The organism is Nonomuraea sp. NPDC050556, from assembly GCF_044457355.1.
GTDB lineage: Bacteria > Actinomycetota > Actinomycetes > Streptosporangiales > Streptosporangiaceae > Nonomuraea.
In genome coordinates this window covers 57,210-113,481 of sequence record NZ_JBITGU010000003.1, presented here as the reverse complement: position 1 = coordinate 113,481, position 56,272 = coordinate 57,210, and the positions used below count along the sequence as shown (strand labels likewise).

At 70.5% G+C, this 56,272-nt stretch carries 51 protein-coding genes, 2 tRNA genes and 1 pseudogene (2 of these 54 only partly in view); 28 read left to right on the top strand and 26 right to left on the bottom strand.

The features are described 5' to 3' along the window. The 6 genes in view from ACIBG8_RS29720 to ACIBG8_RS29695 are tightly spaced (at most 16 nt apart) and all read left to right on the top strand, a layout consistent with a single transcriptional unit that may run on beyond the window. Positions 1–1,060 carry the end of a thioesterase domain-containing protein gene (locus tag ACIBG8_RS29720; RefSeq protein ID WP_397346307.1) on the top strand. It extends 1,916 nt beyond the left edge of the window, so the window shows 1,060 of its 2,976 coding nt (coding positions 1,917–2,976); its start codon lies beyond the left edge, outside the window; the stop codon is at positions 1,058–1,060. Further along, positions 1,057–4,395, top strand: coding sequence for an amino acid adenylation domain-containing protein (locus tag ACIBG8_RS29715; RefSeq protein ID WP_397346306.1), 3,339 nt, complete (start codon positions 1,057–1,059; stop codon positions 4,393–4,395). The genes ACIBG8_RS29720 and ACIBG8_RS29715 overlap by 4 nt, the downstream gene beginning before the upstream one ends. Then, positions 4,392–9,500 carry a beta-ketoacyl synthase N-terminal-like domain-containing protein gene (locus ACIBG8_RS29710; RefSeq protein ID WP_397346305.1) on the top strand — a complete coding sequence of 1,703 codons (5,109 nt, stop codon included), beginning with the start codon at positions 4,392–4,394 and terminating at the stop codon, positions 9,498–9,500. Before ACIBG8_RS29715 ends, ACIBG8_RS29710 begins: the two co-directional genes overlap by 4 nt. 4 nt (positions 9,501–9,504) lie before the next feature. Beyond that, entirely contained in the window at positions 9,505–9,690 is a 186-nt protein-coding gene (locus ACIBG8_RS29705; RefSeq protein WP_397346304.1) for an MbtH family protein, read from the top strand. Then, positions 9,687–14,933, top strand: a complete 5,247-nt coding sequence (locus tag ACIBG8_RS29700) for an amino acid adenylation domain-containing protein (RefSeq protein WP_397346303.1) — start codon at positions 9,687–9,689, stop codon at positions 14,931–14,933. The genes ACIBG8_RS29705 and ACIBG8_RS29700 overlap by 4 nt, the downstream gene beginning before the upstream one ends. A gap of 16 nt (positions 14,934–14,949) precedes the next feature. Beyond that, a complete protein-coding gene (locus tag ACIBG8_RS29695) occupies positions 14,950–16,677 on the top strand; it encodes a non-ribosomal peptide synthetase (RefSeq protein WP_397346302.1) in 1,728 nt (575 codons plus the stop codon). Positions 16,678–16,681: 4 nt separating this feature from the next. Here the strand turns inward: ACIBG8_RS29695 and ACIBG8_RS29690 are convergent, their stop codons facing one another. Further along, a complete protein-coding gene (locus ACIBG8_RS29690; RefSeq protein WP_397346301.1) occupies positions 16,682–17,896 on the bottom strand; it encodes an oxygenase MpaB family protein in 1,215 nt (404 codons plus the stop codon). A 124-nt stretch (positions 17,897–18,020) separates the two neighbouring features. Between ACIBG8_RS29690 and ACIBG8_RS29685 the strand changes: the two genes are divergently transcribed. After that, complete coding sequence (locus tag ACIBG8_RS29685) at positions 18,021–18,674, top strand: TetR/AcrR family transcriptional regulator (RefSeq protein ID WP_397346300.1); 654 nt, start codon at positions 18,021–18,023, stop codon at positions 18,672–18,674. Positions 18,675–18,845: 171 nt separating this feature from the next. Here the strand turns inward: ACIBG8_RS29685 and ACIBG8_RS29680 are convergent. Continuing rightward, positions 18,846–18,918 (bottom strand) — tRNA-Ala (locus tag ACIBG8_RS29680). Between the two features lie 106 nt (positions 18,919–19,024). On the opposite strand from ACIBG8_RS29680, the gene rpmG reads away from it, so the two are divergent. Genes rpmG through ACIBG8_RS29660 form a run of 4 tightly spaced genes read left to right on the top strand, consistent with a single transcriptional unit; the run spans position 19,025 to position 20,712 of the window. Then, positions 19,025–19,189, top strand: a complete 165-nt coding sequence (gene rpmG, locus ACIBG8_RS29675; RefSeq protein ID WP_397346299.1) for a 50S ribosomal protein L33 — start codon at positions 19,025–19,027, stop codon at positions 19,187–19,189. Beyond that, the gene (locus ACIBG8_RS29670) at positions 19,186–19,431 is read left to right on the top strand and encodes a type B 50S ribosomal protein L31 (RefSeq protein ID WP_397346298.1); all 246 of its coding nucleotides are present in this window, start codon (positions 19,186–19,188) and stop codon (positions 19,429–19,431) included. Before rpmG ends, ACIBG8_RS29670 begins: the two co-directional genes overlap by 4 nt. Positions 19,432–19,462: 31 nt before the next feature. Then, positions 19,463–20,170, top strand: coding sequence for a tRNA-dependent cyclodipeptide synthase (locus ACIBG8_RS29665; RefSeq protein WP_397346297.1), 708 nt, complete (start codon positions 19,463–19,465; stop codon positions 20,168–20,170). Next, positions 20,167–20,712: an EF-hand domain-containing protein gene (locus tag ACIBG8_RS29660; RefSeq protein WP_397346296.1), complete on the top strand. Its 546-nt coding sequence runs from the start codon at positions 20,167–20,169 to the stop codon at positions 20,710–20,712. The genes ACIBG8_RS29665 and ACIBG8_RS29660 overlap by 4 nt, the downstream gene beginning before the upstream one ends. A 119-nt stretch (positions 20,713–20,831) precedes the next feature. Here the strand turns inward: ACIBG8_RS29660 and ACIBG8_RS29655 are convergent, their stop codons facing one another. Next, positions 20,832–22,319 carry a von Willebrand factor type A domain-containing protein gene (locus ACIBG8_RS29655; protein WP_397346295.1) on the bottom strand — a complete coding sequence of 496 codons (1,488 nt, stop codon included), beginning with the start codon at positions 22,317–22,319 and terminating at the stop codon, positions 20,832–20,834. A gap of 89 nt (positions 22,320–22,408) precedes the next feature. Next, positions 22,409–22,951 carry a TIGR03086 family metal-binding protein gene (locus tag ACIBG8_RS29650; protein ID WP_397346294.1) on the bottom strand — a complete coding sequence of 181 codons (543 nt, stop codon included), beginning with the start codon at positions 22,949–22,951 and terminating at the stop codon, positions 22,409–22,411. Here ACIBG8_RS29650 and ACIBG8_RS29645 point away from each other — a divergent pair. Beyond that, positions 22,950–23,747: a DUF6597 domain-containing transcriptional factor gene (locus tag ACIBG8_RS29645; RefSeq protein ID WP_397346293.1), complete on the top strand. Its 798-nt coding sequence runs from the start codon at positions 22,950–22,952 to the stop codon at positions 23,745–23,747. The genes ACIBG8_RS29650 and ACIBG8_RS29645 overlap by 2 nt on opposite strands. Positions 23,748–23,759: 12 nt before the next feature. Further along, positions 23,760–24,731, top strand: coding sequence for a transcriptional regulator FtrA (gene ftrA, locus ACIBG8_RS29640; RefSeq protein ID WP_397346292.1), 972 nt, complete (start codon positions 23,760–23,762; stop codon positions 24,729–24,731). Here the strand turns inward: ftrA and ACIBG8_RS29635 are convergent. Both ACIBG8_RS29635 and ACIBG8_RS29630 read right to left on the bottom strand, forming a co-directional pair. After that, positions 24,728–25,516, bottom strand: coding sequence for an SDR family oxidoreductase (locus tag ACIBG8_RS29635; protein ID WP_397346291.1), 789 nt, complete (start codon positions 25,514–25,516; stop codon positions 24,728–24,730). The two genes, ftrA and ACIBG8_RS29635, sit on opposite strands and share 4 nt — an antisense overlap. An 11-nt stretch (positions 25,517–25,527) precedes the next feature. Continuing rightward, positions 25,528–27,057, bottom strand: a complete 1,530-nt coding sequence (locus tag ACIBG8_RS29630; protein ID WP_397346290.1) for an acyl-CoA carboxylase subunit beta — start codon at positions 27,055–27,057, stop codon at positions 25,528–25,530. Positions 27,058–27,157: 100 nt separating this feature from the next. Between ACIBG8_RS29630 and ACIBG8_RS29625 the strand changes: the two genes are divergently transcribed. From ACIBG8_RS29625 to ACIBG8_RS29615, 3 genes are all read left to right on the top strand, one after another. Then, positions 27,158–27,685 carry a MarR family winged helix-turn-helix transcriptional regulator gene (locus ACIBG8_RS29625; protein WP_397346289.1) on the top strand — a complete coding sequence of 176 codons (528 nt, stop codon included), beginning with the start codon at positions 27,158–27,160 and terminating at the stop codon, positions 27,683–27,685. Continuing rightward, positions 27,682–28,044: a hypothetical protein gene (locus ACIBG8_RS29620; protein ID WP_397346288.1), complete on the top strand. Its 363-nt coding sequence runs from the start codon at positions 27,682–27,684 to the stop codon at positions 28,042–28,044. Before ACIBG8_RS29625 ends, ACIBG8_RS29620 begins: the two co-directional genes overlap by 4 nt. Positions 28,045–28,166: 122 nt before the next feature. After that, entirely contained in the window at positions 28,167–29,327 is a 1,161-nt protein-coding gene (locus tag ACIBG8_RS29615; protein WP_397346287.1) for a serine hydrolase domain-containing protein, read from the top strand. Here ACIBG8_RS29615 and ACIBG8_RS29610 read toward each other — a convergent pair. Together ACIBG8_RS29610 and ACIBG8_RS29605 are read right to left on the bottom strand one after the other, a co-directional pair. Then, the gene (locus ACIBG8_RS29610; protein WP_397347842.1) at positions 29,320–31,563 is read right to left on the bottom strand and encodes an ATP-binding protein; all 2,244 of its coding nucleotides are present in this window, start codon (positions 31,561–31,563) and stop codon (positions 29,320–29,322) included. The two genes, ACIBG8_RS29615 and ACIBG8_RS29610, sit on opposite strands and share 8 nt — an antisense overlap. A 150-nt stretch (positions 31,564–31,713) precedes the next feature. Beyond that, a pseudogene (locus ACIBG8_RS29605) lies at positions 31,714–32,406 on the bottom strand (BTAD domain-containing putative transcriptional regulator); the annotation flags it as partial. A 50-nt stretch (positions 32,407–32,456) separates the two neighbouring features. Here ACIBG8_RS29605 and ACIBG8_RS29600 point away from each other — a divergent pair. Next, positions 32,457–33,011 carry a DUF6000 family protein gene (locus ACIBG8_RS29600; protein WP_397347797.1) on the top strand — a complete coding sequence of 185 codons (555 nt, stop codon included), beginning with the start codon at positions 32,457–32,459 and terminating at the stop codon, positions 33,009–33,011. A 269-nt stretch (positions 33,012–33,280) separates the two neighbouring features. On the opposite strand, the gene ACIBG8_RS29595 is transcribed toward ACIBG8_RS29600, so the two are convergent. The 3 genes from ACIBG8_RS29595 to ACIBG8_RS29585 form a co-directional block, all read right to left on the bottom strand. Continuing rightward, positions 33,281–33,685, bottom strand: a complete 405-nt coding sequence (locus ACIBG8_RS29595; protein ID WP_397346286.1) for a DUF3224 domain-containing protein — start codon at positions 33,683–33,685, stop codon at positions 33,281–33,283. A 36-nt stretch (positions 33,686–33,721) separates the two neighbouring features. Next, positions 33,722–34,525 carry an LLM class flavin-dependent oxidoreductase gene (locus ACIBG8_RS29590; protein WP_397346285.1) on the bottom strand — a complete coding sequence of 268 codons (804 nt, stop codon included), beginning with the start codon at positions 34,523–34,525 and terminating at the stop codon, positions 33,722–33,724. 90 nt (positions 34,526–34,615) lie between these two features. Then, positions 34,616–35,887 carry an FAD-binding protein gene (locus ACIBG8_RS29585; protein ID WP_397347796.1) on the bottom strand — a complete coding sequence of 424 codons (1,272 nt, stop codon included), beginning with the start codon at positions 35,885–35,887 and terminating at the stop codon, positions 34,616–34,618. A gap of 31 nt (positions 35,888–35,918) precedes the next feature. On the opposite strand from ACIBG8_RS29585, the gene ACIBG8_RS29580 reads away from it, so the two are divergent. Continuing rightward, positions 35,919–36,083, top strand: a complete 165-nt coding sequence (locus tag ACIBG8_RS29580) for a hypothetical protein (protein WP_397346284.1) — start codon at positions 35,919–35,921, stop codon at positions 36,081–36,083. Between the two features lie 157 nt (positions 36,084–36,240). Here the strand turns inward: ACIBG8_RS29580 and ACIBG8_RS29575 are convergent, their stop codons facing one another. Continuing rightward, positions 36,241–37,092, bottom strand: coding sequence for an LLM class flavin-dependent oxidoreductase (locus ACIBG8_RS29575; RefSeq protein ID WP_397346283.1), 852 nt, complete (start codon positions 37,090–37,092; stop codon positions 36,241–36,243). Between the two features lie 64 nt (positions 37,093–37,156). Further along, positions 37,157–38,122, bottom strand: coding sequence for an FAD-dependent oxidoreductase (locus tag ACIBG8_RS29570; protein ID WP_397347795.1), 966 nt, complete (start codon positions 38,120–38,122; stop codon positions 37,157–37,159). Between the two features lie 93 nt (positions 38,123–38,215). On the opposite strand from ACIBG8_RS29570, the gene ACIBG8_RS29565 reads away from it, so the two are divergent. Beyond that, positions 38,216–38,641: a MarR family winged helix-turn-helix transcriptional regulator gene (locus ACIBG8_RS29565; RefSeq protein WP_397346282.1), complete on the top strand. Its 426-nt coding sequence runs from the start codon at positions 38,216–38,218 to the stop codon at positions 38,639–38,641. 4 nt (positions 38,642–38,645) lie between these two features. Here the strand turns inward: ACIBG8_RS29565 and ACIBG8_RS29560 are convergent, their stop codons facing one another. Continuing rightward, positions 38,646–39,089, bottom strand: a complete 444-nt coding sequence (locus tag ACIBG8_RS29560) for a group II truncated hemoglobin (protein ID WP_397346281.1) — start codon at positions 39,087–39,089, stop codon at positions 38,646–38,648. A 101-nt stretch (positions 39,090–39,190) separates the two neighbouring features. Here ACIBG8_RS29560 and ACIBG8_RS29555 point away from each other — a divergent pair, with 101 nt between their 5' ends. Continuing rightward, positions 39,191–39,349 carry a hypothetical protein gene (locus tag ACIBG8_RS29555; RefSeq protein ID WP_397346280.1) on the top strand — a complete coding sequence of 53 codons (159 nt, stop codon included), beginning with the start codon at positions 39,191–39,193 and terminating at the stop codon, positions 39,347–39,349. Between the two features lie 137 nt (positions 39,350–39,486). Further along, positions 39,487–40,515 carry a helix-turn-helix domain-containing protein gene (locus ACIBG8_RS29550; protein ID WP_397346279.1) on the top strand — a complete coding sequence of 343 codons (1,029 nt, stop codon included), beginning with the start codon at positions 39,487–39,489 and terminating at the stop codon, positions 40,513–40,515. 161 nt (positions 40,516–40,676) lie between these two features. Here the strand turns inward: ACIBG8_RS29550 and ACIBG8_RS29545 are convergent, their stop codons facing one another. Further along, positions 40,677–41,807 carry a DUF4365 domain-containing protein gene (locus tag ACIBG8_RS29545; protein WP_397346278.1) on the bottom strand — a complete coding sequence of 377 codons (1,131 nt, stop codon included), beginning with the start codon at positions 41,805–41,807 and terminating at the stop codon, positions 40,677–40,679. 202 nt (positions 41,808–42,009) lie between these two features. Further along, positions 42,010–42,085 (bottom strand) — tRNA-Ala (locus tag ACIBG8_RS29540). A 73-nt stretch (positions 42,086–42,158) separates the two neighbouring features. Between ACIBG8_RS29540 and sigJ the strand changes: the two genes are divergently transcribed. Then, positions 42,159–43,061: an RNA polymerase sigma factor SigJ gene (gene sigJ / locus ACIBG8_RS29535; protein ID WP_397346277.1), complete on the top strand. Its 903-nt coding sequence runs from the start codon at positions 42,159–42,161 to the stop codon at positions 43,059–43,061. Positions 43,062–43,217: 156 nt separating this feature from the next. On the opposite strand, the gene ACIBG8_RS29530 is transcribed toward sigJ, so the two are convergent. The 3 genes from ACIBG8_RS29530 to ACIBG8_RS29520 are packed head-to-tail and all read right to left on the bottom strand — an operon-like array spanning position 43,218 to position 44,416. After that, complete coding sequence (locus ACIBG8_RS29530) at positions 43,218–43,733, bottom strand: Clp protease N-terminal domain-containing protein (protein ID WP_397346276.1); 516 nt, start codon at positions 43,731–43,733, stop codon at positions 43,218–43,220. A 4-nt stretch (positions 43,734–43,737) separates the two neighbouring features. Further along, a complete protein-coding gene (locus ACIBG8_RS29525; RefSeq protein ID WP_397346275.1) occupies positions 43,738–43,953 on the bottom strand; it encodes a helix-turn-helix domain-containing protein in 216 nt (71 codons plus the stop codon). A 49-nt stretch (positions 43,954–44,002) separates the two neighbouring features. Further along, complete coding sequence (locus tag ACIBG8_RS29520) at positions 44,003–44,416, bottom strand: MarR family winged helix-turn-helix transcriptional regulator (protein WP_397346274.1); 414 nt, start codon at positions 44,414–44,416, stop codon at positions 44,003–44,005. A gap of 33 nt (positions 44,417–44,449) precedes the next feature. Between ACIBG8_RS29520 and ACIBG8_RS29515 the strand changes: the two genes are divergently transcribed. Then, positions 44,450–45,187 carry a dienelactone hydrolase family protein gene (locus ACIBG8_RS29515; RefSeq protein ID WP_397346273.1) on the top strand — a complete coding sequence of 246 codons (738 nt, stop codon included), beginning with the start codon at positions 44,450–44,452 and terminating at the stop codon, positions 45,185–45,187. Here ACIBG8_RS29515 and ACIBG8_RS29510 read toward each other — a convergent pair. The 4 genes from ACIBG8_RS29510 to ACIBG8_RS29495 form a co-directional block, all read right to left on the bottom strand. Continuing rightward, entirely contained in the window at positions 45,177–46,001 is an 825-nt protein-coding gene (locus ACIBG8_RS29510) for a metal-dependent hydrolase (protein ID WP_397346272.1), read from the bottom strand. The genes ACIBG8_RS29515 and ACIBG8_RS29510 overlap by 11 nt on opposite strands. Further along, positions 45,998–47,233: a CynX/NimT family MFS transporter gene (locus tag ACIBG8_RS29505; protein WP_397346271.1), complete on the bottom strand. Its 1,236-nt coding sequence runs from the start codon at positions 47,231–47,233 to the stop codon at positions 45,998–46,000. The genes ACIBG8_RS29510 and ACIBG8_RS29505 overlap by 4 nt, the downstream gene beginning before the upstream one ends. An 84-nt stretch (positions 47,234–47,317) precedes the next feature. Further along, positions 47,318–47,701, bottom strand: coding sequence for a hypothetical protein (locus ACIBG8_RS29500; protein WP_397346270.1), 384 nt, complete (start codon positions 47,699–47,701; stop codon positions 47,318–47,320). Then, positions 47,698–48,057, bottom strand: a complete 360-nt coding sequence (locus ACIBG8_RS29495; protein ID WP_397346269.1) for a hypothetical protein — start codon at positions 48,055–48,057, stop codon at positions 47,698–47,700. The genes ACIBG8_RS29500 and ACIBG8_RS29495 overlap by 4 nt, the downstream gene beginning before the upstream one ends. A gap of 180 nt (positions 48,058–48,237) precedes the next feature. Between ACIBG8_RS29495 and ACIBG8_RS29490 the strand changes: the two genes are divergently transcribed. Next, entirely contained in the window at positions 48,238–48,732 is a 495-nt protein-coding gene (locus tag ACIBG8_RS29490) for a DUF523 domain-containing protein (protein WP_397346268.1), read from the top strand. Positions 48,733–49,226: 494 nt separating this feature from the next. Here ACIBG8_RS29490 and ACIBG8_RS29485 read toward each other — a convergent pair whose 3' ends face one another. Next, complete coding sequence (locus tag ACIBG8_RS29485; RefSeq protein ID WP_397346267.1) at positions 49,227–49,601, bottom strand: hypothetical protein; 375 nt, start codon at positions 49,599–49,601, stop codon at positions 49,227–49,229. 40 nt (positions 49,602–49,641) lie between these two features. Then, entirely contained in the window at positions 49,642–50,235 is a 594-nt protein-coding gene (locus ACIBG8_RS29480; protein ID WP_397346266.1) for a TetR/AcrR family transcriptional regulator, read from the bottom strand. Positions 50,236–51,224: 989 nt separating this feature from the next. Here ACIBG8_RS29480 and ACIBG8_RS29475 point away from each other — a divergent pair. From ACIBG8_RS29475 to ACIBG8_RS29460, 4 genes are read left to right on the top strand one after another with little or no spacing between them, the layout of a single operon-like run. Next, the gene (locus ACIBG8_RS29475) at positions 51,225–51,791 is read left to right on the top strand and encodes an NADPH-dependent FMN reductase (RefSeq protein WP_397346265.1); all 567 of its coding nucleotides are present in this window, start codon (positions 51,225–51,227) and stop codon (positions 51,789–51,791) included. Between the two features lie 15 nt (positions 51,792–51,806). After that, positions 51,807–52,751, top strand: coding sequence for an ATP-binding cassette domain-containing protein (locus ACIBG8_RS29470; RefSeq protein WP_397346264.1), 945 nt, complete (start codon positions 51,807–51,809; stop codon positions 52,749–52,751). Next, positions 52,748–53,575, top strand: coding sequence for an ABC transporter permease (locus ACIBG8_RS29465; protein WP_397346263.1), 828 nt, complete (start codon positions 52,748–52,750; stop codon positions 53,573–53,575). Before ACIBG8_RS29470 ends, ACIBG8_RS29465 begins: the two co-directional genes overlap by 4 nt. Before the next feature lie 11 nt (positions 53,576–53,586). Continuing rightward, on the top strand, positions 53,587–54,531 hold the full coding sequence (locus ACIBG8_RS29460) for a D-2-hydroxyacid dehydrogenase family protein (RefSeq protein WP_397346262.1): 945 nt from the start codon (positions 53,587–53,589) through the stop codon (positions 54,529–54,531). Positions 54,532–54,842: 311 nt separating this feature from the next. On the opposite strand, the gene ACIBG8_RS29455 is transcribed toward ACIBG8_RS29460, so the two are convergent. Continuing rightward, positions 54,843–56,272 carry the end of an ATP-binding protein gene (locus tag ACIBG8_RS29455; RefSeq protein WP_397346261.1) on the bottom strand. It continues 1,582 nt past the right edge of the window, so the window shows 1,430 of its 3,012 coding nt (coding positions 1,583–3,012); the start codon falls outside the window, past its right edge; its stop codon occupies positions 54,843–54,845.

Below are 56,272 nucleotides of genomic sequence, written 5' to 3'. Positions count from 1 at the left end.
CGTCTGGTTCCTGGCCCAGGGCCTGCTGTTCGGCTCGGGCGAGCGCCCGGTGGACGACGTGGCCAGGGAGTTCGCCCAGCGCTGGGCCGTGCTGTTCGGCCTGACCGGAGCCCAGGACGCCCCCCTGCACTTCGACCCGGCCGACCTGGCCGAGGCGGCCGCGAAGGCCTTCCCCGCAGCGGCCCCCGGCTGGTCCACCGGCCGCCTGCACAGCCCCGACCTGCAGATCTGCGCCGACAGCCCGGAGGCGATCGAGCGCGGCGACTACCTGGTAGTGCTCGGCGAGATGCACGCCGCCTGGCCCACCTTCGACTGCGCCGTCTTCACCCGGCTGCACCCCCACCCGGAAACCCTGCGCGAAGCCCTGGACGCCGACGTCGGCGCGCGCCGCGTCAGGCCGCTCTACCCGGCCGACTGGCCCCGCTACACCGGCCGCGTCTCGGCCAGCCTCGACGGCCCGGAGGTCGCCCAGCTCGGCTGGGCGGCGGCGCCGGGCGCCGACCCCGACCGGCTCCTGCCCGCCGTCACCGTCAGCGTGGTCGAGGAGCAGGGCGAGCTGATCGCCGTAGCCCCCGACGGGCGTCGCTGGCCGCTGCTGGAGACGTTCGCCGCGCTGATCTCGATGCACGCCGTCGACGGGTTCAAGCTGACCGGCGCGGCCGAGGGGCACACCCCGCGCATCTCGATCGGCCGCCTGGTGGTGGCGCGCGAGACGTGGCGCACGACGGCCGGGGCCACCGGGCTGGCGGCCGCCAAGGGCGAGCGCGCGTGCTACCTGGCCGTCCGCGCGTGGCGGCGGGAGCTGGGGCTGCCTGAGCGGGTGTTCGTCAAGCTGAGCACCGAGATCAAGCCGACCTACGTCGACCTGGGCAGCCCGCTGTACGCGTCGCTGCTGTGCGCGATGATCCGCCGCACCGGCGAACCGGCGACGCGGCTGGTGGTGACCGAGCTGCTGCCCGCGCCCGAGCAGGCGTGGCTGGCCGACGCGGCGGGGCGGCGCTACTTCACCGAGCTGCGGCTGCACGCCACCGACCCCGTCCCAGCAAGGGAGGTCTCATGAGCAACCTGCCGGAACTGATCCTGGAGCAGGCGGCGCGCCGTCCGGACGCGCCCGCCGTACAGCAGTGGGGACGGACCCTGACGTACGGCGAGCTGGCCGGACGGGCGAGCGCGCTGGCCGCCGAGCTGCGGGACATGGGCGTGCGCCCCGAGCACCGGGTGGGGATCTGCCTGCGCAGGAAGCCGTCCATGGTCATCGGCGTGCTGGGCGTGCTGCTGTCCGGCGGCGCCTACGTGCCGCTCGACCCCGACGGCCCGCCGGTGCGCCGCGCCGAGATCGCCGCCGACGCGGGGATCGACGTGGTCGTCGTGGACGAGGAGACGAAGGGCCTGGTCGACGGGGTCGCCGTCCTCGTGCCCTCGCAAGCGGGTGATCCCTTCGCGTGCCCGGCCACCCCGGACGATCTGGCCTACGTGCTCTACACCTCGGGGTCCACGGGCCGCCCCAAGGGCGTGATGATCAGCCATCGCAGCCTGCTCGCCTACGCCGTCGGCTTCGGCGCGCTCACCGGCGCGGACGAGCACACCAGGGCGTTCGCCTTCGCCGCGCTCGGGTTCGACGTGTCCGTCGTCGACCTGATGGTGCCGCTGGCCGCGGGCGGCGTGATCCAGCTCGCCGGCGAGGAGGACCGGGCCGACCCCGCCAGGCTGCAGCGCTTCGCCGCCGAGCACGGCGTGAACTGGGGCACGCTTCCCGTGTCCGTGCTGCCGCTGCTCGACCCGGCCGGGCTGCCCGACTGGCGCATGGTGATCACCGGGGCGGAGGCTCCGGGTCCGGAGCAGGTGGAGCGCTGGTCGGCCGGCGGGCGCAGGTTCATGAACTGCTACGGGCCCACCGAGGCGACCGTCTCCGTGACCGCGTTCGAGACGTCGGGTCGCTGGGAGCGCCCGCTGCCGATCGGCCGGGCCACGACGGGACACCGCGCGCACGTGGTCGACGCCGACCTGAACCCCGTGCCGCCCGGCACGCCGGGCGAGCTGCTGGTCGGTGGGCCCGGTCTGGCCAGGGGGTACCTGGGACGGCCCGCGCTGACCGCCGAGCGGTTCGTGCCCGACCCGTGGGGCGAGCCGGGAGCGCGGCTCTACCGCACCGGCGATCTCGTGGTCGAGCAGGGCGACGGCGAGCTGATGTTCCTGGGCAGGGCCGACCGCCAGGTCAAGATCAGGGGCCAGCGGGTCGAGATCGGCGAGATCGAGGCCGTCCTGCGGGCGCACGCGTCGATCGGCCACGCGGTGGTGGAGATGGCGGGCGACCGGTTGATGGCGTTCTGCACCCCGCAGGACGTTGTGGAGGAGGAGGTGCTCGCCTACTGCGCGCAGCGCCTTCCCTCGGCGATGGTGCCCTCGCGGCTGCTGGCGCTCGACCGGCTGCCGCTGCTCGCCTCGGGCAAGGTGGACACGTCCGCGCTGCTCGCCATGACGCCGCGGACCGAGCGCGGCTCAGCGGCGCCGGAGACCGAGCTGGGGCGGCGGGTGGCCGGGCTCTGGGCGCGGGTGCTCGGGGTCGCCGAGGCCGGGCTCGACGACGACTTCTTCGCCAGCGGCGGCCACTCGATCAGCGCGATGCGCCTGGTGTCCGCCATCAGGGCGGAGCTAGGGCGGCCCGTCGCCGTCGAGGACATCTTCGCCGGGCGCACGCTCGCCGGGCTGATCGAGGCGATCTCCGCGGCGCGCCCCGGCGACGACGTCCCCGTCCCCCGGAACAGCCCGCCCACGCTGACCGCCGCGCAGCACCGGCTGTGGTTCGCCGACCAGCTCGCGCCGGACAGCTCCGCCTACAACATCTCCCTCGCGGAACGGCTGCGTGGCCCGCTGGACGTGGCCGCGCTCGCCGCCGCGCTGGAGGCGGTCGCGGCCAGGCACGAGGTGCTGCGCTGGCGCATCCGCGACTCGGGCGGCGTGCCGTACGTGGTGGTGGACCCGCCAGGTCCCGTGCCACTCCCGATCGAGGAGACCGGCGACCTGCGACGGGTCCTGGACGCCGAGGCCGCCCACCGGTTCGACCTGGCCGAAGGCCCGCTGTGGCAGGCCAGGCTCGTACGGCTGGCGCCCGACGACCACGTCCTGGCGCTCACCTTCCACCACGCGGTCTTCGACGGCTGGTCGGAGCGCCCCCTCCTGGACGACCTGGCCGGCGCCTACGCGGGCGAGAAGCTCACAGCCCCGCCGAGCACGTTCTCCGACTACGCCGGGTGGCGGTCCGCCAGGGACGCCAGGCGCGGCGCGGAGGACCTGGCGTGGTGGAAGGAGCACCTGACCGGCGCGCCCCCGACCTTGGAACTCCCGGCCGACCACCAGCGTCCCCCGGCGCAGACGTACAAGGGCGCCCTCGCCACCACCGCGCTGCCACAAGACGCCTCGGACGCGGTAAAAACGCTGGCCACCGAGCTCGGGACCACGGTTCCCGCGGTCCTGCTCGCCGCCTTCTGCGAGGTGCTGCGCCTGGCCACCGGCCGCGACGACCTCGTGGTCGGCACGCCCATGGCGGACCGCCGCCACGAGGCCTTCCAGGACCTGGTCGGCTTCTTCGTCGAGGTCGTCCCGCTGCGTGTGCGGGCGGACGCGCGTGCGAGCTTCGCCGACCGGGTGCGCGCCTGCGGCGAGGAGTTCCTGGCGGTGCTCGCCCACCCGGGCGCGACGCTGGAACGCGTGGTGGAGGCGCTGTCCCTGCCGCGCGACCCGCGCCGTGCGCCGCTGGTGCAGGTGCTGTTCAACGTCTACAACTTCCCTGAACCGCACCTGGAGCTGCCCGGCGTCCAGGTCGAGCGGGTCGAGCCAGGGCTGCCCGGCTCGCCGTTCGACCTGACGATCTACGCCGTCGAGCGGGACGGGCACTACGCGATCGACTGCGTCTACAACCCCGATCTGTTCGCGGCGGCGCGCATCGAGGCGCTGCTCGCGGCGTACACGACGCTGCTCGCCGAGGCGGCGGCCGCGCCGGAACGGCCGGTCGGCGAGCACGTGCTGCCCGGCGTCGAGGTGCTGGCCCAGGGCGTCAGCCAGGCGCAGCTCGCCCGGGTCATCTCCAGCGGAGCCGCGCCCACCACCCCCACCGAGCTCCTCGTCGCCCAGGTGTGGTGCGAGATCATCGGGCGCGACTCGGTGGGCGCCACGGACAACTTCTTCGACGTCGGCGGCACCTCGCTGGGCCTCGCCGTCGTCCAGGACCGGCTGGGCAGGCTCACCGGGCGACGCCTCGCCCTGGTCGACCTGTTCCAGCACACGACCGTACGCGCGATCGCCGCCCATCTCGACGGCGACACCGGCCAACCGACGCTCGACCGGGCCGACCAACGGGCCGAAGCGCGCCGTAACAGGAGAAGAGGCAGAAAGTGACGGAGTTCGCCGAAGGCGCCGAGCGCATCGCGATCATCGGGATGAGCGCCAGGGTCCCCGGCGCCAACGACCTGGACAGGTTCTGGCGCAACCTGGTGGACGGCGTGGAGTCCGTGACCACCTTCACCCGCGAGCAGCAGCTCGCGCTGGGCGTCACCGAGGCGGAGCTGGCCGACCCCGGGTTCGTGTCCGCCGCGCACGTCCTGACCGACATGGAGGGCTTCGACGCCCCACTGTTCGGCATGTCGCCGCGCGAGGCCGAGCTTGCCGACCCCCAGCAGCGGCTGTTCCTGGAGCAGTCGCACGCCGCGCTCGTGGACGCGGGCTACGACCCCGACCGCTACGACGGCGAGATCGGCGTGTACGGCGGCGCGGGCCCGAACCAGTACCAGTGGCTCAACCTGCGCACCAACCCCAGGATCGCGGGCGGCGCGGGAGCGCTGGGCCTGTCGGTGGGCAACAACACCGACTACATCGCCACCACCGTCTCCTACCGGCTCAACCTGCGCGGCCCCAGCCTGACCGTCACGACCGCCTGCTCCACCTCGCTGGTCGCGGTGCACCTGGCAGCCGAGGCGCTGCGCAACGGCGAGTGCGACATGGCCGTGGCCGGCGGCGTCTGCGTGGAGTTGCCGCACCGGCGCGGCTACCTGGGCGCGGACGGCTACACCTCCCCCGGCGGCCACGTGCGGCCCTTCGACGCGGACGCCGACGGCACCATGTGGGGCAGCGGCGTGGGCGTGATCGCGCTCAAGCGGCTGGCCGACGCGCAGGCCGACGGCGACACCATCAGGGCCGTCATCCTGGGCAACGCCATCAACAACGACGGCGCGAGCAAGGTCGGCTTCTCGGCGCCGAGCGTGCAGGGCCAGGCCGAGGTGATCGCGACCGCGCTCGGCGTGGCGGACGTGGACCCGCGCACGATCGGCTACGTCGAGGCGCACGGCACGGGCACCTCGCTCGGCGACCCGATCGAGCTGTCGGCCCTCTCCACCGTCTACGGCCGCGACACCGGCGAGACCGGCTGGTGCGGCATCGGCTCGGTCAAGTCGAACGTGGGCCACCTCAGCCAGGCGTCCGGCGTCGTCGGCGTGATCAAGACGGTGCTCGCGATGGAGCACGGCCTGATCCCGCCGAGCATCAACTACGAGCGCCCCAACCCGGCCATCGACTTCGAGGCCAGCCCCTTCTACGTCGTCTCCAGTCTGACCAAGTGGGAGGGGCCCAAGCGCGCGGCCGTCAGCTCGTTCGGCATCGGCGGCACCAACGCGCACATCGTGCTCCAGGAGGCGCCGCCGCGCGACCCGGCGCCCGCTCCCGTGCGGCCCGAGCTGCTGCAGCTCTCCGCCCGCACGCCGGAGGCGCTCAGCGCGCTGCGCGCCGAGCTGGCCGACCGGTTGGGCCGCTCCCCCGAGCTGTCACCGGCCGACGTCGCGTTCACGCTGCGCGCGGGCAGGAAGCAGTATCCGCACCGGCTCGCGGTCGTCGCCGAAGGGCTCGCCGACGCGGTGGCCGCGCTGGGCGACCGCAAGCGCAGCGTCACGGGCGTGGCGGGCGAGCAGCGGGTGGCGTTCCTGTTCTCCGGCCAGGGCGCGCAGTACGCGGGCATGGGCGCTGAGCTGTACGAGGCGGAGCCGGTCTTCGCCGACGCCGTCGACCGGTGCGCCGAGCTGCTGCCCGAGCTGAACCTCAAGGCGGCGATCTTCGGCGACGACAACGAGCTGCTGCGCCAGACGCACCTGACCCAGCCCGCGCTGTTCACCATCGAGTACGCCCTCGCCACCCTGTGGCAGGAGCGCGGCGTACGGCCGGCCGCGATGATCGGCCACTCCATCGGCGAGTACGTCGCCGCCACGCTCGCCGGGGTCTTCTCGCTGCCCGACGCCCTGCGGCTGGTGGCGGCGCGCGGCCGCCTCATGCAGTCGATGCCCGCAGGGACGATGCTGGCCGTACAGCGGGACGCGGCGGAGGTCGCGCCGCTGCTCACCCCCGACGTGTCCATCGCCACCGTCAACGGGCCCGGCACCTGCGTGGTCGCGGGCACCGAGGAGGCGGTGTCGGCGTTCGCCGAGCTGCTGCGCGCCCAGGACGTGCGCTCCACCCCGCTGCGCACCTCGCACGCCTTCCACTCCTCGATGATGGACCCGATCCTGGGCGCGTTCGAGGCGCTCGTCGCCGCCGTCCCGCGCCAGGCCCCCGCCGTACCGTTCCTGTCGAACGTGACCGGCACCTGGATCACCGACGCCGACGCGGTCGACCCGGCCTACTGGGCCAGGCACCTGCGCGAACCCGTCCTGTTCGGCGCGTGCGTGGCCACGCTGCTGGCCGAGGGGTCGTGGGTGCTGCTGGAGTGCGGTCCTGGCAAGCAGCTGTCGAGCCTGGCCAGGATGCAGCTGCGCGAGGCCATCGCGGGCGGCGCGCTCGCCCCGCTGTCCAGCCTGCCCGGCCCGGCCGAGAAGGCCGGCGACCTGACCACCCTGTACGGCACGGCCGCCCGCCTGTGGGTGAGCGGCGTGCCCGTCGCCTTCGGCGGCGAGGGCCGCCGGGTGCCCCTGCCCGGCTACCCCTACGAGCGCAAGCGCCACTTCGTGGAGCCCGGCGCCGGCGCGGTGTCCGCGCCGCCGCCGGTGGCGCGCACGATGGACGACTGGTTCGAGGTCCCGGTCTGGCAGCAGCTCACGCCCACCCCGGTGGGCGACCCGATCGACCGCTGCCTGCTGTTCACCACCGACGGCCGCCTGGCCGCCGCTCTCCGGGCGGACGGCTCCGAGGTCGTGGAGGTGCGGCCGGGCGACGCGTTCGCCCGGACCACGGACGGCTTCACCATCAGGCCGGGCGAGCGCGCCGACTACGACGCGCTCGTGGCCGCCGCCCCGGTCTCCCGCGTGATCCACGCGTGGGCGCTCGCGGGCGACGCCGATCTGGCCCAGGAGCGCGGCTTCTTCAGCCTCCTGCTCCTCACGCAGGCGCTGGCGGACGCCGAGGTGCGCCTCGACGTGCTCACCGAGGGCACGGAGGACGTGCTCGGCGGCGACCTGACCAGGCCCGAGTACGCCACCGTGGCCGGTGTCACCAGGGTCGCGCCGCTGGAGATCGACGGCCTGACCGTCACCCACGTGGACGTCGACCCGTCGACCACCGACGCTGCGCTCCTCGCCGAGCTGCGCCGCGAGCCGTCCGAGAGCGTCGTCGCCCTGCGCGCGGGGCGCCGCTGGCAGCGCGGCTTCTCCCCGGTGTCCGCGCCCGCGCCGGGCGCGCTGCGCGAGGGCGGGCGGTACCTGGTGACGGGCGGGCTCGGCGGCATCGGCATCTCCCTGGCCGAGGAGCTCGGCACCCGCTACAAGGCCAGGCTCGTGCTCGTCGGCAGGACCGGCCTGCCGCCGCGCGAGGAGTGGGACCGTCCGGGCGACAGCCGTACCGCCAGGGCGGTGTCGGTGATCCGCCGCGTCGAGGCGGCGGGCGGCCAGGTCGCCATGGTCACCGCTGACGTCACCGACGCCGCGCAGCTGCTCGCGGCCGGAGCCGTCTACGGCGGGCTGGACGGCATCGTGCACGCGGCCGGGCTGCCCGGCGGCGGCATGATCGAGGTCAAGGACCTGGACCAGGCGCGCGCCGTCCTCGCCCCGAAGGTGGCGGGCACGCTCGCGCTGCACGAGGCCTTCTCCGGCGAGGAGCTGGACTTCTTCGTCCTGTGCTCCTCGGTCACGGCGCTGACCGGCGGGGTCGGCCAGGTCGACTACACCGCGGCCAACGCCTTCCAGGACGCCTTCGCCAGGGCGCACGGCCTGGTGTCGCTCAACTGGGGCGCCTGGCTGGAGGTCGGCATGGCGGCCGAGGCGCGCGGCGAGGCGGCGGCTGAGCCGATCGACCACCCGATCCTGCGCACCAGGAACGGGCTGCTGGCCAAGGGCCTCATCTCAGCGCCCACGCACTGGGTGCTCGACGAGCACCGCATCGGCGGCACGCCCGTGCTGCCCGCGACAGGCCAGCTGGAGTGCGTGCGTGCGGCGTTCGCCGCCTGCGTCCCGTCGCCGGGCGACGGGTACGCGGTCGAGCTGAGCGACGTGGTCTTCACCGAGCCGCTGTCGGTGCCCGGCAGCTCGGAGGTCGTCGTCGCGTTCGACGCGCGCGGCGGCTTCGAGGTGAGCTCGGACGGCAGGACCCGTACGGCGGGCAGCGCGGCCTGGGTGCTCGCCGAGCCCGCGCTTCCCCAGGATCCGGCGGCGCTGCAGGGGAGGATGCGGCCTGCCGTACCGACCGAGCAGGGGCGGGTGAGCACGGTCGCGTTCGGTCCGCACTGGCGCGAGCCGTCGCGGATGTGGAGCGGCGACGGCGAGGAACTGGCCGTCATCGAGGCCGTCGAGCCCGAGGCGTGGGTGCTCCACCCGGCCACGCTCGACGTGGCCACCTCCTTCAGCCACGCGCTGGGCCGCGGCTCCTACCTGCCGCTCAGCTACGGCAGGCTGCTGGTCAGGTCGGCGCTGCCCGACCGCTTCCTCAGCCACCTGCGCCACCGCAGCGTCGGCGACGAGATCGTCGCCGTGGACGTCACGCTGCTCGACGAGGCGGGAACCGTCCTGGTCGAGATCGAGGAGTTCACGCTGCGCCGCGTCGACCCCGGCGCGCTCGCGCTCGGCGGCGCGCCCGCCGCGGCCACCGGCGAGGGCATCCGCCCGGCCGAGGGCGTGACGGCCTTCCTGCGCGCCCTCGACCTCGGGCCGCAGGTGGTCGTCAGCGCGACGTCGCTGGCCGACGTGACCGAGCGCGAGCGGCGTCCGATCGAGGTCGTGGTCGCCGAGCCGGTCGAGCGTGACACCCCCTACACCGCGCCAGAGGGCGAGCTGGCCCGCACGCTGGCCCGCATCTGGGGCGACGTGCTCGGCGTGGCCGCGGTCGGCGCCGACGACGACTTCTTCGACCTGGGCGGCAACTCGCTGGTGGCCGTCCAGCTCATCGCCCAGGTCAGGGCCGCGATCGGGGTCAAGCTGCCGATGCGCACCCTGTTCGAGGCGCCCACGGTCGAGCAGATGGCCGCCCGGGTAGAGCAGCTCGGCGCCGTCAAGGAAGCTGCGCCGACCGCCATTCCGCGACTGTCCAGGAGGTAGAGCAGTGCCCGAGCAGGACTGGCTGGTCGTCGTCAACGACGAGGAGCAGTACTCCATCTGGGCGGCGGGCACCCCGGTGCCCGCCGGCTGGCGCGAGACCGGCGTGACCGGCGGCAAGGACGCGTGCCTGGCCCACATCGAACAGGTGTGGACCGACATGCGCCCGCTGAGCGTGCGAGGCGACGCATGAGTGAGTGGGTGACGCCCGCGTCGTTCGCGCAGGAGCGGGTCTGGCTGGCCGCCCAGCTGGCCGGCGACTCGCCCGTCTACAACGTCGTCGACCGCGTCGTGCTGCCGCTGCCGCTCGACGCGGCGACGATCACCGACGCACTGGCCGAGGTGGTGCGCAGGCACGAGACGCTGCGCACCTGCTTCACCGTCGCGGACGGCGACCTGATGCAGGTCGTGCACGACGAGGTGCCCGTCGAGGCGACGGTCGTCGACTCCACCGACGGCGTGCTGGAGGCGCTGGCCGCGCTCGACCTCCCGCTCGACGCCGCCCCGCTCTGGCGGGCCGTGATCGTACGGCTGGCGCCGGACGAGTGGTGGCTGGCCATCGTCGCCCACCACACGGTCGTCGACGCCACCTCGCAGCTCAACCTGGCCGCCGAGGTGCTGGAGCTGTGCGCGGCGGCCGTCGAGGCCCGGCCGGCCGACCTGCCGGAGCTGGCGATCCAGTACGCCGACTACGCCGCGTGGCAGCGCGACGCGTTCTCGGCTGACGCGCTGGAGTACTGGAAGGAGAAGCTGGCCGACCTGCCGCCCGTGCACGCCCTGCACACCGACCGGCCGCGCCCCTCCACGCCGTCGTTCAAGGGCGGCGAGGTGACGTTCACCCTCGGCACCTCGCTGATGGCCGACGTCGAGGCGCTGGCCAGGCGGCACAGGGGCAGCACGCTCATGGTGCTGCTCGCCGGGCTGACCGCGTTGCTGCACCGGCTCAGCGGCCAGCAGGACATCGTGGTCGGCGCGCTGGTCGCCGGGCGCGACCGGCCGGAGCTGGTGCCGCTGATCGGCATGTTCGTCAACAACGTGGTGCTGCGCAGCGACCTGTCCGGCGACCCCACGTTCGACGAGCTCGTCGAGCGCGAGCGCGAGCTGGTGCTGGAGGCGTGGGAGTACCAGGACGTGCCGTTCCACAAGATCGTGGAGGCGATCGCGCCGCGCCGCGACCCCGGCGTGCAGCCGCTGTTCCAGATCAGCATCAACTACCTGCCGCAGTCGGGCACGGCGTTCGGCAACGGGACGGCCAGGCGCGACCTGTCGTTCGACTTCACCTCGGGCGAGTGCCGCCTGGAGTACAGCTCCGACCTGTTCGACCACGCGACCGCCGAGTCGCTGGTCGAGCGGTACGTGTCGCTGCTCACCGACGCCGTGGCCCGTCCCGGCACCGCGGTCTCGGCGCTGGAGCTGCTGCGCGAGGGCGAGCGGTCCTGGCTGGTCGAGGGGCGCAACGACCGGGCCGTGCCGTACCCCTCCGACAAGACCCTGCACGGGCTGATCGAGGAGCAGGTGGCGCGGACGCCGGACGCGGCCGCGCTGACCTTCGAGGGCGAGACGATCACCTACGCCGAGCTGAACGAGCGCGCCAACCGGATCGCGCACGGGCTGCGCCGGCGCGGGGTCGGGCCGGAGACGCTGGTCGGGGTGTGCGCGGAACGCTCGTTCGAGCTGGTCGCGGCGATCCTCGGGGTGATGAAGTCGGGCGGCGCTTACGTGCCGCTGGACCCCGAGTATCCGGTGGACCGGCTGGCGTTCCTGGTCGAGGACGCGCAGGCGCCGGTGTTGCTGGCCCAGAGGCATCTGACGGATCTGCTGCCGCCAACCGATGTCCTGCTCCTGGACGACCCCTCGGTGTGGGCAGGCGAAGGCGCGAAAAATCCGTCTATGGAGGTGACCTCGGACAACGTCGCCTACATGATCTACACCTCGGGGTCCACCGGGCGGCCCAAGGGGGTGTCGACGCCGCACAGCGCCGCCGTCAACCACATCGACGACATGCAGCGCCGCATCGGCCTCGGGCCTGGCGACACGATGCTGCAGAAGACCGTGATGAGCGCGGACGTGTCGATGCGCGAGTTCATCTGGCCGCTGCAGACCGGCGCCCGCATGCTGCTGGCCAGGCCAGGCGGCCACAAGGACGCCGCCTACCTGCGCGACCTGATCAACGCAGAGCGGGTCACGATCACCAACTTCGTCCCCTCGATGCTCGCCGTGTTCCTGGAGGAGGACATCTCCACCTGCACGTCGCTGCGCGTGGTCACCAGCGGCGGCGAGGCGCTGCCCGCGCACGTCGGCGCCCGCTTCTCCCGCACGCTGCCCGGCTGCAGGCTGGTCAACATCTACGGACCGACCGAGACGACCATGGACGTCACCTGGTGGCCGGTCACCGCCGACCGCCTGGACGGCGAGACCATCGCCCCGCTGGGCGGCGGCATCCAGAACACCACCCTGTACGTCCTGGACGCGGCGTTGCGCCCGCAGCCGGTGGGCGTGCCGGGAGAGCTCTGCGTCGGCGGCGTGCAGGTGGCTCGCGGCTACCACCGGCGACCGTCGCTGACCGCGCAGCAGTTCGTCCCCGACCCGTACGGCGAGCCGGGCAGCAGGTTGTACCGCACCGGCGACCTGGCCCGCTGGCGTCCCGACGGCACCCTGGAGTTCCTCGGCAGGACCGACGGCCAGATCAAGCTGCGCGGCCTGCGCATCGAGCTGGGCGAGATCGAGTCGGCGCTGCGCGACCAGGACGGCATACGCGACGCGGCCGTGCTGGTCCGCGAGGACGTGCCCGGCGACAAGCGCCTGGTCGGCTACCTGGCCGTGACCGAGGAGCCCGACCTGGCCGAGCTGCGCGCCACGCTGCGCAAGCGGCTGCCCGACCACATGGTGCCCACGGCGTTCGTCACCATGGAACGGTTCCCGCAGACCACCAACGGCAAGCTCGACCGCAAGTCGCTCCCGGCCCCCGAGGGCCAGCGGCTGGTGGCCGCCGAGATCGTCGCGCCGCGCACCGAGATCGAGCGGGAGATCGCCGAGATCTGGGCCGAGGTGCTCGGCATCGCCACGCTGGGCATCGACGACGACTTCTTCGACCTGGGCGGGCACTCGCTGCTGGCCACCCGGGTGGTCGCCAAGCTCCGCAAGATCACCGACGTGACCGGGCGGCAGGTCAGCGTGATGGACCTGTTCCAGGCACCGACCATCAGGCAACTCGCCGAACTGGTCTCCTCGGATTCTGCCGCCGAGGGCAGGCTGCTCTACCAGCTGACCAAGCCGGGCGGCGTCGCTGAGGTCTCCTACGTCTGCATCCCCTACGGCGGCGGCAGCGCGGTGGTTTACCTACCGCTCGCCGAGGCCCTCCCGCCCGGCCACGCGCTCTACTCCCTGGCCATCCCCGGGCACGACGTGGGGCTGGACGAGGACGCGTTGCCGTTCGACGAGCTGGCCGAGCGGTGCACGGACGAGGTGCTCGACCGGGTCCAGGGGCCCATCGTGCTCTACGGGCACTGCGGCGTCGGCGGCGCGCTCGTGGTCGAGCTGGCCAGGCGGCTGGAGGAGGCGGGCAGGGACGTGCGCGCCGTCTACACCGGCGGCGTCTTCCCCTCGGCCCAGCCGCCGGGGCGTTTCAGCCGGTTCATCACCTGGCTGGAGAGCAAGGGCAGCAACCGCTCGCACGCCAACTGGCTGAAGTCGATGGGCGTCGACATGGACGAGATCGACCCGTCGCAGGCCGACCGCATCGTGGCCAACATGCGGCACGACACCCGCAACGCCGAGGCGTACTTCACCCAGCTCCTGGAGGACGGCGCCAAGCCGCTGGACGCGCCGATCATCTCGGTGGTCGGCGAGCGCGACCCGCTCACCGACTACCACCAGGAGCGGTTCAAGGAGTGGACGTTCCTCACCGACACCAGCGCGCTGGTGATCCTCGACGAGGCCGGGCACTTCTTCGTCAAGCACCGCGCGGACGAGCTGGCCGAGATCCTCTCGACCACGCACCTGGACCTCTCCCCCAAGCCGCACCCCGCTGAGGCGAGCTGGTGGCTGGAAGGGGTCCACCACGCGGACGGCTCGTCCGGCGGCGGGGTAAAGCCCGACATGCGGCGCTTCCTGTCCGTCACCGCCGGGCAGCTGGTCTCCATGCTCGGCTCGGCGCTCACCCAGTGGGCGATCCCGGTCTGGATCCTCCTGCAGACCCAGTCGCTGGTCCTGTTCGGACTGTTCGGCGTGGTCGCCTACGCGCCAGGCCTCATCGCGATGCCGCTGGCCGGAGCGCTCGCCGACCGGTACGACAAGCGCCGCATCCTGCTGCTCGCCAGCCTCGCCTCGATGGCCTGCGAGGTGGGCATGGCCGCCGTCGTGTTCTCCGGCGGCACGTCGGTGGGCCCGATCCTCGCCCTCGTCGGGCTGCTCGGCATCGCCTCGGTCTTCCAGCGCGTCGCCTACACCGCGGCGATCCCGCAGCTCGCGCCCAAGCGCTACCTCGGGCACGCCAACGGCATCGCCCAGCTCGTGAACGGCACGGCCATGCTGGTCATGCCGCTCATCGCCGCCGGGCTGCTCGCCGCGATCGACCTGGGCGGCATCCTGGTGCTCGACATGGTCAGCTACGCGGTCGCGATCGGCGTCCTGCTGGCCGTACGGTTCCCCGACCTGATGGGGCGAAAGCGCCGCGAACCGCTGCTCACCGAGATGGCCGAAGGATTCCGGCTGTCGTGGGGCACCAGGGGCTTCCGCGCGATGCTCATCTACTTCTCCGTGCTGAACCTGCTGCTGGCCGCGCCGCTGTTCCTCGTCTCGCCGCTGGTGCTCGGCTTCGGCACCACGGCCGACGTGGGCGCGGTCGCGTTCGCCGAGGGGCTGGGCGCGGTGCTGGGCGGGCTGCTCATGTCGCTGTGGGGCGGTCCGAGGCGCGGGCGGATGGTCAGGCTGATGACGTTCACGCTGCTGGTGGCGGCCTCGGTGCTGGTCACCGGGTTGCGGCCGAACCTGCTGCTGATCGCGGTCGGCGTGTTCGGCACCGGGTTCGGGCTGGCGCTCAGCCAGGGCATCTACATGACGATCATCCAGGTGAAGGTGCCGCAGCGTTTCCACGGGCGGGTGATCTCCATCAACCAGGCGATCTCGTGGGCGGCGTTCCCGGTGGGCTTCGGCGTGCTCACTCCCCTGGCAGGGACGTGGCTGGAGCCGCTGTTCACGCCTTCCGGCGCGCTGGCCTCGTCGGTCGGCGCGGTGATCGGCACCGGCACGGGGCGCGGGCTGGCCTTCGCCTACGTGATCTGCGGTCTCGGGCTTGCCCTGGCCGCGCTCGTGGGGTTGCGCACACGGTTGCTGGCCAGGCTCGACACCGACCTGCCCGACGCGCTGCCCGACGACCTGATCGGCATCCAGCAACGCGAGAAGCGCCTGGCGGCGACCGGAGCACACCATGGCTGAGCCCTTGGATCGCATCATGACCGAACCCCCGATGGCTGCCGTGCCCCAGACCCTCCACGGCCGCTTTCTGGCGGCCGTGGCCGCTCACCCCGACCGGCCCGCGGTGATCGCCGACGGCGGCACCCTCACCTACGCGGAGCTCGCCGCGCGGGTGGGGGCCATCGCGGCCGCCCTGCGCGGGCGGGCCAGGGTGGGCATCCTGCTCGACCACGGCCCGGACACCCTGGCCGCCATCCTGGGCGCGCTGTCGGCGGGCGCCCTGTACGTCCCGCTGGACCCCCGCTATCCGGCGGGACGGCTGGCCCAGATGGCCGCGCTGGCAGAGCCGGACGCCATCGTGGTGACGCCGGGTTTTGCCGCTCTGGCGGAGCGCCTGGCCCCTTCGGCCGCCCTGGTCGACATAACCGATTTGTCGCCCGGCACCTTCTCTATGGCGGTTTCTCCGGACGCTCCGGCGTACATCCTGTTCACCTCGGGATCCACCGGCAGCCCCAAGGGCGTCGTGCAGACGCACGCCAACGCCCTGTTCCAGGTGGACACGCACACGGCGAACCTGCGGATCACCCCGGACGACCGGGTGAGCGTGCTGTCGTCGTTCAGCTTCGACATGGCGATGACCGACGGCTTCTCCGCGCTGCTCAACGGCGCCGCCTCGGTGCCGGTGGACCTGCGCGTGCACGGCCTCACCGCGCTCGCCGAGCTCCTGACCGCGCGCGGGGTGACGATCTACCACTCGACCCCGACGGTGTACCGCTACCTCCTCGACGCCCTCCCCCGCGACGGGAGGCTGAGCTCGATCCGCGTGGTCCTGCTGGGCGGCGAGGAGGTGGTCCGCGATGACCTGACCCGCTTCACCCAGCACTTCGGCGAGGACGCGGTCTTCGTCAACGGCTACGGCGCCACCGAGATCAGCTTCGCCGTACAGAACCATCTGACCGTGGCGGACATCTGCGCCGAGCAGGGCGTGGGAGCCGGGGTGGTCCCGATCGGGCTGCCGCTGGCGGGCCTCGACGTGCGGCTTGAGCCGTCGCCCGAGGGCGAGATCGTCATCTACGGCCCTTACCTGGCGTCCTACTGGCGCTCCGACAGCCCGCGCTTCGGCGCGACTCCGGACGGCACCCGCTTCTACCGGACAGGCGACCTGGGCCGCCTGCTACCCGACGGCCGCATCCTCTCCCTGGGCCGGGCGGACCGGCAGGTGAAGATCCGCGGCTACCGGGTGGAGCTCGGCGAGGTGGAGGCGGCGCTGACCGCGCTGCCCGAGGTGACCCAGGCGTCGGTGACCGCCCGCGAGCTCCGTCCTGGCGAGAAGCAGATCGTCGCCCACATCATCGGCGAGACGGCCGACCCCGCGACCGTGCGCAAGGCCCTGACCGACGTGCTGCCGGACTACATGCTGCCCGCGGTGATCGTCCGGGTGGACGACTTCCCGCTCACCCCGACCGGCAAGGTCGACACGACCGAGCTGACCGGGCCGGAGCAGGTGATCGCGTCGGCCTGGCGCGGGGTGCTGGGCGTCGACTCCGTGGCCACCGACCAGAACTTCTTCGAGATCGGCGGCCATTCGCTGCTGATGGCCCAGGTGCAGCAACGCCTGGAGGAGTCCCTGGGCGAGCGCATCCCGCTGGCGACGCTCTACGCCCACCCGACGGTCGCATCCCTGGCCGCCCACCTGACCGGCGCCAGCCGTACGGCGGAGGCCAGGACCGACCGGGCGGCCAGGCGCCAGGCGCGCAGGAGGTGAGCGGTCAGCTGGGGCGGTTGCCGGTGGGAATGACGATCTTGGTCTGGGCGCCTTTGGTGAGGTAGTACGTGGTCCACTTCTTGACCATCTCGTCCAGGAGCCAGGCTGCTGCGGGCACCAGCGGGAACCCGATCAGGCCCTCGCGGAACTTCACCAGCAGCGGCCAGGCGGTCCTGATCACCGGGTCCCACAGCAGCTCGTGCGGGATGCCGTTCCAGTCGGCCACCTGGTTGCCGGTGAGGTACCTGGCGAACGCGTTGACCATGGGCTTGTCGAGGCCGCCTGGGCTGGTCAGCTCGGCGAGCATGCCGCGCAGGATGCCGTTCAGCTCGACGCCCTCCGCGGTCGGGCCCATGTTCCTGGGCAGGACGATGTCGGACTGGGCGTAGGAGGAGTCCCAGGTGGCGGGGAGGAACTCGTCCCTGATGCCGAGCATGTGGCCCATCACCTGCAGCGACTGCAGGTAGCCCGTGGCCTCCTCCGCGGAGATGCGCACCTTCCAGTCGCGCATCCCGCGCATGGAGTAGGTGGCCAGGGTGTGCCAGGTGACGAGCATGTCCTCCTGGCTGATCGGGATCGGGCCCGACCAGTGCGGGGAGGACTTCAGCAGGTGCCGCACCGCGGCGTGCACCAGCCGGGTCTTCACCGCCTCGACCACGGCCGTGCCACCGGCCGACCAGGCGTTCTGGGGCCTCACCGCGTACGCCAGGATGTTCGTCTTGGCGATCCGGTCCTTCAGGTTCGCGCCGCCGGCGGAGTAGTAGACCGCGCGGGCCTCCTTGGGGATGGCGGTGGCCAGCATGCCGGCGCCGACGATGGTGAGGACGACGATGTAGTTGCCCTTGAGCGCGTGGAACCTGGCCCCGGCGTCCAGCTTGGCCGGGTCGGCCCACGACGGTAACTGGCGGGCCTGCTCGATGAAGGCCCGCAGGTCCTCGGGCAGCCCGGCGGGCAGGGGCTGGTCGTTCTTGTTCCAGTCGTAGAGGAGCCGGTTGACCTCGGGGATGAGCCCGCGGTCGAACAGCGAGGCGAGGAGCGGGTCGGCGACGTCGTCCCACACCCACCGGGGGTCGGCGCCGCTGCCGGAACCGGCGATCGAACCGCTGGCCGGCCAGTCCCAGCCGGTGGCCGCCTGGGCCGGGGAGGCGATCCCCAACGCGCCGAGCGCGCCCAGGGCGCTGCCCGAGATCAGTATCTCGCGCCTGCTCAACTCTGCCATCTGCACTCCTTCTGAATGATACTCAGATACAAACCATGAGTCCGTGTATCATCATCATCAGAGCACAGTGTGACGAGCCTCACAAGGCCCACATTTCAGGCAGAATCCCCTACTGGAGGTAAGCGTGGAGTCCGTGCTGTCGGAGTCGTTGCTGGAGCGCGCGTACGTCGACGCCGTCGAGCGGGTCGACGACCTCGACGAGCTGCGGACGCGCATCCTTGACGCGGCATACGTACAGTTCTGCCGGATGGGCCTGCGGCGCTCGACGATGGAGGACGTGGCGAGGCTGGCGAAGGTGTCGCGCATCACCGTCTACCGGCGCTTCGACAGCAAGGACACTCTGGTCGAACACGTGGTACGCAGGGAGTTCCGCCGCTACTTCGACCGGTTCCTCGTGGACATAGAGCAGGCGACCACCGCCGCCGACCGGGTGATCCTGGGCTTCGTCACTTCCTTGCGCGCCATCCGCAGCAACCCCCTGATCGGCGGCCTCATGTCCACCGAGCCCGACCTGCTGGTCCCCTCGATGACCGCGGACGGCGGCCAGACCCTGGCAACGGTCCGCCAGTTCGTCGCGGGTCAACTCCGCCGCGAACAACGCGCAGGCCACGTCTCAGGCGTGTTGGACGTCGACCTGGTGGCCGAGATGATGGTCCGGATCTCCACGTCGTTCCTGGCCATCCCCAGCGCCGTCATCGACCTGGACGACGACACCCAGTTGGCCGCCGTGGCCCGCCGCTTCCTCGTCCCCATGCTGGAGCCCCCCACCACCACATAAAAAAACCCGACCCTCACGGGCCAGGCTTCAGGTGTTTCCTGCAGGGACTTCCAGGTCAGCCGGAGCGGCGGGCGACCGTCACGCGTGGGGGTTCGGGGGGTCGCCCCCCGTGTAAACAGCGGAGCGTGCTGGGGAGCAAGCCACCGGCTTGCGAACAGCACGCTCTACACGTGGAGCTAAGGAGATTCGAACTCCTGACCCCCTCCATGCCATGGAGGTGCGCTACCAGCTGCGCTATAGCCCCGCGCCTTGCGGCTGTTGCAAGTGTATCGGAATCCGGGAATGCGCGAGCCACCTCCATGGTTGAGGGCGATAACGGTTTTCATTGCAAGAGGAGGTGCAGTACCACCATGGCGACCAAGGACACCCGCCCGGTGATCAAGCTGCGGTCGACGGCAGGCACCGGCTACACCTACGTGACCACCAAGAGCAGGCGCAACACCCCAGACCGCCTCTCCGTCACGAAGTACGACCCCACCATCCGCCAGCACGTCCTGTTCCGGGAGGAACGATGAAGAAGAACCTGCACCCCGCCTACCACAACGTCGTCTTCCGCGACCCGAGCGCCGACTTCGCCATCCTCACCCGCTCCACGGCCACCAGCACCAAGACCGTCGAGTGGAGTGACGGCAACGTCTACCCGGTGATCGACGTCGACGTCTCCTCCGCGAGCCACCCGTTCTACACCGGCAAGAACCGCCTGGTGGACACCGAGGGCCGCGTGGAGAAGTTCAACCAGAGGTACGGCAAGCGCTGACTTACAGTCACCAGTTGCTACCGTGCGTTGCATGGGAACCGTCGAAGCACAGCCGCTGACCACGCGGTGCGCGCGCATTCTCGCCGAGCGGGAGCATGCCCTGCTCGGCGTGAGCGCGTTGAACGGCTTTTTCAGCGTCCCCGTCCTCACGGAGCTGCTGCGCTGGGCACGAGGGCAGTTCGCCAGAGTGAACGTCCTGGTGCCCGGCATGGAGCTGACCGGCACGCTGGCCGCCAGGGGGTACCGGCCGGACAAGGTCGTCAAGAAGGCCCGCGCGGAGATCAACAGCACCCGCAACCGGGTCACCCGCGCGCTGAACGCCCTGGAGGCGACCGACGTCGGCGTCTTCAGCTGGACCGACCTGTACGGCGTGCCCGCCTACACCCGGATGCGCGCCCAGCTCGGCCACCTGTTCGCCACCGACTCCACGTTCAGGGAGCACTGCGTGGCCGCGCTCGCCCCGATCGTGGACAGCGGCACACCGTCCGAGCAACAGGTGGAAGACGCCATCCCGTTCCTGCTCGCCGAGCTTCCCCTCGTCCTGGACACCCCGTCGATCGTCGGCAGCCGGACGTCGTTGTTCTGCTACCCCCGTGTGATGCCCATGGCGAATTGGCTTTTCGCCGGAATGCTCCCCGTGTTTCCGAGTTCGGGTCAAGGAATTCTGACAATTCGGTTGACAAGCATTGCCGCAGGTGAGGACCATGAGGCGCAGGTTCTTTACCGGGGTGGGACATGAACTCACATGCACGGAATGCCGGTTATGCCTTCGACACGAGCGACATGGATCACGACGGATTTCTCGACCGCCGCGACATGCTCGTGGTCGCCAGATCCGTATGTGACCGGCTGGGCATCCCAGAGCCCTCAGAACAACGCGCCACCGTCATATCCGCCTACGAGGCCGCCTGGCACAACGCGGTTGCCGTCATCGGCACCGACGACGCCGGACGGATCAGCAGAAACTCCTACATTCACCACGCCACGTCCAAGGGCGTGGACCGGCTGGCGTTCGTGGCCAGAATCGTCTGGCCGATCGGCGACGCGCTCTGGGACGCGCTCGACACCGACGGCGATGAGAAACTGACCAGGGCGGAGTATCTCCGGCTGTGGGCGGCGTACGACGTGGAGGGACGTACGGCGCGCGAAGCCTTCGAGACGCTCGACGAGAACAGGGACGGGCGGCTGTCGAAGGACGAGTTCGCCCAGGCCATCTACGACTTCTACTACGGCAACGCGAGCGAGGTCCCCATCTTCGGTCGCCTTCCAGAACCGACGTAAGGAGACCAGCCAGGGGCCGCACCCCGCCCAGGGGCGGCACTCCCGCCGAGCGCCGCGCCGGGGCGCGCGCCTGCGGGGGTGCCGTCACAGGGAGTGGTGCCACAAGCTGCCACAAGCCGTCAGCGGACCGCGCTTGCCTGGGTGATCAGGTTGGACAGCTCGGTCACCATCGGGTCCTCTACCGCCTGCGCCAGGCGCTGGGCCTGCTCGGCCAGCGAGGACAGGTCGAGCCCGAACGCCTTCTGGTTGTCACGCATGTAGAGCGCGAACCCCGCGGCCACCACGTCGACCTGGAGCCGCATCGGCGCCTTGGTCCACAGGGCGGGCGCGAGCTGCCCCGCGTCCACGCTCTTGCTGGCCTCGGACGGGCTCCTGGTGTCGGGGTCCTGCCAGCGCACGGTCGCCGTGGCGAGCTGACCCGTCGCGCCCGGCTTCAGCCGTACGGAATAGAGGGCCGTCACCGAGTGGCCGGGCCCGATCTCGCCGCCGTCCTTGGTGTCGTCGCGGAAGTCCTGGGCGGCGATCGCCCGGTTCTCGTACCCGATGAGCTGGTACTTCTCGACCACGGAAGGGTTGAAGACGACCTGGGCCTTGGCGTCGCGCGCCCGCAGCTCGATGTTGCCGGGCAGTTGCGAGGTGAACGCCTTGTTCGCCTCCTCCACCGTGCTCACGTAGATCGCCATGCCGTCGCCGTTGTCGGCGAGCTGCTCCATCAGGGTGTCGCCGTAGTCGCGGCCGACGCCGACGGTCAGCAGCGTGATCTGCTTGCCCGCGTACTCCTTGACCTGGTCGAGGATCGCCTGCCACTCGGTGGAGCCCTGGTTGGCCAGCCCGTCGGAGAGCAGGATGACCCGGTTCGTCGCGACCGGGCGGAACGACTGCGACGCCTGCCTGAACCCCTCGACGAGCCCGGCCTGGAGGTTCGTCCCGCCCTTCACCGTCAGCTCGTCGACGGCGCTCAGCAGCTCGTCCCGCGAGGCCAGCGGCGTCATCGAGGCCAGCACCTCGGCGCTGTCGCTGAAGGCGACGATCGAGACCTGGTCGCCTGGGGAGAGCTGGCCGAGCAGCGTGCGCAGGGCGTCCTTGACCAGGTCGAGCCTGCCCGGCTCACCCATGGAACCGGACACGTCGACGACGAACGTCAGGTTGGCGGGGCGCCTGGAGGCCGAGGTCGCCTCGCGCGTCTGCAGGCCGACCCGGACCACGGCCTGGTCCTCGTCGGCCAGCCTGGCCCCGTCGACGTGGACGGTGAACCCGTCGTCGGCGGGCTGCGCGTAGTCCTGCCTGAAGGAGTTGACGAACTCCTCCGGCCTGACCTGGCCGGGCTCGGGCCAGCGGCCCTCCTTGAGGGTACGGCGGGCGTATCCGTAGGAAGCGGTGTCCACGTCGAGGGCGAACGTGGAGATCTGCGCCTGGGTGGTGTCCTTTTCCTCGTCTGCGGCGTTGGTGGATTTGGCAGGCATCGGCGCCTTGCTCGCGGCCGCCGATTGTTGCACGCCGGAAGGCGCTCTCTCCTCTGAGCCGCTCTGGGAGCCGCTGCCGCCGCAGCCCGCCAACACCAGCAGGCCCGCTAATCCGGCAGTTACCACGATGGGGCGAAATTTCATTTCAACCACCTCCAAGCCGTTCGACGGACTTGGACAGCAGGTGGCCGGGCCCTTCACTCAAGCGAGCGCAAACCGTGTTCGCAGCGTGATCACGGCTTCCAGGCCGGATCCCGCCCGCTGATCCCCAGCATCCGGTCGAGCGCCGGGGCGTCGTCGGGCACCGTGACGCGCTCGGAGTAGACGTGGTTCTCCTGCGCCATCGCCCCCATCGACACCGAGAAGGCGTGCACCAGCTCCGCCGCCTCCTCCTCCACCTCGTACGGCTGGCCGGTCGCGGCGGCCAGGTCCCAGCCGTGCGTGACCAGGTCGCCGAGGAACATCACGGCCACCTTCGCCTGCGGCTGGCCGAGCCCGGTGCTCACGCCCTCCCACGCGTCCGGGTTCTCCCACGCGGCGAGCGCGACCTCGACCCGCGCCGGGAAGTCGCCCGCGTACTCGCCCTGCGGCGGCATCTGCCCCTTGTCCGCCAGCGCGGCGAACAGGTCGGCGATCCACTCCAGGTGCGTGATCAGCTGCTTGACGTTCCAGTCGGCGCAGGGCGTCGGCTGGTCGAACTGCTCGGGCCGTACCTGACGCACGACGGTGACCGTCCGGTCGGCGGCTTGCCGGAGCAGGGGCAGAATGTCTTTCATGCCGTTCACCATGGCCACACCTGCCCAACGGCGTCTTGTAGAAACGCGCCACAGGGGATGGGTCGCCCCGGCGGCCGCGCAGTTCTCCTTCGGCGCCTACGCCCCGTCCGCGGAGCTGGCGCCTTTTCTGGACCAGTTCTGGATCACCCACTGGGATCTGGACGAGCCGTTCGAGCAGCACCTGGTCAGCCATCCCAGCGTGAACCTGACGATCACCGAGGAGTTCTCCAGGGTCGCCGGGGTGATCCGCGGCACCTTCCACTGCCGGATGGAGGGCACCGGCCGCGTGGTCGGCGCACGTTTCCGTCCCGGCGGTTACCGCCCGTTCCTCGAGGGCCCGGTGTCCCAGCTGACCGGGCGCTTCCTCCCTCTCCACGAGGACGAGCTCAGCGCCGAGGTGCTCGCGGCGGACGACGAGGGGGCGATGGCGGCGATCGAACGGTTCCTGCTGGCGCGCGGTCCGCGCCCCGACCCGGTTGTCGACGAGGTCGCCGCCCTGGTCAGGCTGGTCGAGGAGGACGTCTCGGTGACCCGCGTCGACCGCCTGGCCGAGCTCGCGGGCACCTCGGTCAGGTCGCTGCAGCGGGTGTTCAACGACTACGTGGGCATCGGCCCCAAATGGGTGATCCGCCGCTTCCGCCTGCACGAGGTGGCGGCCAGGATGAACTCCAGCGAACCGGTCGACCTGGCGGCGCTGGCCGTACAGCTCGGTTATGCCGACCAGGCCCATCTCACCCGCGACTTCACCAGCGCCATCGGCACGCCCCCTGCCACCTACGCGCGGACGTCCGCCTGAGACACTCGGTCCATGCTGCTCCCTCTGCCCTCGAGGTTGCCGACCATCGCCGTGCTGGCCTTCGACGGCATGGCGCCGTTCGAACTGGGCTGCGTGGTGGAGATCTTCGGTCTCCCCCGGCCCGAGCTGCAGGTCCCGTGGTACTCGCTCAAGGTCTGCGCGCAGACGTCAGGGCCGCTCAGGGTGGTCGGCGGCTTCACCATGCAGGCGGAGCACGGGCTGGACGAGCTGGCAGCGGCCGACACGGTGATCGTGCCGGGCGTCGCCGACGTGCGCGCCGAGGTGCCCGCCGACGTGGTCGCCGCCCTCGGGCGGGCGCACGCGCGGGGCGCCAGGATGGTCTCGATCTGCTCGGGCGCGTTCGCGCTGGCCGCCGCAGGGCTGCTCGACGGGCGCGAGGCGACCACCCACTGGAAGTACGCCGACCTGCTGCAACACCGCTTCCCGCAGGTGCGGGTGAACCCCGGTGTGCTGTACGTCGACGACGGGGACGTGCTGACCAGCGCGGGCAGCGCCGCGGGGCTCGACCTGCTGGTGCACCTGGTGCGCAAGGACCACGGCGCGAACGTGGCCAACGCGGTCGCCCGCCGCCTGGTCATCTCGCCGCACCGGGAGGGCGGTCAGGCGCAGTTCATCCAGGCCGCGGTGACCGCCGTGGACGACGACGACGCGATCGCGCGGGCGATGGAGTGGGCGATGGCCCACTTGGCCGGGCCGATCAGCGTGGCCGACCTGGCCAGGGTGGCGTGCATGTCGGAGCGCACCTTCATCCGGCGGTTCGGTCAGCAGACCGGCACCAGCCCGCTGCGCTGGGTGATCTCGCAGCGGGTGGCGGCCAGCCTGCCGATGCTGGAGTCGACGGGCGCGCCGGTGGAGGAGATCGGCGCGGCGGTCGGGTTCGAGAGCCCGGTCACGTTCCGCCACCACTTCACCCGCGCGATGCGCACCTCCCCCTCTGCGTACCGCAGGGCGTTCGCGGGTTAGCTCAGCGATTCCACGAAGCGCGCCATCCCGGCCAGCCAGCGGTCGGGATCCTCGGCCTTCCTGCGGACGAACTCGGCCACCTCCGGGTGCGGGAAGATGTGGAACCGCTCCTGACCGAGCCCCTCCACCACCTTCTCAGCGACCAGCGCGGGATCCAGGATGTCGCCGGACGCGCCCACCGCCCTGGCGGTCAGGTGCGACTCCTCCATGCCGCGCTCGAACATCGCCGTCCGCACACCCTGCGGGCACAACACGCTGACCTTCACCCCGGCGGGCGCGTAGTGGATGGCCACCCACTCGGCGAACGAGATCGCCGCCGCCTTGCTCACCGCGTACGGGGCGTCGCCGGGGCAGCTGATCAGCCCGGCGGCCGAGCAGGTGTTGAGCAGGTACCCGCCGCCCCGCGCCGCCATCAGCGGCACGACCGCCCTGGCCGCGTAGACGTGGGCGAGCACGTTGACCGCGAGCGTCCTGGTCCATTCCAGGTCGGTGGCGTCGAGCCCGTGGCCGGTGATGATCCCGGCGTTGGAGCAGAACAGGCCGATCGGGCCGAGGACCCGCTCCGCCGTACCGACCAGCTCCTTGATGTCGTCCTCCACGGCCACGTCCGTGCGTACGGCCAGCGCCCGGTCGCCGATCTCGGCGGCCACCGCGCTCGCGCCCGCCTCGTCGAGGTCGGCCACCACGATCCCGGCCGCGCCCTCCTTCGCGAAGCGCAGCGCCATCGCGCGGCCGATGCCGCTGGCCGCGCCCGTGACGACGACGACTTGATCCCTGATCTCCATCAATGTCCTCTCTAGGGCCTGGTTGTCGAGCGAGGTCCTGTCTCCAGCGCCGCGTAGGCGTCGCGCACCCACTCGCCCAGCAGCGGCCTGGTCTGCGCCGGGTCGACGATGTCCTCCACGAGGAACGCCTCGGCGGTGCGGAAGGGTGATCTGACCGCTTCGAGGCGTTCGGCGATCTCCGCCTTGAGCCGCTCGGCGTCCTCACCGGCCTCGGCGAGCAGCCGTTTGAAGGCCACCTCCAGCCCGCCCTCGATCGGGAGCGAGCCCCAGTCGCCGGAGGGCCAGGCGATGCGCATGGTGTAGCGGTCGTGCGGCCGGTGCGCGGCGCCCGCGACGCCGAACACGCGGCGGATCAGCACCGACGCCCAGGGGACAGTCGACTGGTAGACGGCGGCCAGCGCCCTGGCGCCGTGCCTGATCGTCCCCGCTCGCTCCGCCGCGGTGCCGATGACGAAGCCCGGCTGGTCCACCAGGTGTACGACGGGCAGGTGGAAGGTCTCGGCGAGATCCACGAACCTGGCCAGCTTGTCGGCGCCCTGCGCGGTCATGCCGCCGCCGTAGAAGCGCGGATCGCTGGCGAGGACGGCGACGGGGTGGCCGTGCAGCCGGGCCAGCGCGGTGATCGTGGAGGGGGCGAACCTGCGCCCGAGCTCCAGGAAGTCGTCGAACACCGCCTCCATGATCTTCCTCATGTCGTACGGCTTGCGCCGGTCGCGCGGCACGATCTCCCGCAGCTCCTCGCCATCCGATTTTTCGGCATATTTCGTGATCGGCGGCGTGTGCCAGGCCGACTGCGGCAGGTACCCCAGGACCTGCTTCGTCAGCGCGAACGCCTCCTCCTCCAACTCCGCCACGAGATCCACCGCGCCCGCCGCCGACACCGCGCGCCACCCGCCCAGCTCCTCCTTGCCGACGCTCTCCCCCATACCCGCCTCCACCACGGCAGGACCGGCCACGAAGACCTGCGACAACCCCTTCACCATGATCGACACGTGCGACGTGACCAGCCGGGCAGCGCCGAGCCCCGCCACCGGCCCGAGCGCCAGCGCCACGACCGGGATGCGCCCCATGTTGGCCACCACCTGGTCCCAGCCCGGGTTGTAAGGCACGTAGGTGCGCCCGAAGTCCTCCAGCTGCTTGACGCTGCCGCCGCCCCCGGTGCCGTCGATCAGGCGGACCAGCGGCACCCGCATCTCCCCCGCCATCCGCTCGGCGAGCACCTGCTTCTCGTGGATCGCCGCATCGGCCGCGCCGCCGCGCACGGTGAAGTCGTCACCGGCGAGCACGACGCGCCTGCCGTCGATCGTCGCCCTGCCGATGATCACGTTGGCCGGGGTGAAGTCCTTCAGCTCGCCGGCCTCGCCGTACTCCGCCCTGCCGGTGAGCCCGCCCACCTCGCGCCAGCCGTCGGTGAGCGCCGCGATGCGCTCGCGGATCGTGAGCCGTCCTGTGGCGTGCTGCCTGGCCACGCGTTCCTCGCCGCCCATGCGTGCGGCGAGCTCCCTGCGGCGCTCCAGCTCGGTCAGCTCGGGCTCCCACACGGCGCATCCCTCATTCCATACCGGCTGGTCGGTAGGTTAGCCCGCCTTTCCGGCTTGCGCTAGCCAGATCGAGAAGTACGTACTAATCTCGTTTCTTACTATGAATGACGTACATATTTTTGACCGAGACCCGGACGGCTCCCTCTACGACCCGCGGGTACGCACCGCGATGACCCCCCTCGCGAACGGCGACCTGCTCGCCTTCGAGGCCGGCGCCGCCGTACGGACCGCTTATCACGCCGTCGAACGGCTGCGCTCGCAGGGCTCGGAGGGCAGAGGCCTGAGCGCGGGCGCCCTCGATCTGCTGATCAGGCTCAGTGGGGCGGAATCCGGCATCAGCATCGGCGACCTTGCCCGCGCTGCCGGGGTGACCTCGCGCAACGTCACCGGCCTGATGGACACCCTGGAAAACGACGGCCTGGCCCGCCGGGTCCCCGACCCGGTCGACCGCCGATCGGTCCTGGCCGAGATCACCCCCGCTGGGGAGGCCTGGATAGCGGCGTTCCGCCGACCTGCCCAGTTGGCGATGCGAGCGATGTTCCGCGGCTTCAGCCCCGAGGACCTGACGGTCTTCCGCGACCTGTGCCTGCGCCTGGCCGCGAACCAGCGCGAGATGCCCCGCCCATGACGACCACCCAGCAAGCAGTGCGCGCCTACCACGAGGCGCGCTTCCGTGGCGACGCGGTCGCGGCGGCGGAACACCTCGGCTCGTCGTTCTCCTTCCGGTCACCGTTCATCACCTCGGACGACAGGACCGGGCATCTGGCGACCTTGCCCGGCTTCGTGTCGATCGTGACGGGGGTGGACCTGATCAGCGAGCTGTACGGCGAGGCAGAGGCGACCCTGGTCTACGACGTACACACGGCGGTGGCGGGCACCCAGCGCACGGCAGAGCACTTCCGCCTGGAGAACGGCAAGATCGTCGCCATCCTTCTGATCTTCGACGCCACCCCCTGGCAGGCCCTCACGGCCCAGATCCATCCGTAGTCTGTGAGGCCTTTGGGAGTGGTTTGTGAGCGGTGGGCCGGAGGGTGGCGGTGTTCGCATCGCCCACCGCCCATCGCTCGGAGGAATGGATCATGGCCCAAGGTGTCTCTTCGCTGGTTCGGTTGCGCTTGCTGGGTGTGGCGGCGGGTGTGGTGCTCGCCGTCGGGGCCGGTGCTCCGGCTGGGGCGGCCACCGTGCCGGACTCGACGGCCAGCGAGATCCGGCGGCTCGCGCGGGAGGTGGTGGAGGCCGGGGCGCCCGGGGTGATCGTGCGCGTTGACGATGGCGACGGGCGGCCTGTCGAGGTGGCCGAGCAGGCGGCCTGGACCAGGAAGGATCATCTGCTCAAGGCGGGCGACGAGTTCCGCGTGGGATCCAACACCAAGGTCATGATCGCTACGGTCGCGTTGCAGCTCGTCGGTGAGGGCAAGCTGGCTCTCACCGACTCCGTGGAGAAGTGGCTGCCGGGGAAGGTGCCCAACGGCAGGGCGATCACGGTGCGGATGCTGCTCAACCACACCAGCGGCCTGTTCGACTACACCACCGACCCGGTGATCCGGCCGTCGATGCTGGGCAAGGGGCGGCGTCAGTGGACCTCGGCCCAGCTGCTCGCCATCGGCGTCAAGCACGATCCGCTGTTCGCGCCCGGGAAGAAATGGGCGTACAGCAACACCAACTACGTGGCGATCGGGGCCATTCTGGAGCGGGTCACCCGATCGAGCCTCGCCGACCTGGTGCGGGATCGGATCGCCCGGCCGCTCGGGCTCCAGCACACCTACTTCGCCACGGACGCCTCCTGGCACGGGTCCCATGCGCATGGTTACGAGCCGGATGCGGCTCACATGCCCCCAGCCGTGCCGGTCGGGTTCAGGAGCTTCGCCGGGAAGCAGCACGACGGGCATGTCGACGTGTCCGGCAACGACCCGGGGTGGGGCGGGGCCGCCGGAGCGGTGGTGTCCACGACGCGGGACTGGGCCCGGTTCTACGAGGCCTTGATGTCCGGAAAGCTGCTCCCCGCCGCCCAGCTGGCGCAGATGCGGACCACCGTGGAACCCGGCTACGGGCTGGGGATCCAGACCGGGGTGCATCCGTGCGGCACCTTCTGGGGCCACGACGGCGGAATGCCCGGCTACCTGTCCACCACGCTCACCGACAGCAGCGGCAGCCGTACGGCGACCGTCCTCATCGCGACGGAGTCCTGGGCCGAGTTCGAGGCCGACCCGAAGATCGCCAAGGCCGCCCAGGCGCTCCAGAAGGCGGCGACGTGCGCGATGTTCAAGTGATGACCTTGGACACCAGCTCCAGCGCCTCGGCCCTGGACAGCGCCGCGCCGGCCGCGTGAGCGGACGCGAATCCGGCGGCGCCCAAGGCGTCCACGGCCTGTCGGGTGATCGTCTCCATGTCGTCCCAGCCGCGCAGCGCGGTGGCGGCCCCGAGCAGCCGGGCCGCCCGTCGCGGCTGAGCCCGGCCCAGCTCGATCGCCGCCGCCGCGACCGCCAGCGCGGCCGCGACCGGGGTGTGCCAGGTCAGCGTCAGGCGCACCGCCGGGTGGTCGAGCCTGCGCACCGCCTCGTCCGGACGACCCTCCGCCGCATCCACCTGAGCGAGTACGGCCAGCAGCAGCGCGACCAGGTGCGGCGTCGACCGGTCCGGTGGCGTGTCGGCCAGTCCGGTCAGGGCGTGTGCGCGGGCCGCGTCCAGCCGTCCTGCCCGCCATTCCAGGCGGGCGAGGCCCAGGCGCACCTGGGCGCGGGACTCAGCGGAACCGGCCTGGTCGAGGAGGTGCGTCAGGTGCCGACGCCCGCCGTCCTCGTCCCCGCGCAGGGCTGCCGCCACCTCGTTCTCCATGGAGTGCTCCGGCATGCCGAGCTCGCGGAAATATCGGGTGGCCCGCTCGACAGGCGCGCCTTGCGGGTCGCCGGACCGCAGCAGCGCCGCGTTCAGGGTGCTCAGCGCCGTCGCCATGCCCCAGCGTTCGCCGAGTTCCTCGAAACCGGCCATCGCCCGCTTCAGCAGGGGCGCCGCCTCGGCAGCGCGGCCGTCGTTCATGGTCAGGACGCCCTCGACCAGCAGGGCCAATGACCGGCTCCAGGGGTCCGTCGGCCGCGCGGCCGGTGCGGCCCGATCGGGGCCCGAACTCACGGCGAGCGCCAGCCTGGCCATCTCCAGGACGGGGTGAACGCCGGGGGTAGCGCGGGACAACGCCTCCCTGATCCGGTCGAAGGCGGCGTCCGCCTCCTCCTGCCGGTTGACGACCTCCGTGGTGGCGAGCGCGTGCGCGGCGACCACCAGCGGGTCGTCCGCGCCTGGGACCTGGAGTATCCGGCCGAGCAGGTCCAGGGACTCCGGCGGGTGGTCGCGCATGAACCAGAACCAGCTGAGCGCGACGCCGAGCCGTACCGCCATCTCCGAGTCGCCGGACTCGGCCGCCCAGCGGATCGCGGCCGACAGGTTGTCCCGTTCCGCCGACAGGCGTACCAGCCAGGGCAGCTGGTCGGAGGTGCGGAGGTGGGGGTCGGCGGTCTCGGCCAGGTCGAGGTAGTAGGCGGCGTGGCTCCGCCGTACCGCCTCGACCTCGCCACGCTGGGCCAGCCTGGCCAGGCCGTACTCCCTGATGGTCTCCAGCACGCGGTAGCGCGGCTCGGCCGGGTCGGACGGCTCTGCCGGGTGCAGCAGGGACTTGTCGACCAGCTCCGCGAGGTCGCCCGGCCCGCCGATCGCCTCGGCCGCGTCCTCGGTGAAGGTGCCGGGGATCACGGACAGGCGCTCCAGGAGGTCGCGTTCCTCGGCGTTGAGGAGGTCCCAGCTCCAGGCGACCGCGGCGCTGAGGGTGCGGTGTCTTGGCAGTGCCGTACGGCTGCCGCCGGTGAGCAGGCGGAAACGGTCGTCCAGGCGTGCCGCGACGGCTTCGACCGGGAGGGTGCGCAGGCGGGCGGCGGCGAGCTCGATCGCCAGAGGCAGGCCGTCGAGACGGCGGCAGATCTCGACCACCGCGGTCAGCGCGCCGGCTTCGAGGCTGAAGTCCGGAGACACGGCGGCCGCCCGGTCATGGAACAGTCGGACGGCAGCCGTGGCGCGGGCTTCTTCAGCGGTCGAATCCGGGTCGGGCAGCTCCAGCGGGGGTACCGGGTGCAGGGCTTCGCCGTCTGTGCGCAGGGGTTCGCGACTGGTGGCCAGGATCCGCAGGCGGGGGCAGCGCGCCAGCAGGGTCGCCGCGAGGGCCGCGGCGGCGTCGATCACGTGCTCGCAGTTGTCCAGCACCAGGGTCAGGTCTGCGGCGGCGAGCACCTCGACCAGACGGTCGACGACGGATTTGTACGGCCCGCCCGTGTCCTGCGCCCGCAACACATCAAGCACCGCACGCGGGACATCGTCTGCACCCACCGGAGCAAGCGGGACGAACCACACCCCACCGGATGGCGTGAGCTGCCAGCCGATCGTGTTGGCCAGCCTGGTCTTGCCCGCGCCACCCGGACCGACCAGGGTGACCAGCCGATGCCTGTCGAACAGATCGACCACGCGGCGGACGTCGTCGTCACGGCCCACGAAACTGGTGAGCGGAACATCCAGATTGCCAGGCGATCGGCGGGGTTGAACGACCTCGCCCCGCAGGACCGCCAGGTGAGCCTCCTGAAGCTGAGACCCAGGATCGGCCCCGAAACTGTCGGCCAGAAGCACACGAATCCGCTGATAGACCTCAAGCGCCTCGCCTCCACGCCCAGCCAGCGCCAGAGCCCGGATCAGCTGAGCATGGACCCGCTCACGCAGGGGATGCGCAGCGGCCAGCCCCTCAAGCTCGGCAACCAGCTTGAGCGGGTCGACATGCAGCGCAAGATCAGCCTCAACCCGATCTTCGAGTACGGCCAGCCAGGCCCGCTCCAGCCGCTCCACCTCAGCTTCGGCGAACGGGGCGTAACGCACATCCACCAACGGCGGCCCCCGCCACAGGCTCAGCGCCTCCCGCAGGGTGGCAGCGACCTCCTCGGGTCGGGACCGCGCCCGCCCTTGACGAGCCAGCCGCTCGAACCTCACGACATCAACGGCACCGGGCTCGATGGCCAGCCGATAACCAGCGGGGCCAGAGGTGACCAGAGTCGGGTCACCCAGCGCCCGTCGCAGCCTGGACACCAGCGTCTGGAGCGCATGCAGAGGATCGGCCGGCGCATCCTCACCCCAGAGCCCCTCGACCAGAGTCGCGGCGCTTACGGCCCGCCCGGCCTCCAACGCCAGCCGGACCACCAGAGCCCGCAACCGCCCACCACCGACGTGGACGGAGCCGGTGGCGGTTTCGAGCAGCAGGGGACCGAGCACGCCGACGCGCAGTCGTGGACTGTCGCCGCCCGTCTCGACCCCTTTTGCCATGGCCAGAAGTCTTTCAGATACGGCTCTGCCCCTGACCGCTTGGTGAACCGCTGCGAGGCCTCCCTGAACGGCTGACCCGGATTGAGTTCACGACACACTGCGTCCATGCGTTTTCCCACGCCCGACGACCCCGAGCTCCGGACGAACCACGGCGATCCATCCTCATGCGATCCCTCGCTCACGACGCACATGAGATCACCGACCACGACCTCAGCATCCTGCTCACCGGCGAATGGCGCGCCCGGCTCACCGCGGCCTGGTTGATCGCCCTTGACCGGCGCACCCAGTTCCGCGACCAGCTCGGCCAGATGTTGAGCAAGGCCGTCGTCGAGAAGGCCGCGGCAGGCTACTCGGTCGCGCTGGCCCGCTTCGGCACGCCTGCAGACGCTGAACTCCTGGCCGATGCGCTCAGGCCCGATCTCCTCAATGAACAGAGCCTCGTTGTCGGCGCGCTCCTCCACCTTGACGCCGACCACGCTCAACTGCCGCTCACTCTGGACGCCTCCGGCCGAGCCCCGAGCCTGGGGGACCTGGAGCGATTCAAGGGCTATGTCGGTCAACTCTGCGCCTTCGCCGACGAGTGCATGAACGACTCGCCCGGATAGCAACGTCTGTCCCAAAGCGGCCAGAGGGTACGCCGAGGTGCTCCAGAAAGCCGGCCTTGGAGGCCTGGATGCCACCTGGTTGTGGCGCCGTGCCCGAGGAGCCGCCAGGCGATGCCTTCCCGGGAGAGGCCCAACACCTCGGGGGTCCGGGGGCCGGTAGGCCCTCGGCTGGGGGGCTTGGGGGGCTTGGCCCCCCCAATGAGGGGAGCCCGGAGCCCTCTCGCGCGAAGCGCGCCCATGAGCGGAGGCCAATGCCGTCCGGCGGCGAACTATGAAGCTCCCCCGAGGGTGTAGTCGAAAGTGTAGGAGTGGGAGCCGTCGGGGGCGATGTGGACCTGGAAGTCCCCGCGGAGGCCCGTCAGCTCGCCCGTCCCCGAGCCTGGCACCACCGTAATGCGCAACGTGTCCGTACCCAGGTCGCTCACCGCGTTGTGCTGCATCACGAAGGTGCCCGCGCGGCCCCCCAACGTCCCCTCCACCCGCTCCATCGCCACGTAGGACCGTGAGTCCTCATGCTCCGACCCGGTCACGATCATCGAGACCGTGGCCGTCCCCGCCAGGTCTCCCTCGAAGGTCTTGGACATGGTGACGTGGGCGAGGGACACCCCGTCGTGGTCGGAGTAGGCGGGCTGCGGGTTCCAGTTGGCCGTCTCGAACGTTCCCTTTGCGTGCATAACGTTCATGATGGCGGACATACCTGTCAGGGTGTGTCAGGTACCGGCCAGCTCCTTCACGACCGGCGCGAACTGCTCCATGAACTGGGCGTTTACTGAAATGTAGGAGATACCGAGCTTGTCGCGGCGGCGGCGCAGGGTGTCGATCATCTCCGACGTACCTCCGGTCAGGATGCCCGTCCCCCCAGCGGCGACCACGTCGTTCGGGTCGCTGCCCAGTTGCGCGGCCAGCCACGGAGGCAACGACCCGTCGCCCACTGCGGCCAGGTTCATGGTGATCTCCAGCTCCGAGAAACGGTCCCCGGCGAGCTCGTACAGCTCGTCCAGCTTCGCCCCCAGCTGGTCCTCCGTCGTCGTCACCGGCACCCCGAGCGCCACGATGTCCGCCCGCTCCGCCGCCAGCCGCAGCAGCTTGGTCCCCGAGGCCGCGATGAGGATCGGCACGTCCTTGACCAGGTCGAGCGTCTCAGCCACCCGCGCGATGCGCGAGCCGGGCGTACCGAACTCCAGCCCCAGCGCGGCCGAGTCCGCCTCGCTGCCCGGCCGCCCCGCGCCGATGCCCAGCTCGAACCGGCCCCCGGTGAGCGTGTGCAGCGTCGAGGTCTCCCAGGCGATGGCGGCCGGCGAGCGGTAGGGGGCGCTCGCCACGAAGGTGCCGACCCGCAGCGTCGTCGTCGCCTGGGCGGCGACGGCAGCGGCGGTGAACGGCGAGAAGGTCCTCAGCGTGTCCGGCACGAGCAGCGTGGAGTAGCCGAGCTGCTCGGCCCTGCGGGCGAGGCCGGTCCAGGCCTCGGCGGTGGGGGCGTATCCGGCGACGGCCCCGAAGCGGAAAGGTCTCATGCCCTTACGATCTCCCGCCCGTGAGAGCAGCGCATCGTCCCGGCGAACGTGCCCCGGCTACACCGCCCGGCGCAGCTGAGGCCGGAGCCCCTACTCCTGCGGCAGTATCGGGCGGAACACGCCCGCCGGGTCGTAGCGCCGGGCCAGCTCCCAGAAGCGCTCCAGCCCAGTCGGGTTAACGGTGTATACCTTGCCCCAGTGCGGCCGCGGATCGAAGGGGGCAAGTGCCCGTTCCACCTGCGCGATCACCGGCATGACCCGGGCGGCGTCCTTGATCCAGGTGAAGTGGAGGGCGAGGCTGTCGCGTCCGAAGGAGGGGCTGAGCCACAGGTCGTCTGCGGCGACCGTACGGATCTCCGACACGTGGAGCACCGGGGACACCACCTCACCCAGCGTCGCGATCGCCCGTATGGCGTCCGCCGCGCACGCCCTGGGGAGCAGGAACTCGGACTGCAGCTCGTCGCCCGCGCTGGGCGTCACGTCGGGGCGGAAGTGCGGCAGCCGTTCGAACCACGGCCCTGGCACCCCGCCCTGCACCGTGCAGGAGTCGCCGGGCATGCCGGGCACGGGGTGGCGCTGACCGTCCGCCGGACGCGTGCCGTACCAGCCAGATGGGGGTACGGCGTCGCCGGGCGCGAGCTTGAGCCACACCTGCCCGGCCCCGCGCCAGTCGGTGAACACCGAGACGCTGTAGGCGGCGTCGAGCACCTGGTCGAAGCAGGACGTCTCAAGGCCCTCCAGGACGTACTGCCGCACGGCAAAGCTCGGCACGACGTCCAGCGTCAGGCTCACCACGACCCCGAGCGCACCCAGGCCCACGACCGCGCCGTCGAAATCCGCCGAACCCCGGTCAAGCGTCACAAGATCTCCGGAAGCCGTCATGATCTCCAGCGACGACACCGCGGCGGCCAGGCTCTTGTTGGCCACGCCGGAGCCGTGCGTGCCCGTGGCGCAGGCGCCCGCCACCGAGATGTGCGGCAGCGAGGCCAGGTTGGCCAGCGCCAGCCCCCGCTCGTGCAGGTAGGGCCCGAGGTCGGTGTACCGCAGCCCGCCGCCGACCCGCACCCCCGAGCCGTCCAGCCCCAGCACGTGCGGCATGGCGTCGAGCCGGACCAGCGAGCCAGGACTGTCGGCGAGCCGGTTGAACGAGTGGCCCGTCCCCAGCACGCGCAGCCGCTCCGCCCCGGTCACCACCGTGCGCAGCTCGGACAGTGTGCGCGGATGGTGCACGCTTGACGCGTGGAAGGTAACGTTCCCGGCCCAGTTGGTCAGCACGTCTTCTCCGATCTGGTGGCTTCCGCCGAGACCGACCCCCGCCGTCGTGGGGCTGGTGCCGAGCGGCTCGCAGGCGCGCGAGGGCATGGCCACCGCCCATTCTGACCATGATGCGTACGTGATCGTCCAGGACGGCGCCGCGACCGGACTGTCCGAGATGCGCAAGGTCGTCATCGACCACCTCGACGACGAGACCGCCGCGATCGTCCGCCGCCAGGCCACGCGCACGCCAGAGGAGACGCGTCCCCTGGCGGCGCTCACGCCAGGGGAGGCGCGTGGCTGAAGCCCTGGACGACTACGTGGGCCTCGTCTGCCGGTCGATGAAGTCGCGCGGCGACGGCTCCCCCTGGACGCGTGCTCGCCGACGGCGGCAAACCTGCCCAGGCAAGGTCGAGCGGGCCGCCAGCGGCACGGCGACCCGCCCTGGAGCTGTGCCGCGGCTAGTCACGCAGGGCGGGCACGATCTCACCCGCCCACCTGCCGATCTCCAGGTCGTTGCCCGGGAAGTAGGTGAACCCCCCGGCCCCGAACTCCTTGATCGCGATCGTGAGCTCCTCGACCCACTGCTCCACCGAGCCGCCGATCCAGCGCCCCTGCTCGTCACGGGTCCGGTTCAGCGGCGCGTTCGTGATGCGCCCAGGCAGGTTGTAGATCGTCGCGACCTCACGAGGATCCCTGCCCGCCTCGGCCGCCGCCGCGTCGATGATCGGGCGCGACTCGTTGTAGCGCGGGCTGAGCCAGTCGGCCGCGTGGCCGGGGATCCACCCGTCGGCGAGCCGCCCGGTGACCGCGAGCGAGCTGGGCCCGACGGAGCCGGTCCAGACCGGCGGCGCCGCCACCCGCGAGGGAACCAGCCCGTCGAACCGGTAGAACTCCCCCTCGAAGCTGACCGGCCCGCCGCCGCCCGACAGGGCCCTGACCACCGTGATGGCCTCCCCCATCGCGCGTACGGCCTGCGCGGGCGTGAGCGGCGCGACGCCGAGCTTGGCGATGTCGGGCCACGAGCCACCGGCGCCCATTCCCAGCACGATCCGCCCGCCGGACAGCTCGGACAGCGAGGTGACCGTCCTGGCCAGCATCGGGGCGGGCCTGGTCGGCAGGTTGGTGACGTTCACCAGGCCAGAAACACGGGTCGTCGCGCCGAGCAGGAACCCGATCGTGGCGTAGGCGTCGGGCAGGTGCGCGAGGTAGGGATGGTCGGACACGCTGACGTGGTCGAGCCCCTCGCGATCGGCCAGCTTCGCCTGCTCCAGAGCCTTCCGCGCATCGAGTCCCAGGCCGAAGACGGTCATGAGGCCTCCTTCGTCGGCCTCATGACCAAGGCGCTGTGCCTATTGATGACCTCGACAAGCTCGGTCATGCCGTCACCAGCCCGAGGAGCTCCTCGTACATCTCGACGAAGAGGGTGCCCTTGATGTCCACGGTGGCCTCAACGCCCAGCACGCCCACCTCGGGCGCGTAGGAGACGCCCGCCTTGGGGCCGAGCGGCAGCACGATCGCGTCGGGCGACGGCGCGTAGGCGGCCAGGTCGGCGCGGCCCTCGATCATCGCGGTGATGTTGGCCGCCACCACCTCCGCCTGGAACTGCGCGTGCCTGGCCGTCTTCATCTCGGGAACGTCGTTCGCGTCGCCGATGGCGAACACCCGCTCCTCGCCCACCACGCGCAGCTCGGGCGTCACCTCCCTACCGGGCCGCTGCGCCGGCGCGAAGCAGGCGAACCGCAGGTCGAAATCGCCAGAAGGCGCCGCACCGAGCACGACCTCGATGCCCAGCTCGTCGAGCTGCCTGCGCACCTCGGCGCGGAACTCCTCGGGGAACCGTCCCGACAGCAGATCGGTCTGGGTATCGGTCACGGTGACCCGCTTGTCCGGCCAGGCCGCCTTGATCTCCCCGGCGAACTCCAGCCCGACCGGCCCCGCGCCCACCAGCAGGACGCTGGACGCCGCCGCCAGCTCCAGGTGCGCGTCCTGGAGTCGCATCCTGGCCCGCTCGCTGTCGATCTCCTCGATCTTGGCGGGAAACGCGTGGGTGGAACCCGTCGCGATCACGACATAGTCGGCTTCGAGGCGCTCCCCCGACTCCAGCACCACGGTCGTGCCCTCGATGCTCGCCGCGCGGCCCCTGACGACCCGGCCGCGTTCGAGCAGCCCGCCGTACGGGATGAAAAGCCGCTCGGCCCACGCGGGGTCGACCACCCCGCGCAGCGCGGCGACGTTGTGCACGAACGTGTCGCGCGGCTCGACGAGCACCACGTCGGCCACGCTGTCCAGGGCCTTCGCTACAGTGATTCCACCGTATCCACCACCGACGACAGCCACCATTGCAGTCACAGCACGCCTCCAACAGGCTTGGTACATATGATGAACTGTTTGTATCATGAACCAATGCCTCGCGCGCAACCCCCGGAGTCATGATTGACGGAGTCACCTGAGGATCAGGCGCTCGCCACGGCGCTGGTCAGCCTGTCCCACCACGTTCTTCAGCTCTTCGCGGACGTCGGGCGGGCAAGCAAGCTCTCCCAGCAGCAGGTGGAGCTGATCTGCGCCATCGTCGTGCGCGATCGGGTCGGCATGTCCGAGCTGGGCAGGATCATGCACCTGGAGAAGTCGAACCTGAGCAACCTCGTCGACCGCATGGAGCAGCGCGGCCTCGTCGTGCGCAGCCGCGACCCCGAGGACCGCAGGGTGACGTGGGTGAAGCTGACCGACGAGGGCATGGAGCAGGCGATCCGCAGCCACACCGAGGTGACCGCGCGGATGACCGGCCTGATCAACCAGCTGGACGTCAAGGACCGCACCCGACTGACGTCGGTGATCGAGCAGATGATGTCGGTGGCCTGACGGCCTAGGCCAGGCCGTCCCAGGTCCAGTGCGGTACGGCGAGGCCGTCCGCGACCTGGCTGCCACGCGGCGAGTAGGACATGACCTCGCCCACGGCCCACTCCATGTAGGCGCGCATGGCCGAGCGCAGCGCGGGGTCGGCCGGCAGGCCCGCGTCGTCGAAGGCGGCCACGAAGCAGGCGACGAACCGCTCCCCCAGATCATCCTCAGCGCCCTGACCGGCGTGCAGGACCAGCATGGACGTCTGGCTGCCGCATTCCGCCGAGTACACCGGCGGCCCGCCGAAGACCTCGGCCCAGTAGTGCGCCAGCCGTTCCACGTGTTGCGGGTGCCCAGGGTGCGAGAACGGGTGGTTCAGCACCGGGTCGCGCAGGCAGCGTTCGTGGTGCGCGACGGCGAGCGCCAGGAACATCGGCTCCCCGCCGGCCACCTCATAGATCGACGCCACATCCCCACTGTCTCAACTTTTCCCGGAAATTTCGAGACATCGGGTGAGCAGGGGGAATACCCCTGGGGTGAACGATCAATCACTGAGGGTGTGATGAGCATATGACGGAACAGCCGGAGGTGGAGAAGGCCGCGTCCCGTGTGGAGGAGGCGCTGCGCGAGGGCGAGGAACCGGATCCCGCCGACGAGACAGTGGTCGGCGACGCCACGACCGCCGCAGTCCCGCCCGGCCTGGCGTGGCTGCGCGGCCGAGGGAAGTAGCGCCAATCCCCCTGTGAGGCGACCGATCCGCCCAACGTTCGGAACGTTCACAGGGGGCGAACATCTCCCCTCACCCTCCTGTGAGCACTCATTGAGTGATAGCATTGAAAGCACTCAATGAGCACTTAGGAGGGCGCGTGGACGGGCAGGCCAACGGAATCAAGCGGCGCCGCTCGGAACTTCGCATGACGCAACAGGAAGCCGCCCGTAGAGCCGGGGTCTCGCTCGCCACCTGGCGGCGCTTTGAGAACGAGACCTCGTCCGCAGCCGATCTGGACGCCTTCCGCGGGGAAACCACCAAGGGATTCGCACGAACCTTGGGCGTGGCCGTCACGGAGCTTCGCCACCTGGTGGATTCGGATGCCCCTCACCCGTCGACGGATCCGCATGAGGCAGCCATCCGTCGCACAGTGGAGCAGTTCAACCAGCGGTTCAACGGCGACCCACTCACACCGCAGGACGCCATGGCTCTCGCGCAGACCGTGATGTTCTCGGACTTCGCGCCGACCACAGACGGAAAGTACTCCACAACAGGAGCGCTGTCAGTCGGGTTCTCCGATTACCTCAAGGGCGAGACCGTGATCGACGAGGTACCGCTTCTCTGCGACCTACCAGGGTGGGTGCTCATCCAGGTCAACGATCACTGGCTGTCACGCATGGGTGAGTGCATCATGCGCATCGGCGACGAGATCGCCGAGCGGGTTCGAGTACCAAGCCTGCGCTGCATAGCCGACGAGGTAGCGATGTCCATCGTCATCATGAATTCCGACCCACCCCGCCTGGGGGACTGCGATGAGATGTACCCCGGACTTCTGGGAAGCGCGGACATCTTCGGATACGACCCAGACTTGGATGATGCCGACGACGACGACGCAGAGTACCGCCGCGAATGGCTGAACCGGATCATGGGCGGAATGCTGCCTTCAGACTCCGCACATGGCCAGCGGGGCTTGAAACTGGCAATGCTCAACTTTTACGAGCAGGGCGTCTACGACCCCAACGACCCACTCCACCCCCTGCGGTGGTTCGATCGAGACGACCTACGCGGGCGCTTCGAACAGGAGATGGCTGCACTGGACCTGCCCGCCGCCGAACGCGAAGCCAGGTCCCGCGAGGCCCTGGAAAGGGTGAGCGCCACGCTCTTCCCCACGAACGAGGACGCTTGAAAGCGGCCCTCCTGGTCAACCCGGGAAAGCTCGAGCCCCGCCGGAGCGGTGGGTGACTGTTTACACGGGGGGCCGTCCCCCCGGAGCAGAAGCCCAGAACTTCCATTGCGCCGCCGCGGTGCCACAAGGTCAAATTTGTTTCCAAACCGCGGCGGTCGAATCTAGGCCTCCCGTCTCCGCCGAGCGAAACGCTCGGCGGGCCAGAAGGTGTCCGCCATCATCAGTTGATCAAAACGGACGCAGACGGCACCAGGTGCCTCGACAGACTCCCAGACTTCGGAAACGAGCCGCCCCCGCTCGTTCCAGCGCTGACTGAGCCAGTAGATCCTTTCACCCGCCACAAGTTCCTTGGCCGTAACGAGTTCACGGCGAGAAGTTACTTTGGCGCTTGGCCACCCAACGCGCGCTGAGAAGCCGTACTCCCCTCGATCCGCAGCCCCCCTTTCGGCAGGCTCGCGGTCGGGGAGTGGCCTACGCGCCCAACCAGTGGCCTCAAAGCAGGCAGTCAGCCACATGAGTTCTGCCTCGTCGAGGATGACGTCTGCGACCATCGGCACAGGCCCAATCACCCGCAAGTTCGTTACTCGCAGTGCCTCCGGCCAGATACAGCGCGGCTCCCAATCGAGGTCGCTGTGAAGCAATGTCGCAAATCCTTCGGCTTGGCGCTGCCAGAAGATCAGATCTTCGCCCCAGCGATTGACGAAGTGCACCACGAGGTCGGACGCCTCGAATTCGACACCCGCCATCTCGCCGAGCCGTATGCGCAACGCTTGGTTACCCTGATAGCGGTTCGCATACTGCCGAGCCTGCAGTACGAAGGCGGCAAGGGAAGCGTCATCGAGCTGGTTCGTTGAGTTAACCGTTATGGTGGTCAGCGCCTCACGGTCGCGGCGAGCCTCGAGCAACTGTTTCGTGGCATTGGCCCAATACAGGACGTCGCTTTCTGGGTCATGAACAACGCAGAACACGGGTACGTTGCCGTCAGCCCAGGTACTGGCATGATGGCCGACCGGAACGCCATACCCACCCGCCCTCCGCCAGGAGTTCCCACCCTTAACCTGGACCTTGATCATGTCGCCCGTGACCTGATGGTCCTCAGTGAAGGTGACGTGCAGGTCCTCACCGAAATCATTCTGTCCGTCAATCTCCTGAACGATGTGGTCGTGTTGCTCCAACAGGGCGCGAAGGGCATTGACCGCAGCACGTTCTGGCCTACGACTCTTGGGAACCCTGGGCAATTTTTCTCCCCTTGCGTCAATCGCGAAATGGAGAATCTGCTTGCGTGGTGGCAATCTAACCCGCACCGCGGGGTGACCCGCCGGGGCATCCGAAGTCCCCCGCCATCTCCTGAACCAGGCATAGCTAGCGACGACCCCACAACACCCCTTGCCGCACGTGCAACGCAGGAACGGCGGTGCCCCGAAGGACACCGCCGTCAATCAAACCTCCGCGCTACTCGCCACCTTCAAGGAAGGGTGTTCGAGTGACACGTCTTGGTGGAGCTAAGGAGATTCGAACTCCTGACCCCCTCCATGCCATGGAGGTGCGCTACCAGCTGCGCTATAGCCCCTTGCAAGTGCCTGATTAGTGTACCGGAATCCCGGAGCAGACGGCGAACCGACGCTGTGATACCTCTTGTGCCTATGTCGACCGAGACCTTCGAGGCCCACCGCTCCCTCCTCATCGGCGTCGCCTACCGCATCCTCGGTAGCGCGGCCGACGCGGAGGACATCGTCCAGGAGGCGTGGCTGCGCTGGTCCGGGGTCGATGCGGACACCGTTGAAGATCCCAAGGCATACCTGATCAGGATCACCTCCCGCCTGGCCATCGACCGGCTGCGCTCGGCCCAGGTGCGGCGCGAGGCCTACGTCGGCCCCTGGCTGCCCGAGCCCATCGCCACCTCCCCCGACGTGGCCGAGCACGCGGAGCTGGCCGAGTCCGTCGAGCTGGCGCTGCTGGTCGTGCTGGAGTCGCTGTCGCCGCTGGAGCGGGCGGTGTTCGTGCTGCGGGAGGCGTTCGACCTGCCGTTCTCCGAGATCGCCGAGGTCATCGGGCGGGCGGAACCGGCCACGAGGCAGCTCGCCAAGCGGGCGCGCGACCACGTGCAGGACAAGCGGCCGAGGTTCGACGTGGACCTCGGCCAACGCAGGGAGATCACCGAGCGGTTCATCAACGCCTCGATGAACGGTGACCTGGACGGGTTGCTCGAGCTGCTGTCGAGCGACGTCACCCTGGTCGGCGACGGTGGCGGCAAGGCGCGGGCGCCGCTGCGGGTCCTGGTCGGCGACGACAAGGTGAGCCGGTTCATCACCTCGATCGCGACGGAGTCGGCCATCGGGAAGTTCATGGGGTCCATCGGCGTGGAGGACTACTCCGACATGTCGTACAGCATCGCCGAGGTCAACGGGGCGCCCGCCATGCTCCTCACGGCGGGCGGGAAGGTGATCACGGTGCTGTCGCTGCTGATCGTGGACGGGAAGATCGACACCATCTACCTCATCGCCAACCCCGACAAGATCACCCACATGGAGCTTCCCGCCGCGTGAGAGCGGGAGGGCGCGCGACGTCCCGGCGTCACGGCGGGGTGCCGCGCGCCCGAGGAGCGTCACCCTGGACAGACGACCACCCTGTACGGCGGGCGGACGTCCCCTGGCTCCGCCGTACCCCCAAAGCCCTTAAGCCCCTAAAGGCTCCTTGAAGGGTCAGCGCGCTACGGGGATGTGTGCTTCGACGGCCAGGGCGCGCAGGTCGATGCCGGTCGCGTGGAGCAGCCCCGCCGCGCCGTTCGAGAAGTCCGCCAGCAACCCCCACAGCAACCGCTCCCCCGTCACCGCCCCCGGCTTCCACAGCGCCACCTCCACCACCTTCCGGCAGTGCATCGACAGCGGAATGCTCCCCAACGGCCCATGCAGCGTCACCCGCAGCAAAACCCTACGCAACCGCCACAACGACGGATCATCGGCGTCAACCCGCGCCCGCCGCCGTATCTCATCCACGTCGATCCCCAGCGAAGCCAGCAGATCCCGTCCCGAGTCCACCGGCACGCGCCCGCGCACGTCGTCCGCCGTGGCAGTGAACGACTCCAGGTCGAACGGCCGCACCTCGGCCAGCCCCAGCACCAGCAGATCCGTGTCCAGCACCGGCCGCCCCGCCTCGATCGCCAGCGTCCCCGCCCGGACGAACGCCCGCCTGGCCGCCTCGGTGAATCTGGTGAACATGCCCCTACCTCCCGATCCGTCGCGCGTGCTTGCGATGCGCCGACTGCCGCTTGACCCCCAGCGCAGAGGCGATCTGCTCCCACGACCATCCAGCCGCCCGAGCGTTCGTGACGTGCGTGGCCTCGAGCTCCTCCAGCAGCGCCCTGAGCGCGGCCACCGCGGCGAGCCCCTTGCCCGGGTCCTGCTCGCTCGCGGACCTGGCCAGCTCCGTGACTTCCATGCTGTCAGCATGTGCTGACAGACCCGCATCTGTCAACACATGCTGACGGCTAGAGCCGGTCGGCGATGCGCTCCAGCACGGGCAGCGCGGCGTCCAGCAGGTCCCGCTCCTCCGGGGAAAGCGTCTCCAGCACCGACGCCAGCCGTTCCATCACCACCTGCTCCCGGCTCCCGAGCTGCGCCCGCCCGGCCGCGCTGATCCCCGTGATCACCCTGCGCCCGTCCGAAGGATCGACCGACCGCTCCACCAGCCCGCGCCTGTGCAGCGCGCCCAGCACGGTCCCGACCGCCTGAGCGCTCACCCGCTCCAGCTCAGCCAGTTGCACAGAACTGAGCGCCCCCTCGCGATCCAGCCGCGCCAGCACCGCGATCTCGGTGAACGAGACGCTCTCGTCGGCGTTGTAGAGCTGGCGCATCCGGCGGGCTATCCTGCCGACGGCGATTCGAAGATCGTTAACGAGCATAAAGCCAAGTCTAGCTTTGGTATCTTGTGGGGCATGTGCTACGACGACGACTCCGCCCCTCCCGTCTACGGCCCGCCCCTCACCTCAGCCACCGGCGACCAGCTCACGCTGACCTCGGCCGACGGCGCCCGCTTCGCCGCCTTCCACGCCGTCCCCGCCCAGCCGTCCGGCCCGGGGGTGGTGATCCTGCCCGACATGCGCGGCCTGCACCCCTTCTACAAGAACCTGGCGGTACGGCTGGCCGAGCAGGGCCACGAGGCCATCGCGTTCGACTACTTCGGGCGCACGGCCGCCGACGACGAGCGCGGCGCCGACTTCAATTTCATGGAGCACATTCGCAAGCTCTCCCGCGAGGGCATCCAGGCCGACATGCTCGCGGCGAAGGAGCGGCTCGGTGCTTCTGAGGCCGTCGCCCTCGGGTTCTGCATGGGCGGTCGCAACGCCTTCCACGCCGCCGAGCCCAGGTTCGGCTTCCACGGCGTGATCGGCTTCTACGGGGTTCCCGGCATCGCAGGGCCCTACGGCCCCGGCCCGACGCAACACGCGGCCGAGCTGGCCGGGCCGATCCTCGGGCTGTTCGGCGGCGCGGACAAGGGCATCCCGCAGAGCGCGGTGGCCGAGTTCGACGAGGCGCTGAACGACGCCGGGGTCGAGCACGAGCTGATCGTCTACCCGGGCGCCCCGCACAGCTTCTTCGACGCCAAGCAGGACGAGCACGCGCAGGCCTCGGCCGACGCGTGGCAGCGGGTGCTGGCGTTCCTCAGGCGCTGACGGCGGTGCGCATGGTCAGCGCCGCCTCGTCCAGCGCGAGCTCGACGGTGACCGTGCCGAGCCTTGAGGTCCGTTCGAGATGCGTGCCGCCGCACGGGATCGACACCTCCCCTTCGGGGAGCGCGCAGTGCCAGGTACGGCGAGCCGTCAGCCCCGCGTCAGGCACGTCGATCCATACGGGGGCGTCCGCCGCCACCCACGTCTTCAGCCGGTCGTTGACCCGGCGCGTCACGTCGTCGAGGTCGAGGTCCTCGGCGGTGAAGCCCTTCCTGCGCAGCGACTTGCCGAGCCGGTAGACGTCGGTGCTGGCGTTGGGGGTGATGCGCGACTCGGTGATCGCGTTCTGGTCGAAGTCGGGGTGGCCGAGGGCGTCCGGCGCGACCTCCTTGCGCCAGCGGTCGGCGAGGGCGGCGTTGAGCGCCAGGGCGGCCAGGTGGCAGGCGGTGTGCCCGGCCGACAGCGCGTTCCGGTAGCCGGTGTCCACGCGCAGCTCGACCTCGGCGCCGACCGGGAGCGTCTCGTCGGTGACGTGCACGACGAGCCACTGCCAGCCTTCGCTGCCCCGCCGTACCGGAATGTCCTGCCCGATCAGGACCTGGCCGCCGTCTTCCTGGGCGCCGGTCACGCAGTCGGCCACCGTCAGGCCGCCCAGCGTGCCGCGGTCGGCGGGCTGGTCCGGCCAGGTGTGGTCGAGCGGATGGAAGGGCGTCTCAACGACGACGAGGCCGTACCGCTCCCCCAGCGGCACGGCCTCGACGATCTGCGAACGGCCGCTGACCTGGCCGTCCGGGAAGGTGACTGCGGTGGAATTCACACCTTGATTGTCGCAGCCTGGTCTTCCAGGAACCGGTTGCGCCCCGCGTACCAACCGGTGACGAGCTGTACGGCGAGCACACCGAAGATCAGCAGATACGGCAGCGACCAGCCGCCGGTGGCCTCGTAGAGGGTGCCGACGAGGATCGGGCCGACGCCCGCGATGAGGTATCCGGCGCTCTGCCCGAACGCCGACAGCGCCGCCGTCGCCTCAGCGGTGCGCGTGCGCAACGCCAGCATGGTGAGAGCCAGCGGGAAAGAACCCATGCCGACGCCCACGAACATCACCCAGACCCACGCGGTCGAGGCGGGCGCGAACCACAGTCCTGCGAAACCCACCGCGTAGAAGGCGACGAGCCCGGCGACGACGGGGCGCTGGTCCTTGAACTTCGAGGCCAGCAGCGGCACCAGCATCGAGACCGGGATGCTCAGCGCGGTGAACACTCCGAGCACCAGGCCCGCCTGGCTGGTGGTGTAGCCGCCGTCGGTCAGGATCTTGGCGAGCCAGCCGAACATGATGTAGGCGATCATCGACTGGGTGCCGAAGTAGACGGCGATCGACCAGGCGAGCTTGGAGCGGACCAGCTTGATCGGCCCCATGTCGGACTTACCGGTGTCCTGATGCCCCCTGGTCGTCCGCGGGCCGCGTGAGAGCACGAGCCACGGAAGCGTGGCGACGGCGGCGAAGGCGGCCCACACGCCGAGCGCGACGTGCCAGTCTCCACCGGCCGCGCGCTCGATCGGGACCGTCGCGGCGGCGGCGAGCATCGTGCCGACGGCCAGGGCGGTGGTGTACACGGTGGTCATGAACCCGGCGCGGCCGGGGAAGTGGCGCTTGATCAGCGTCGGGATGAGCACGTTGCCGACCGCTCCGCCGGACAGCGCCAGCGCGCTGGTCAGCAGGAACACCGGCGCGGAGTCCACGCTCGCCCTGGTCAGCAGGCCGACGCCCAGGGTGACGAGGGCGAGGAGCAGCAGGCGGTGCTCGCCGACCCTGCGCGACAGGGCCGGGGTGATGGCCCCGACCGTGGCGAACGCGAGCACGGGTAGCGTGGTGAGCAGGCCGGTGCCGATGCTCGTCATGCCCAGGCCCGCCGACAGCTGGTCGAGCAGGGGGCCGACGCTGGTGACCGCGGTGCGCAGGTTGAGCGCCGCGAGGACGATTCCCAGAACGAGCAGCCAGGCCAGGGATCCGGTGGTCTTGGCTCTGGACTCTTGGGTGAGCACGCTCATGCTGGGTCAAGTCCTCCACTCATGGAATCATGGGATGAATACGCCCATCGTAACAGGACTGAAACAGGCGTTTATTCCTGACCCCTAGGAAGAACGGCGGCGCAGCAGCCAGTAGAGCCCCACGAACGGCAGCACGAGGGGGATGAACAGATAGCCCTTTCCGTAGGCCGACCAGACCGTGGCCTGCGGGAACGCCGCCGGGTCGATGAGGCTGGCCGTACCGATGACCAGCACCCCGGCCAGCTCGATCCCCAGCGCCACGAGCGCCACCCTGCGGGCGCCGCGCGCCAGGGCGACGGTGAGCAGGATGTAGACGGCGGCGGCGAAGGCCGACAGGGCGTAGGCGATGGGGGCTTCGTTGAACTTCGTCGCGATCTGTACGGCTGCGCGGGCGCCGGCGGCGAGCGCGAAGAGCCCGTAGACGGCGACGAGCGCCCGTCCGGGGCCGGTGCCGATGGGGGCGCTCATCCGCCCTGCCAGATCTGCAGCAGCCTGCCCGTCATGACCGCGACCGCGAACCCGGCCACGACGAGGATCGCCGAGCCCCACCTGCTGCGTTCTGCCATGGCCAGGAAGACGCCCGCAGGGGGGATGATCGCCATTCCGGCCAGGTAACCGTACAGAATCGCCTTGTCCTGCGGCCCTTCGCCGTCGATCGCGGCGGCGATGGTGACGCCTGCCTGGACGAGCAGGACGACCTCGAGTACGGCGAAGCCGACGAGAAGGACCATGCCCATCGGCCTGTTGCGTATCGCGACGATCAGGCTCACCAGGGCCAGCAGGAGCGCACCGACGATCACACCCGTCGCGAGGGTCTGTGACATGGCCAGAAGGCTACCCCCACCCCCCACCGCCCCTCTCACCGGGAAATCCCACCCCTGATGCCGCTACCGCCCACGGCCCTTCCACCCCCGGGACACCACGCCCCGCCACCAACGGCGAGAAGGGCCACCCCCAAGAGCCAGCGACATCGGCTGTCCGGACACCGACATAGCATGGGCCGCGTGGAACGGATTCTGGTCAGCGCATGCCTGATGGGCCGAAAGGTCCGCTACGACGGCGCGGCCAAGACCAGCAACGACGCCATCCTCGCCACCTGGCGATCCGAGGGCCGACTGGTCCCGTTCTGCCCAGAAGTAGAGGGCGGTCTCCCCATCCCCCGCCCAGCCGCCGAGATCGAGGGCGGCGTAGGGGGCGCAGCGGTGCTGGCAGGAACAGCCCGCGTCCTGACCACCGACGGCACGGACGTCACAGGCGCGTTCCTGGCAGGCGCCCAGGCCGCACTGGCCGTGGCACAGTCCTTCCGCGTACGGCTCGCCGTACTCAAGGAGGGCAGCCCATCATGCGGCGCCCTCAGCATCTACGACGGAACGTTTCGCGGCAGAAGAACCCCCGGCCAGGGCGTCACCACCGCACTGCTGGAACTCCACGGCATCAAGGTCTTCACCGAATCCCACCTCCCCGACGCCGCCACCTACCTTCAAACCCTCACCCAGTAGCACCTCGCAGAGGCCACCCCTCAAAGGCCTCCCAGCCCTGGGGCCCGCTCCCCACCAGACACACCCACACACGGGACGCCCACCCCGCACGGGACGCCCGGCCCCGCACAGGACGCCCGCCCCGCAGGGGACGCCCGGCCCCGCACAGGACGCCCGCCCCGCAGGGGACGCCCGCCTTCCAGGGGCCGCCCCCCTCCAGAGGCCCACCCGCCCTCCAAGGGCCGCCCACCCACGAGAGATGCACACCTTCCGGGAATCGCCGACCCCACAGGAGACGCCCCCGGGAGACCCGGCCTCGCTGAGGAACACCCAAAGACGCGCCCCCACAGGGGACGCCCGAAGGTCCTGGCCCCCGTGCGGCCCGGCCCCACCCCGCGACCCAACCCCGCGGCCCCACCGCAGGCGCGACACCCAAGCGCGCTCCCACGGGACGTGCGTGACACCCCCAGCGGGTGGGAGGCCCATCGCGACAGCAACCGATCGCCAAGGTGCGCCTATCGGTCAGTCCTGGAGATGTAGAAAGACCCACCCAGCCCCAAAGCCAGCAACGCCGCCATGACGCGGTGATACCAGGTGTTCAAAGCTGTGTCCTCACTCGGCCCCAAAGCCAGCGCCAACACCCCCACCAGCACACCCACCAACGCCCCCGCATGCGCATAGATGAGCGCGTTCCACCCCCACACCCGCCCCCGGAGCGAGCCGTACCCCGCCACCAGCAACCCCGCCGCGCAGGCAGACTCCACCACCGTCGCAGGCACGATCACCGGCTCCCCCAGCAACCCCCATGCGTGCGACACCGCACCCGTCAGGAAGGTCAGCGCGAACACCACGGCCATCGCCCCGAGGAGCTTCCTGAGTGCGTCGTTCATGCATCAACGGTCGCACCGGATGACTTCCAGCAAATCATCCTCAGGAAGACGCTCGCACTACACCGTCCGGAGTAGTCAGCATGCGCCTCACCAGCCGGATCACCTCGTTGATCGTCACCTTGGCGTCCTCCTCCGACTCGCAGACGGCCACCTCCCTGCCCGCCTCCCCCATCACGGTGGTCAGCAGCACGACGAGCACATGACTCTCCCGGCTCCCGTCGAGCCCGAGCAGCTTGGTGTTGCCGCCGATCCAGTCCCACCCGCGCTGGCGGCGCAACGTGGTGAACTCCGCCGGCCCGTCGTTCTCCAGAAACAACCGAGCCACGTCCCGCTGCTCCCACGACCCCTCAAGGTAGGCGCGGGCCCCCGCGAGGAACCGCTCCACGGTCCCCTCCGCCGCCTTGGCCGCACGGTGGGTGCGCTCCTCCTGGCTGCGCATGAACCGCTCCCACAGCGACAGGAACAACCCAGGCTTGCCCCCGAAGTGGTGATAAAGGCTCCCCACACTGATCCCGGACACCTCGACGATGTCCGCGACGGTCGCCTCGCCGTACCCCTTGGCCAGGAAGACGTCGCGAGCGGCGGCCAGCAGGGCCTCGCGCGTGCCGCTCGACCGCCCCCACTGCTTGGCCATCGGTGCTCCCCAGGTGTCCGCGATTGCTGATCCCACACTCCCGCACCACGCCCCCACTTGACCAGCTTCTCCCAGTACGGCCCGCCCACCCATATCGGGAGCCACCACCCCGACCCCAAACACCTCCCCAAACAACCACAGAGCAGGCCCCGCCGAGACAGGCACGCGCAGCCCCAGGCGCCCAAGCACGCAAGACACCGGACCAAGACATCAGACCAAGACACCGGACCCACAAACACCGGACCCGCAAGACACCAGGCCCGCAAAGAAGACCAAGCGCAAAACGCCAGCCCCCAAGACACCTGGCCCCAAGACACCTGGCCCCAAGACGCGGGGCCCCAAGACGCGGGGCCCTAAGACGCGGGGCCCTAAGACGCCCGAGCTCGCAAACGCGCCAAGCCACGAGGTGACCCGCCTACATGTGCGGCCCCAGCTGGTCGCACGACGCCGAGGCCCGCGACACACCGGGACCATGCGACCCGCCCCCACGGGGATGCCAGACCCCAAAACGCCCGCAACGCGAGCCCCAAGCCCACGAGAGGGCGCGCTCGCGACACACCGGGACCAAGGGACCCGCCCCCACGGGGATGCCAGACCCCAAAACGCCCGCAACGCGAGCCCCAAGCCCACGAGACGGCACGCCCCGAGACCCAGACCCGCGACACACCGACCCGCGACACACCGGGACACCGGGACACCGGGACACCGGGACCACGAGACACCGGGACCACGAGACCCGCCCCGCAGGGGCGTCAGACCCCAAGATGCCCGCTTTGCGAGACCCGAGCCCGCGAAGTGGCGGGCTCGCGAGACACCGCCTCGCGACACCCAGCCACACGAGACGACGCCCAGCCGCGCGAGACGACAGCCAGCCACACGAGGCGGCGGGACTGCGAGATCGGATCTAGCGGCTGCTCGACCAGATCTCGCGCCTAATGAGTGCGGGCCGCAAAGAGCGAAGGCCCCAGCGGATCGTGAGGAGGTGGGGTGTGGTGGACGCGTTGCGGGTGGCGGTGATCATCGGGAGTACCCGCCAAGGCAGGGTGTGCCCCGACGTCGGCGCCTGGTTCGCCGGCCTCGCCGCCAACCGCCCCGACATCACCGTAGAAACCGTTGACCTGGCGGAATTCATTCTCTCCGACGACTTCACGCAAGCCCCCACCCACGACACCCGCCGCTTCCTCAAGGCAATCAATCACGCGGAGGCATTCGTCGTCGTCACCCCCGAGTACAACCGCAGCTTCCCCGCCCCACTCAAACGCGCCATCGACCACGCCTACGACGAGTGGCACGCCAAACCGGTCGCCTTCGTCTCCTACGGCACCAGGTCCGACGGCCTCTACGCCACCGAGCACCTCCGCCAGATCTTCACCGAGCTCCACGCCGTCACGGTGCGCAACAGGCTCGCCCTCGACCTGCTCCGCGACCTGGACCAGGACGGCCTGCCGTACGACACCGACGACCGCCGCCAAGCCCTCAGCAGCATGCTCGACCAGCTCGTCTGGTGGGGCCTGGCGCTCCGCGAAGCCCGCAGGCAACGCCCGTACGTCTCATAGAGAAGGACTCAAGGAATGACTGCCATTGAAACATCAGGCCTGGTCAAGGTCTTCGGCGACAACAGAGCCGTCGACGGCCTGGATCTGACGGTCCCGGCCGGCGCCGTGTTCGGCGTCCTCGGCCCCAACGGCGCGGGCAAGACGACCGCGGTCAGGATGCTGGCCACGCTGCTGCGTCCCGATGGCGGCGAGGCGCGGGTGTTCGGCCACGACGTCGTCCGGGAGGCGGACGCCGTACGCAGCAGGGTGAGCCTGACCGGCCAGTACGCCTCGGTCGATGAGGACATGACGGGCATGGAGAACCTGATCCTGCTCGGCCGCCTCCTCGGCCACAAGAAGCCCGCAGCCAAGGACAGGGCCGCCGAACTGCTCGACGCGTTCGGACTCACCGAGGCAGCCGACCGCCAGGTCAAGAACTACTCCGGCGGCATGCGCCGCAGGATCGACATCGCCGCGAGCATCCTCAACACCCCTGACCTGCTGTTTCTCGACGAACCCACGACGGGTCTCGACCCGCGCAGCCGCAACCAGGTCTGGGACATCATCCGCATCGTCGTCGCCCACGGCACCACCGTGCTGCTGACCACGCAATACCTCGACGAGGCCGACCGCCTGGCCGGCCGGATCGCCGTCATCGACCACGGCAGGGTGATCGCCGAGGGCACGCCGGGCGAGCTCAAGGCCTCGGTCGGCGCGGGCTCCGTCCACGTGCGGCTGCGCGACGCGCACCAGCGCCCCGACGCCGAGCGCGTGCTGTCGCGCACGCTGCGGACGCAGGTCCTGCTGGAGTCCGACCCGGTGTCACTGACCGCCCGCGTCGGCGGCGAGGGTACGGCGGAGCAAGCCTCGCGCGCCCTCGCGGAACTCGCCGCAGAAGGCATCACTGTCAATGATTTCTCCCTTGGCCAGCCCAGCCTGGACGAGGTCTTCATGGCTCTCACCGAAAGGACCGCGGCATGACCACGACCACATTCATTCCCGAAGCCGACACCCTGGGCACCGTACTCACCAGGACGGCCAGGCCCAAGCGGCCGAGCGCGTGGTCGGCCTCGGTCACGTTCGGCTGGCGGGCGATGTTGAAGATCAAGCACGTGCCCGAGCAGCTCTTCGACGTGACCGCCTTCCCGATCATGATGACGCTGATGTTCACGTACCTGTTCGGCGGCGCGCTGGCCGGTTCGACCGGCGCCTACCTGCAGTACGTGCTGCCCGGCATCATGGTGCAGAGCGTCGTGATGATCACCATGTACACCGGGGTCGAGGTGAAGAAGGACATCGACCGCGGTGTCTTCGACCGGTTCCGCACGCTGCCCATGTGGCGGCCCGCGCCGATGGTGGGATACCTGCTCGGCGACATCCTGCGCTACACGCTGGCCTCGACGGTCATCCTCGTGGTCGGCCTGATCCTCGGCTTCCGCCCGGCGGGCGGCCCGGTCGGCGTCGTGGCGGGCATCGCGCTGCTGGTCGGCTTCTCGTTCGCCTTCTCCTGGATCTGGACGATGTTCGGCCTGCTCCTGCGCAGCGAGAAGTCGGTGATGGGGGTCAGCATGCTCGTGCTGTTCCCGCTCACCTTCCTCAGCAGCGTGTTCGTCCGCCCGGTGACGATGCCCGGCTGGCTGCAGGCGTTCGTCAACGTCAACCCGGTCACCCTGCTGGCCGACGCGGTCCGCGCCCTCATGGGTGGTACGGCCGGCGGCAGCGAGATCACCTGGGTGCTCATCTCGGGAGCCGCGATGATCCTCGTGTTCGGCACGCTCACGATGAGGCTGTACAACCGGCGCTAGGGTCATGGACCATGCTGCGCTGCGCCATCCTCGATGACTACCAGAACGTCGCCCTCGCCCTGGCCGATTGGTCAGCGGTGCGGGCGACGAGCTTTTCCCGGCACTTCGCGTCAGAAGACGCGCTCGTGGAGGCGATTGGCGATTTCGAGGTCGTCATGATGATGCGCGAGCGCACGCCGTTCCCCGCCTCGCTCTTCGCGCGGCTGCCGAACCTGCGGCTGCTGATCACGTCCGGGATGCGCAACGCGTCGATCGACCTCGACGCCGCCCGCGCGCACGGCGTCACCGTCTGCGGCACCGGCAGCGCCTCCACCCCGCCGGCCGAGCTGACGTGGGCGCTGATCCTGGGCCTCACCAAGCACGTGGTGCCGGAGGCGACGTCGATGCGGAACGGCGGGCCGTGGCAGTCGACCATCGGCGCCGACCTGCACGGAAGCACGCTCGGCTTGCTGGGGCTCGGCAAGATCGGCGGGCAGATGGCCAGGATCGGGCAGGCGTTCGGGATGGACGTGGTCGCCTGGAGCCACAACCTCACCGCCGACCGGGCGTCTTCCCTGGGTGTACGGCTGGCGCCGAGCAAGGAGTCGCTGCTCGCCGAGTCCGACGTGGTGTCGGTGCACCTGGTGCTGGGTGATCGGACGCGCGGGTTGCTCGGGGCGGGGGAACTGGCGCTGATGAAGCCCACGGCGTACCTGATCAACACCTCCCGGGCGGCGATCATCGACCAGACCGCGCTGGTGGAGGCGTTGCGCACGGACCGCATCGCCGGGGCTGGCCTGGACGTCTTCGACACGGAACCCCTGCCGGTGGACCACCCGCTCCGCACCCTCCCGAACGTCCTCGCCACGCCGCACCTGGGGTACGTGACCGGCGCGAACTACCGCACGTATTTCCGCGAAGCCGTCCAGGACATCGACGCATTTCTGGCAGGATCCCCGATCCGCCTCCTCACCTGACCCACCCCATGATCCACAGCGATGCCCAACCACCAGACGCGGCCGCGGCAGGGCAGCTGAGGAGCTAGGTCTTTCACGACCCGCCCGACACGGACGCGACCCCGATAAAGGCGCGAGCGATTGCGGGTCCCGGCGCGAGAGGGGTCGGCGCCAGGAGCGGGCACCCAGCGCGAGTGCGCGCGGGCCGGGCGGCGCGAGGCGCGGGCGGCGCGAGGCGCGAGGGGCGGGTGCCCGACATAGGCGCCTTCGCCTGGCGCGATGTCCGGTGGGCCGTGGGTTGTCGGGTGCTGGGGATGCGCCTTGGTTGGGCGTCAGAAGTGCCAGGGGGTTTCTTCTGGAGGTTGGTAGCGGCAGGTGGCGCCCGTGGAGATGGAGTCTCGGAGGTGGGCGGCCAAGGCCGGGTGGAGGTGGTCGAGTTTGCGGAGGACGTCCCGGATGCGGGCAGTCACCGTCTTGCGGGCTCGCTCCGCCGCATCCCCCAGCCGCCGGTCGCGTCCGTCGAGGCCGGTCGCGGACCGTAGCTCGGCCAGCAACGCCTCGCGTTCCCTGTCGAACGACGCCGCCCGCTCGTCGTCCGCACGTTCGACCGCGCGGTCGATCTCGTCGTCGAGCTGGCGGAGTCTGCGGCGATACGCGGCCTTGGCTTCGTCGTCGAGGACGGCGTCGCCGCCCATCCTGCTCGCCGCCACCACCACCTCGCCGCCCGTCGGGTCGAGCAGTTGCACGGCGGGGACGTCGTCACCTGGGTGGGTGAGCAGGAGGCGCAGGTCGTTGAGGCCCTTGGCATCAGGTAGGTGCACGGACTGCCCGGCGAAGGTGAGCGTCCACACGGAACCTTCCTGCCTGAACACGTTTCCCTCGACGTCATCACGCAGGACAGCGGGAGTGGGTGGGAGTTTGGTGAGCAAATGGGTCATGCCGAGGGCCTCAGCCTCAGCGCGCGCCTCCGCTGCCTGCGTCGCCGCCTCGGCGACTTCCCCGACGGCGGTCAAAGCGGCGGCCAGGCCGATGCGGGATTCCAGGGCCCACGGGCGGGCCCGCATCAGCTCCGACGAGCGCAAAGCCTCCCGGTACAACTCCACCGCCGCACCCCACCGAGACTGCGCCGCATCCAGCTCGGCCAGCCACAAAGCGATCGGCCCGCTCAGATCCCACCCGTACATCGACACCGCCCACTCCGACCGGTGCGGCGCCATCCACCCCCTGACCCGCTCACAAAGCACCGGATCGCCCGAGGCGGCAGCCAGCTCCGCCTGGAAACGCAGCCACAACGGCCGCACCGACCGTTCGCGCGGCTCACGCACCAGCGCCAGCCGTTCGAGATCAGCGTCCCCCCGCCGCAACGCGCTCAGCCCTTCGAGCATGTCGACGTACGGATGGCGACCCTCGCGCAGGGAGGCATGCACGGCGGGAAGGGCGTCGAACCGGCCCTGATGCAGATACAGCGCCCACTGGTGGTGGTCGCACATGTATCCGAAGCGTGGATTGTCCCCCTCGGCCACGACCTCGTCGAGCAGCAGCTGCGCCGACGCGAATCGCCCCGTGAACGCGTGCACGATGCTCTCGTCGACCGCCTCGGACAGCCGGATCCGCGGCGCGTCACGCCCCCGCCTGCCCACCTCCTCGTAGTCGCGGAACGCGTCGAGATAGGCGGGGTCGCCGAGCTCGATCAGCGCCACCCACCGCAGCGCCGCGGCGAAATGCTCGGTGTCGAGGTCGCCCTGCCGCCTGACCAGGGTGA

Excerpts from the sequence above, each read along its gene's own strand:
- ACIBG8_RS29715 (WP_397346306.1), top strand. The coding sequence starts at position 1,057 with ATGAGCAACCTGCCGGAACTGATCCTGGAGCAGGCGGCGCGCCGTCCG.
- ACIBG8_RS29700 (WP_397346303.1), top strand. The coding sequence starts at position 9,687 with ATGAGTGAGTGGGTGACGCCCGCGTCGTTCGCGCAGGAGCGGGTCTGG.
- ACIBG8_RS29695 (WP_397346302.1), top strand. The coding sequence starts at position 14,950 with ATGACCGAACCCCCGATGGCTGCCGTGCCCCAGACCCTCCACGGCCGC.
- ACIBG8_RS29690 (WP_397346301.1), bottom strand. The coding sequence starts at position 17,896 with ATGGCAGAGTTGAGCAGGCGCGAGATACTGATCTCGGGCAGCGCCCTG.
- rpmG (WP_397346299.1), top strand. The coding sequence starts at position 19,025 with ATGGCGACCAAGGACACCCGCCCGGTGATCAAGCTGCGGTCGACGGCA.
- ACIBG8_RS29670 (WP_397346298.1), top strand. The coding sequence starts at position 19,186 with ATGAAGAAGAACCTGCACCCCGCCTACCACAACGTCGTCTTCCGCGAC.
- ACIBG8_RS29665 (WP_397346297.1), top strand. The coding sequence starts at position 19,463 with ATGGGAACCGTCGAAGCACAGCCGCTGACCACGCGGTGCGCGCGCATT.
- ACIBG8_RS29660 (WP_397346296.1), top strand. The coding sequence starts at position 20,167 with ATGAACTCACATGCACGGAATGCCGGTTATGCCTTCGACACGAGCGAC.
- ACIBG8_RS29655 (WP_397346295.1), bottom strand. The coding sequence starts at position 22,319 with ATGAAATTTCGCCCCATCGTGGTAACTGCCGGATTAGCGGGCCTGCTG.
- ACIBG8_RS29645 (WP_397346293.1), top strand. The coding sequence starts at position 22,950 with ATGCCGTTCACCATGGCCACACCTGCCCAACGGCGTCTTGTAGAAACG.
- ACIBG8_RS29650 (WP_397346294.1), bottom strand. The coding sequence starts at position 22,951 with ATGAAAGACATTCTGCCCCTGCTCCGGCAAGCCGCCGACCGGACGGTC.
- ftrA (WP_397346292.1), top strand. The coding sequence starts at position 23,760 with ATGCTGCTCCCTCTGCCCTCGAGGTTGCCGACCATCGCCGTGCTGGCC.
- ACIBG8_RS29635 (WP_397346291.1), bottom strand. The coding sequence starts at position 25,516 with ATGGAGATCAGGGATCAAGTCGTCGTCGTCACGGGCGCGGCCAGCGGC.
- ACIBG8_RS29625 (WP_397346289.1), top strand. The coding sequence starts at position 27,158 with ATGAATGACGTACATATTTTTGACCGAGACCCGGACGGCTCCCTCTAC.
- ACIBG8_RS29620 (WP_397346288.1), top strand. The coding sequence starts at position 27,682 with ATGACGACCACCCAGCAAGCAGTGCGCGCCTACCACGAGGCGCGCTTC.
- ACIBG8_RS29595 (WP_397346286.1), bottom strand. The coding sequence starts at position 33,685 with ATGCACGCAAAGGGAACGTTCGAGACGGCCAACTGGAACCCGCAGCCC.
- ACIBG8_RS29590 (WP_397346285.1), bottom strand. The coding sequence starts at position 34,525 with ATGAGACCTTTCCGCTTCGGGGCCGTCGCCGGATACGCCCCCACCGCC.
- ACIBG8_RS29585 (WP_397347796.1), bottom strand. The coding sequence starts at position 35,887 with ATGCCCTCGCGCGCCTGCGAGCCGCTCGGCACCAGCCCCACGACGGCG.
- ACIBG8_RS29575 (WP_397346283.1), bottom strand. The coding sequence starts at position 37,092 with ATGACCGTCTTCGGCCTGGGACTCGATGCGCGGAAGGCTCTGGAGCAG.
- ACIBG8_RS29570 (WP_397347795.1), bottom strand. The coding sequence starts at position 38,122 with ATGGTGGCTGTCGTCGGTGGTGGATACGGTGGAATCACTGTAGCGAAG.
- ACIBG8_RS29555 (WP_397346280.1), top strand. The coding sequence starts at position 39,191 with ATGACGGAACAGCCGGAGGTGGAGAAGGCCGCGTCCCGTGTGGAGGAG.
- sigJ (WP_397346277.1), top strand. The coding sequence starts at position 42,159 with ATGTCGACCGAGACCTTCGAGGCCCACCGCTCCCTCCTCATCGGCGTC.
- ACIBG8_RS29530 (WP_397346276.1), bottom strand. The coding sequence starts at position 43,733 with ATGTTCACCAGATTCACCGAGGCGGCCAGGCGGGCGTTCGTCCGGGCG.
- ACIBG8_RS29525 (WP_397346275.1), bottom strand. The coding sequence starts at position 43,953 with ATGGAAGTCACGGAGCTGGCCAGGTCCGCGAGCGAGCAGGACCCGGGC.
- ACIBG8_RS29520 (WP_397346274.1), bottom strand. The coding sequence starts at position 44,416 with ATGCTCGTTAACGATCTTCGAATCGCCGTCGGCAGGATAGCCCGCCGG.
- ACIBG8_RS29515 (WP_397346273.1), top strand. The coding sequence starts at position 44,450 with ATGTGCTACGACGACGACTCCGCCCCTCCCGTCTACGGCCCGCCCCTC.
- ACIBG8_RS29505 (WP_397346271.1), bottom strand. The coding sequence starts at position 47,233 with ATGAGCGTGCTCACCCAAGAGTCCAGAGCCAAGACCACCGGATCCCTG.
- ACIBG8_RS29500 (WP_397346270.1), bottom strand. The coding sequence starts at position 47,701 with ATGAGCGCCCCCATCGGCACCGGCCCCGGACGGGCGCTCGTCGCCGTC.
- ACIBG8_RS29495 (WP_397346269.1), bottom strand. The coding sequence starts at position 48,057 with ATGTCACAGACCCTCGCGACGGGTGTGATCGTCGGTGCGCTCCTGCTG.
- ACIBG8_RS29485 (WP_397346267.1), bottom strand. The coding sequence starts at position 49,601 with ATGAACGACGCACTCAGGAAGCTCCTCGGGGCGATGGCCGTGGTGTTC.
- ACIBG8_RS29480 (WP_397346266.1), bottom strand. The coding sequence starts at position 50,235 with ATGGCCAAGCAGTGGGGGCGGTCGAGCGGCACGCGCGAGGCCCTGCTG.
- ACIBG8_RS29470 (WP_397346264.1), top strand. The coding sequence starts at position 51,807 with ATGACTGCCATTGAAACATCAGGCCTGGTCAAGGTCTTCGGCGACAAC.
- ACIBG8_RS29465 (WP_397346263.1), top strand. The coding sequence starts at position 52,748 with ATGACCACGACCACATTCATTCCCGAAGCCGACACCCTGGGCACCGTA.
- ACIBG8_RS29460 (WP_397346262.1), top strand. The coding sequence starts at position 53,587 with ATGCTGCGCTGCGCCATCCTCGATGACTACCAGAACGTCGCCCTCGCC.